The following is a 57,671-nucleotide window of genomic DNA, read 5'->3' on the forward strand; positions in this document are numbered from 1 at the left end:
GGAAAATGGTCATATGACTTATATCCAGAATATCAAGACAAAGGGTGAGCAGCCTCGCTTTATTACCACCAATCCGGACGGAACGATGCTTCTTGCGGCAAATGAACTGACAGATACGATTTGCTGCATGGACATTGATCCAAAGACTGGACTGTTAGCCTACAGCGGAACCGAGATCGCGGCAGAAAGCCCAGTCTGTGTGGTGTTTAAAACAAAATAGAAATGAACATGGAGAGAAGGACAGCCCTAATTGCTTGTCCTTCTTTTTTCTTGTTAGAACGCAGAAATCATGATAAGATAAAAAAAATAAATGGAGAGAAGGCGGGGTTTACAATCATGAATTATTCAGATTTGATCATTTTCATTATGGAAATGATGGGGACGGTGGCGTTTGCAGCATCCGGGGCTATGCTTGGCATCCGCAAGAAGATGGATCTCTTCGGGGTCTGCGTTCTTGGAGTGACAACTTCAGTAGGGGGCGGAGCAATCCGTGATGTGACGCTTGGTATCATTCCCCCGGGAATGTTCCGCAGGCCGATTTATACCATTGTGGCTGTGATGGTTTCACTGGGACTGTTTGCGCTTCTTTATATCCGGAGAAATCTTCTGGACGGGCGTATCGGACAGCTTTATGATCTGCTGATGAATATTTCTGACGCGATCGGTCTCGGAATTTTTACGGTGGTTGGCATTAATACAGCCTGGAATGCCGGGTATTACCAACTGTTTTTGCTGGTGTTTGTCGGCGTGATCACCGGAGTGGGCGGAGGTCTGCTGAGAGATGTGATGGCGCAGGAGAAACCGTATATTCTGACAAAGCATATTTATGCCTGCGCTTCCATCATCGGAGCCCTGGTGTGTGTCTATACAAAAAGCACACTTGGAAATCTGACGGCTATGATGGTGGGGGCCTCTGCGGTCGTGATCGTGCGTTTTCTGGCTATGCATTATCGGTGGAATCTGCCACGGATTGAGTAAAGGTTATGATATTTATATACCATTATCCTGAAAAAGGAACATGTGATTCGAAAAAACAGGCCTGGTGCTGCGCCGGTATGGAAATTTGCCGTAATCCTTCTGCCAATATGTTTTTTGCTGCATTGATATCTATTTCAAAAGTAAATTCCACCGCCAAAATGAAAAAGGAGGCTGCACCTATGATATCGCATTTCCTCCCGTTCTGGCAGTTATATTCAACAAAACGATATCGTTCTAATCTTATTAACTGGGGATTACTTCCTCTTAGGACAGATGAACCATTAAATCTACCTGTCGGTACATATCTGTTGATTCCAGACGTACAAATGATTGTAGAATCCGGCAAAAAAGAGTTTTATGTAGAAATACTGGATTTGCAGTCCGGATCTGCAGAGTCTGCAATTTTATGTACGCTGGATACACTTACCGAGGATGAAAAAAAGATACTTCTTTCCGGTTGTCTGATTAACTATTATAAAAATTAGCCGTATTACGAGAAGGAACAGAGCATGAAAAAATTACAGCGACTTGTCATAATATTTTTGCTAATGTTTAAAATTGGCGCATTTACATTTGGCGGTGGTTGGAGCATTATTGCACAAATGCAGGCAGAATTTGTAGACCGGAGAGGATGGATGACAGAAGAACAGATTGCAGATTATATGTCTTTGGCAAAATCATTTCCAGGAATTATGATCATCAATATGTCTGTTTTTTGCGGTTTTGCGATGAATGGTGTCAGTGGAGCAGTGGCCGCGGCTTTTGGTCTGTCTGCCCCAGCGTTGCTTGCGATTGCGGTTGTTACGTATTTCTATGCATCTCTTCGTGATAATATCTATGTAATAAAAATTTTAAATGGCGTGCGAAGTGTTGTAGTTCCAATTATTATAAGTGCCTGTCTGCGCCTGAAAAAAACAGCAATCCACAGTAAGGTTTCGTGGCTGCTTGTTTTTGCTTCATTTATTTTATGCGTTATGACTGGAATTAACAAGCTGTTGCTTGTAGCAGTTTCTCTGATTATAGGTATGCTCATTTGGAAGGGGAAAAATGATGGAACTGTATCTTGAACTGTTTCTTTCATTTATGAGAATAGGATTCTGTAGTTTTGGCGGAACAACGATGGTGCCAGTCATTAATGATGAGGTTTTATCGCATGGCTGGATGACTGCAGCGGAAGTAATTGATATTGTCGCAGTGGCAGAAATGACACCAGGGTCTTTAGGAATAAACTGCGCAACCTTTGTTGGTTTGCGAACTGCTGGCATTCTAGGAGCGCTGTCTGCAAGTTTGGGAGTTATGATGCCATCCCTTACATTGAGCATGGCTGCTGCAGGATTTATCTTTCAATTGAATGGAAATCCATGGTTGGAGAGTGCGTTACGGGGCGTCCGTCCTGTAAGTCTTGGTATGCTGGCGGCGGCAGCTGTGACGCTTGGAATAACAACTTACTGGAGAGAAGCCGGAAACATGTGGTTTTCTGCCATTCATTGGAATCAGATATTAATTGCACTGGTTTCATTATATTTATTGCTTCAAAAAAAACTATCCATTCCTAAGACAATCTTGATTGCGGCAGTATTAGGGCTTCTCATCGGTTGATGAGAAGCCTATACGCATTTTTAGAGATTATCCGCGAAGCTTCATCAGCCGTTCCTGGACAGTAGCAATGAATACAAGTCCGGTAACAACATGCGGATTTTTAATCGTGGTTACTTTTTTCAGATCAGCAGTCATAATGCCGTTTTCTACGGTATTGACTGCTGCTTCTTTTAACTGGCGGCCAAAGGTTTCCAGCTCTTTGTTCTGATCCAGCTCGCCGCGTTTTTCCAGAGCGCTGGCCCAGGCCATAATGATGGCAAGCGGGTTGGTAGATGCAACACCGCCCTCCAAATAGCGGTAGTAGTGACGGCGCACGGTTCCGTGAGCAGCCTCGTACTCATAATTGCCGTTCGGTGATACCAGCACGGAGGTCATCATAGCTGCGGAACCATATGCGGTAGCCAGCATATCACTCATAACATCGCCGTCATAGTTCTGGCAGGCCCAGACATAGCCGCCCTGATTTTTTACGGCACGGGACACTGCATCGTCGATCAGACAGTACTGGTAGGAAATACCGGCCTTCTCAAAGTTTTCCATAAACTCATTCATGAAAACATCTTTGAAAATCTCGCGGAAATTACGGTCATAGACCTTTGAAATTGTGTCCTTTGCGGAAAAGATCAGATCCTGCTTTACATCCAGTGCATAGGACATGCAGCAGCGGGCAAAGCTCTGGATGGAAGAATCCAGGTTATGGATGCCCTGGACAACACCAGGCGTGGTAAAGTTATGGATGAGCTCTCTTGTTTCCGTCCCGTCTTCAGCAGTGAAAACCAGCTCACATTTGCCCGGCTGGTCAATCTTCATTTCGGAAGCACGGTAGAGATCGCCATATGCATGGCGGGCCAGGGTGATGGGTTTCGTCCAGGTTTTGATATAGGGCTCAATGCCTTTGATCAGGATCGGTGCACGGAACACGGTACCGTCCATGATGGAGCGGATGGTAGCGTTCGGGCTCTTCCACATTTTTTTCAACTGATATTCCTGCATGCGCTCCAGGTTTGGCGTGATGGTGGCGCATTTGACGGCAACACCGTATTTGTTGGCGGCATTGGCGGAGTCTATTGTAACCTGGTCATCGGTGAAGTCACGGTTGCGGATGCTTAAGTTATAATACTCGACCATGAGATCCACAAAAGGCAGAATCAGTTTTTCCTTGGTTTCTTTCCACAGGATTGCAGCCATCTCGTCGCCGTCCATCTCGACAAGCGGTGTAGTCATTTTGATTTTTTCCATAATCTTTCCTCCTCTGGGTTCTGGACAGTTGACTGTTCTTTACCTAGTTTATCACAACAGGGCGATTTTGAAAATGTGACAGTCCAATCTTTTGCAAAACTCATGCCAGTTCTTCCTTCGCGATCCGGATAAAGAGCTGGTCTGCTTTTGATAAAAATCCACTCTTTAAAGATGTAATGCACATATCCCAGTGAGCCTGGTATGCGTTGTCAATGGACAGCAGTGCCGGGTGGTATTCCTCCGAAGTAATCCGGGAGTATTCCAGAGGCACGAAGGTAACCCCCATTCCCTGGGCAGCAAGAAGCTGGGCGGTTTCAAAATTGCGCAGTGTGAGTGAAATTTTCGGACGCTGGATTCCGGCACGTCCAAGCACTTCATCCGTGATCTGACGGATACGCTGCGATTTGTGCAGCATCAGGAAACTTTCGTTTTTCAGCAGTTTTACATCCAGAACCGGGTATGGATATCCGTCCTTGCGTTCTGCCTGCCTGATCAGCGGATGATCTGGTGCGAGCGCGATCACGAATGGATCGCGGCGCATGATGTCGAACTGAAACTGAGGCTGTGTCCGGATGTCGGCCGGGGTATGCATGATGGCAAAGTCCAGTTCTCCTGACATCAGCATCTGCTCCAGTCTGGAAGAGTTTTCCTCTGAGATGGTAAGCTCGATATTAGAGCATACATCACAGAAGCGCGGCAGAATTTTAGCAAGGGTCAGGGTACTGAGATGGTTGGTGGTGCCGAGATGGATCTTGCCGGTTTTCAGGTTATTGATGTCACTGACCTCCAGCTCAAAATCCTGATAGATCTTTAATACCTGGACTGCCATATGGTAATAGCGCTCCCCGGCAAATGTAAGTGTCAGACCGCCTGCTGTGCGGTTAAAGAGCGGCAGGCCAACGGAATCCTCAATCCGCTGGATCGACTGGCTTAGGGATGGCTGGGCAATGAAGAGCTTTTTGGCCGCCCGGGATATATTTTTTTCGTCTGCTACTGTTTTGACATATAATAATTCTTTGCTGGTCATGGTTTGTCCCTCTTTCGGTGTATCCATAGGAAATTATAATCTAAAATGTACAAAGCTTCAAGGTTCGTTTGGCACAACTATTTACTTTTAAAAATCCACATTGTATACTTACATCAAAGACATATACGGATTTCATGACAGTGCGATCTGTACTGTAGAAGAATGAAAGTGCAGCAAAGCTGGCATGTGCCGGAAGATAAGGAGAAGAATAGTATGGATAAGATGAAGGACCTTGCTTATTATAACGGAAAGATTACGGCAATTGACGATATGATGATTCCGGCTAATGACCGCGGATTCTACTTCGGAGATGGAATTTACGAGGCGGCAATGGTATTTGATCATAAGATCTTTGCCCTGCAGGATCATCTGGACCGCATGTTCAACAGTGCAGCCATGCTTCGCATTGAACTTCCCTATACAAAAGAGGAAGTCGGCGCGCTTCTGACGGATCTGGTGCAGAAGTTAGAGAGCAGCTGCCAGTTCCTTTACTGGCAGGTGACCAGAGGAACCTCTCCGCGCAATCATCTGTTCCCGGGAGAGGGAGTTTCCAGCAATCTGTATGTATACAGCAAGCCTTGGAGCGGTGTGCAGATGTCCGATGAATACCGGCTGATCAGCATTCCGGATACCCGTTTTTATCACTGCAATATCAAGACCTTAAATCTGATCCCGAATGTCATGGCAGCTCAGCAGGCATCTGAAGCAGGCTGCAATGAGACTGTTTTTGTACGGGACGGATTTGTGACGGAATGCTCACATTCGAATATTTCCATGGTGAAGGATGGCGTGTTCATTACGCATCCGTTAGATAATCTGATTCTTCCGGGAACTGAGAGAAAGCACATCATCCGCTATTGCGGTGAACTGGGAATCCCGGTAGAGGAGCGTGCATTTACCCTGGAAGAGCTCTACACCGCAGATGAGATCCTGGTGACCAGTACCAGCCATCCGAGCATGCGTGCCATGGAGTTAAACAAAAGGGCTGTCGGTATGAAGAATCCGGAACTGATCCAGAAGCTGCGTGATAAATATTTAAGTGAAATCGGGAAATGATCTGCTGTGGCAGTTCCTGATAAAAAGCAGAGAGGAAGAATAACATGGAGAGAAAACGAATCCGGGACTTTGGCCTTGTGCCTGGACGCCTGCAGACCGGAAAACGAAATAAGATTACGGATGTGCCTGGGGTAAAGGTCGGACACTGCACGGTAAAAACAGAAGAAAATCATACCGGAGTGACGGTGATCCTTCCCGGTGGGGACAATGCATTTGCAAAGAAATACATTGCAGCAGCTTATGTTCACAACGGATTTGGAAAAAGTGCCGGGTTGGTTCAGATAGAAGAACTGGGAACGCTGGAGACCCCCATTGCCCTGACGAATACGTTAAATGTAGGAAAGGTATGGGATGCCATGGTGGACATCGTGGTGGAGCAGTGTAAGCAGGATGGTCTGAATCCCATGAGCATCAATCCGGTAGTGGGCGAGTGCAATGACTGCCGCATTAATCAGATTCAAAAGCGGGCAGTGGGAACAGCAGAGGTCCGTCGCGCCTTTGCGTCTGCCTCCGATGACTTTGAAGAGGGAGATGTGGGGGCCGGAGCAGGAACGCTCTGCTATGGCCTGAAGGGTGGTATTGGCTCTGCTTCCCGTGTGATCCGTATTGGAGAAACAGAATATACCATTGGTGTGCTGGTCCAGTCAAATTTTGGAGCAACTGAGGATTTTGTGTTAAATGGAGAGGCTGTCGGTGCAAAGATTCTGGACTGGAAGCAGGAAAAGGATGATATGGCAGCATCGGAAGAGGACAAGGGTTCTATCATGAGTATTCTGGCTACGGATCTTCCGCTGACCAGCCGTCAGCTGAAGCGTATTCTTCGGAGAACCGGAGTAGGCATTGCCCGCACGGGCGGCTATACCGGACATGGAAGCGGTGAGGTCATGATCGGATTTACCACAGCAAACCGGATTCCATCCGGCACAGAAGAGAAACTGCTGCAGATTCAGGCGATTCCGGAGCATGTGATCAACCGGGCATTTCTTGCTGCTGCGGAGGCAGAGCAGGAAGCAATCTTAAATTCCATGACAGCAGCAGAGCGGACCCGCGGACTGGCAGGAGAACTTTATTACAGTCTGGCGGAGTATCTTGAAGACCAGGATTCGAAACAGTAACAAATTCGTTCAGACAATCAACAGAAATTGTATAGAAAAAGCGGATTGCAGGATGAGAGAAACGATTTCTCTGCCTGCAGTCCGCTTTTGGCGTTGAAGGTATTTGAGCAGGATTATTTGTCGGCCGTTTTTTTGGCTGCTTCGATCAGTCCGGTGAAGACCGGGAGCATATCATCAGAAGCCAGGAGCATAGCTTCCGGATGCCACTGGATGCCGAGGCCGTACGGGTAGTCGATCAGCTCAATGGCTTCTACAATGCCGTCATCGGCCGTCGCGGCAATCTTTAAGCCGTCCCCCAGCTTTTTCACGCTCTGGTGATGATAGCTGTTGGTCCAGATCCGCTCACCAAACATGTTATAGAGAGTAGTGCCTGGCCTGAGGGAAACCTGATGGCTCACATCACCACGGTCATCCCGGATCATGTGTCTTGCGGTTCCTTCCCCATGCAGACTGTTATCCTGATACAGGGTTCCGCCACAGGCCACATTTAAGACCTGGTGCCCCCTGCAGATAGCCACAAACGGTTTTCTGGCTTTGATGACACGGCGGATCAGTCCGATCTGGCTGCGGTCCAGCATCAGACTTGTGTCACCTACCAGCGGATGAGCCATTTCCCCGTAGCAGCAGGGGGTGATATCTGCACCGCCGCTGAAGATGAAGCCATCGCAGGCCTCTGTCATGGCATCTAAAAGCTCTTCATTTGTGACGGAAGGAAGCAGGAACGGAACCCCGCCGCCCTTGGTTACTGCATCGTTGTAAGTCCAGCCGTTCGTGGAAAGAAGTGCGCCGGATGTGGGATTTTTGGTATTTATGGTTGTAATTCCGATCTTTGGCAGCATAATAGAATACCTCTCTTTGTCAGATGTGACAGTTAGTATAACATCAATGCCGGATAGATGCAAGTCCAAGCTCTGTGATCTCACAGCCGCTTCGGGTCCTGCCGACCCGGATAAGCCCGTCATCTGCCAGCTCTTTTAACAGTCCGCGCAGTTTTCCCTCACTGACGGCAATATCTTTTCCGGCCAGGGCTGTCAGAATGGCGCCGCGCCCGATTCTCGGTGTCTCAGCGATCAAAGACAGCACCTGATTTCTTAATGCGCTGCTTTCGCTGAAGGGCTGGCTGACCCGGTTCCGGATATAGGAAGGAAGCTGGGAAAGAACCAGTGGGTGAGCGGAGTACAGAGAGAAAAAGTACCGGCTCAGGTTAAACAGCTCCTGGATATTCCCCGGATATTCGTAGCTCATGAGAAAATTCATCAGACTGGAAGAAATCAGATCTCTCAGACGGATATTGGAATCGTGAAACAGTTCGCGGAAAAAGTGTTCCATGAGTATGGGAATATCTTCCCGGCGTTCACGAAGCGGGACGGTGTCAATGGAGGCCGCATTTAAAAGGAAAAAGAGCTCTTCCCGGAAACTTCCGTCCAGAACATTCTGATACAGATCCTGACTCGTGGTGGCCAGGATGCGGATATCAAGGTCTGTCATTGTGTTTTGCAGGATGCTGATGAGCGTATCCTGGGTTGTGAGCGAAAGTCGTTCTGCACCGTCGATCAGAAGAGTACCCTTGTCAGCCTGCCTCAGATGCTCCTCAGCCTCCAATCCGGTATACAGGGAGTTGAAGATGATCAGCGGATTCTGTCTGCGGCTGGAAGTCTTGTGGATGGCTATGGCAATCTTTTTTTTCTGGGTTCCGTTTTCCCCCTGGATCAGGACCGGGAAATCGTAGAGCGCCAGGCGGCGGGCGTATTCCAGCATGTTCAGGACACGGCCGGAGACGGAGATGATACTGTCAAAACCGCTGTTAAGCCGGTAAAAATCTGAGGAGGGATCACGGATATCAATGGGGGTAATATCCGGATCCGGAGAGGCAGATGCCGGCTGGCTGCTCAACAGATACAGCGTTTTATGACCGGGAAATGAAAGATGCAGCACGCTGAGCTGGCGTCGCAGACCGCTGCGGCTGACAAGCTGGTAGTCCGCACTCTGACAGAAATTGTGGGAAGCATACTGGGAAGGCAGCCAGGATGAAAACATGCTGTTCATGCATCCGGTTTCCGGAATATCCCAGTCCTGACAGAAGGCACGGTTCAGCATGCTGATCCGGCCTTCGTCTGTCATAAGACAGAGACTGACGGAAAGGTTGCTCATCACTGCCTGTAAAACCTGCTTGGAAAAAACGTAGTTGCTGTAATGCGTTCCGGTCAGCTGTAGGATCTGAAGGATCCGGTTGACGTAAGTCCGGGTGATCTGATTGGTGAGGCTGGAAGGAAGGTGAAAGCAGGTGCACAGATCGTGGATCGTGGAGATATCAATGATCCGGTTTCCAATGTTGATGACATTGGGAACATGGGCCGGGACCAGCTTTGGTTCACCCAGGGTGATGGCATACTGGATCGATTCATCTGTCTTGGTGCAGCCCTGGTAAAAAGGCACAAAATGGTACTGTGTGATGCCGGCCTCCTGGAGCTGGCCAAGAATATCCAGAACAGATTCTTTGGTATCATTGACTAGATAGACCGAGGCCCCCTGCGGAATCCGGATGATCCGATCGAGAGAAGCCGGGTTAAAGGTGCGGGTGCAGACAAGCTGTGTCATGTTTTCCGGTACCGGAATGGGAAATGCTTCCCTGGTACGGCTGCTGGCAAACAGGATGCAGGAATAGTCCCGGATCTGTGCCGGGTCGTGGATCTGGTAAGGGTCCAGGATATGAAAGCTGATATATTCGCCAAGCAGGGCAGAGAGATAGTCCTGAAATTCCCGGCGGATGCCGGGATGCAGGCAAATGATGAGTACACTGTTTTTCTGATTGACGGTGGCAGACGGTTTGAAGTGAGACATGACAGATGCTCCTTTCACTGGAATCAAGGTTTTAATAGGCATATTATAATGCATAATAATGCATAAAACAACCTAAACTATTAATAAAACAAAGAAGTGCGGATATTTATCAAAAAAACCATTTTTCTGTTTGACAATGTAATGTGATAAAGTGTAAAATAAAAACCATGCAAGGGTGCATACACGAAAAGGGAAAGTATGTTCCATGCTTTTTTTATATACGCGGAACATAAAAACGTGTAAAGACCTTTGAAAAAAAGAAGAGGAGGATCATTTTATGAAGAAGACAAAAACAAAGCTTCTGGCTGTACTCCTGACTGCAGCTATGGGTGCACTGACCGCGTGCGGCGGCTCCGGTTCTTCTGAGACCACTGCAGCAGCTTCCGGTGAGTCACAGGCAGCAGAAACTACCGCAGCCGTAGAACTGGCAGAGGGAGAGTCCGTGTCCCAGGATACCGACATCACCGCAGCAATGCTGGTAGACTTTACTACCATGGATCCGATGGATACCAGTGATACCTTATCCGGCGGTATTCAGAGACTGATGATGGATGGTCTGTTCGGCTTCGATGATGATATGAAGATCATCCCGATGCTGGCTACCGACTACGAAGCAAACGACGACGCTACCGAGTTCACCATTCACTTAAGAGAGGGCATCCAGTTCTCCGATGGTACTCCGTGGAACGCAGAGGCAGCAAAGGCAAACTTTGACCGCTGGGGGGATAAGAACCTTGGCTTAAAGAGAACGACCCTACTCTGCAACGTTTTAAAAGAGACCGAGATCGTTGATGATTACACCGTGAAGGTAACCCTGGAAAATCCATTCGGCGCATTTATCCCGACTCTGGCTCATCCGGCCTGTGTTGTTATGAGTCCGGCAGTCATCGCAAAGGGCAACGAGGAGTGCGCTAAGAATCCGGTTGGTACCGGCCAGTACACCTTCGTAGAGTGGGTAGCAGGTGAGCACGCTACCATCGCTTTAAACAAAGACTGGTGGGGCTATAACGCAGATATCTGCGGCGGCACCGCTTTAGTAGACCCGGATGCCGGTTTCAAGACCATTACCTTCAAGCCGGTATCTGAGAACGCAACCCGTGTCGCAATGCTGCAGTCCGGTGACGCACAGTTCATCTGGCCGGTTCCGACCGAGAGCATTGAGACTCTGCGTGGCGACAGCAATGTAGCAGTTGGCCAGGAAGAGGGTATCGTAGTACGTTACCTGATGATGAACAACCAGAAAGCACCGTTTAACGATGTGAGAGTCCGTCAGGCCATCAACTACGCGATCAACAAGGATGCTTACTGCGCAGTTGTTAAGAACGGTGTGGCAACTCCGGCAACCTCCATCATCGGACCGAACGTCCAGTTCTACAAGGGCAACGATGTATATGCATATGACATCGAGAAGGCGAAATCCTTACTGGCTGAGGCCGGTTATCCGGATGGCTTCAAGACCAGCATCATGTGTGCTTCTACTACTGCAAACTTAAAGCAGTGTGAGTTTTTACAACAGCAGCTGGCTCAGGTCGGCATCGACGTTGAGATCAACGCTCTTGAGAGCGCGGTGGTAAACCAGAAGATCCAGGATGTGAATGTTCCTGGCTCTGAGGCAGAGGTTGATATGTATGTGATCGGCTGGTCCCCGTCTACCGGTGATGCTGACTGGGGTATCCGTCCGTTAATGGCGATCGAATCTGAGCCGCCGGCAAGCTACAATATCTGCTACTATGAGAACGAAGAGGTTGACCAGCTCTTAAAAGACGCATTATCTACCGCGGATGATGCCAAGAGAGCTGAGGCTTACGCAAAAGCCCAGGATATCATCTGGGAGGAGAGCCCGCTTGTATGTCTGGCAAACGACAACAACACCTGGGCCAGCTCCGCAAAGATGGTGGACGCAAAGGTCTTCCCGGATAACTGCCTGAACTTAAGAAACGCTAAGCTGGCAAAGTAATCCATATTTAGCTAAGAAACAGATCTGACAGAATGATATACTGCAAAACAGGTGGTCTGGCGGAAATCTGATCCGCCGGACCATTTTTGCAGGAAAAAGAATCCGATTAACAGGGGGTACTCCCCAAAAAGAATGAAAGGTGTTGAGTGTATGTTAAGGTACATAGGTAAAAGAATCATTGGAGTGATACCTACCCTGATTATTGTGGTAACCTTCGTATTTTTCTTCGTACGGCTGATCCCGGGTGATCCGGCACGTCTGGTAGCCGGTCCGCAGGCAACGCTGGAAGATGTACAGGTAGTTAGAGAAGAACTGGGTCTGGATAAACCAATTCATGAACAGTACATTACATATGTAACGGGTCTGCTGAAAGGTGACCTTGGTACATCTCTCCGGACCAAGCGTCCGGTTGCGGTGGAGGTTTCCAACCGCTATGCCAATACGGCAAAACTGACCCTGCTGGCCCTCGCATGGAGCACCATCGTGGGTGTGCTTCTCGGCGTATGGTCCGGAAGACACAGAAGCCACTGGCAGGATTACACAGGAATGACACTGGCTGTGTCCGGCATATCGCTTCCTTCTTTCTGGGTTGGCTTTATGCTGATCATGGTATTTTCCGTGAATCTGAAATGGTTCCCGACCACGGGTGCGGATTCACTGAAGAGTCTCGTATTACCTTCGATCGCACTGGGATCCAGTATTGCGGCAATCATTGCCCGCTTTACCAGATCCTCTATTATAGAAGTATTAAAAGATGATTACATCCGTACTGCGCGCGCAAAGGGATTAAGAGAGCGCGTGGTTGTATGGAAGCATGCGTTCCGCAACGCGATGATCTCCGTTGTTACCGTAGTCGGCCTGCAGTTTGGTTTCCTGCTTGGCGGTTCCGTAGTAACCGAGTCTGTATTCGCGTTCCCGGGCCTTGGTTCTCTGCTGGTTGAGTCCGTAAACTACCGTGACTATCCGGCGATCCAGTCCCTGATCCTGATCTTTTCATTACATTTCGTTGTGATCAACCTGATTGTAGATGTGCTTTATGCTGTGCTCAATCCGGAAATCCAGCTTGACTAAGAAAGGAGGAGTTTAAGATGGCAAAAGAGAAAATAATGAAGCAGGCCGAAGAAAACCTGAATGAAAAAACGGACATCAGCACTCCGCTTTCTGAGTTTGTCCGCAAATTTAAGAAACAGAAGACCGCCATTGTGGCTCTGGTTTTCATCCTGTTTTTAGTAGTGCTTTCCTTTACCGCAAAATTCATTGCTCCGTATGGGATTAACGATTTCGATTACAACGCGATCATGCAGGCACCGACCGCGGCACACTGGTTCGGAACCGATGAATTCGGAAGAGACCTGTTCTCCCGTATCATCTGCGGTACCGGAATTTCCTTAAGTGTCGGCCTGTTCTCTGTCAGCATCGCGGCTGTGATCGGCTCTTTCCTGGGCCTGATCGGCGGTTACTACGGCGGTATCATTGATTCCATTATCATGCGTATCTGTGACGCGCTGTTCGCGTTCCCTGGCATCATTCTGGCCATCGCGATCGTAGCGATCCTTGGCAGCGGCATGACCAATGTAATCATTGCGGTAGCGGTGTTCAACATTCCGAAATTTGCGCGTCTGGTACGAGGCAACACCCTGGCAACCAAGAACAGCGTGTTCGTACAGGCAGCAAAGAACATCGGCGCGGATGATAAGCGTATCCTGTTCTACCACATCCTGCCGAGCGCGATCCCGGACATCATCGTGCAGTACAGTATGTCCATCGGATCTTCCATTCTGACTGCGTCTTCCTTAAGTTTCTTAGGCATGGGTGCCCAGCCGCCGACACCGGAGTGGGGCTTGCTTTTAAGCAACGGACGTACTTACATGATGAACAGCTGGCATATCACCCTGTTCCCGGGTCTTGCGATCTTCTTAACCGTACTCAGCTTCAACCTGCTGGGCGATGGACTCAGAGACGCACTCGATCCGAAGCTGACTGATTAAGGAGGTGCAGGAATATGAGCGAAACAATCAAAGTGGAGACAACGAAAGATGCCTCCGGCAAAAATATTCTGGAAATCAAAAACATGCACACCTGGTTCCATATGGACAGCGGTATTGTCAAGTCCGTGGATGGTGTTGACATTGAGTTAAAAGAGGGTTCCACCCTCGGTATCGTAGGTGAGTCCGGAAGCGGAAAGAGCGTAACTGCCCTTTCTGTCATGGGCCTGTTAATGGGAACCACCGGTAAGATTGAGGAGGGCGAGATCCTCTTAGACGGCAAGGACATTGTACACATCGGCAATGAAGAACGCAGAAAACTGCGCGGCAGCAAGATCTCCATGATCTTCCAGGAGCCGATGACCAGCTTAAATCCGGTCATGAAGATCGGTGACCAGATCATGGAAGCCATTCTCATGCATCAGAAGGTCAGCAAGAAGGAAGCAGAGGAGAAGGCCATCGAGATGCTTCGCATGACCGGTCTTCCCCGCGTGGAAAAGATGATGAAGGAGTATCCGTTCCAGCTTTCCGGCGGACAGCGCCAGCGTGTCATGATCGCCATGGCTCTGGTATGCAATCCGGAGATCCTGATTGCCGATGAGCCGACCACGGCTCTGGATGTAACGATTCAGGCACAGATCCTAGACCTGATGAACAAATTAAAAAAAGAGATCGGAACTTCCATCCTCTTTATCACCCATGACCTTGGCGTGGTGGCAGAGGTCTGTGACCAGGTTGTTGTCATGTACTGCGGCCGCGTGGTTGAGAAGGGCTCCGTTTATGACATTTTCGACAAACCGTCCCATCCGTACACGGAAGGCCTGTTAAATTCGATTCCGAAGCTTGGCGAGCATGTGGAAGAGCTAGAGTCCATTCCGGGCAATGTACCTAATCCGAAGTACATGCCGAAGGGCTGTAAGTTCGCGCCGCGCTGCAAATACGCGTTTGACCGCTGCCGCGAGGAGGAGCCGGGCTTCACGGATCTTGGAAACGGGCATCAGAGCCGCTGCTGGCGCTGTATGCAGGAAGGGGGTAAGGACTGATGGCAGACAATTTATTAGTTGTTCGGGGACTCAAGCAGTATTACCCGGTAAAGGGCGGACTTGGAAAAGAGCCGTCCTATGTGAAAGCAGTCGATAATGTAGATTTTGAGGTAAGACGCGGCGAGGTATTCGGAATCGTAGGAGAGTCCGGATGCGGAAAGTCTACCCTTGGAAAAAGTATCTGTAAGCTGATCGAGCCGACGGATGGCTCCATCGTGCTGGATGGTGAAGAAATCGCAAAATACACACCAAAGCAGATGCGGCCGATCCGAAAAAAAGTCCAGATGGTATTCCAGGATCCGTACGCGTCCCTCAACCCGCGTATGTCAGTCCGTGATATCGTGGCAGAGCCGCTTATCATCCACGGCCTGACAAAGACCCGTGAGGAGACCGATCAAAAGGTTGTAGAGCTTTTACGCCGTGTTGGCCTGGATGATTACCATGCAAACCGTTATCCGCATGAGTTTTCCGGCGGACAGCGTCAGCGTATCGGCATTGCGAGGGCCCTGGCTGTACAGCCGCAGCTCATCATTGCCGATGAGCCGGTTTCCGCGCTGGATGTTTCCATCCAGTCCCAGGTGTTAAACCTCATGAACCAGTTAAAGCGGGATATGAACCTGACCTACATTTTCGTTGCTCATGACTTAAGTGTTGTGGAGCATATCAGTGACCGTGTCGGTGTTATGTATCTGGGAAATTTTGTTGAGGAGGGAGACAAGTACAGTCTGTACCAGAACCCGCTTCACCCGTATACCCAGGCACTTCTTTCCGCTGTTCCGATCCCGGACCCGAAAGCAAAGAAAGACCGGATCATTCTGGAGGGAAATATCCCCTCTGCACTGAATCCGCCGAGCGGATGTAAATTCCATACGCGCTGCCCGAAGTGCATGGAGCGCTGCAAGACGGAGGCTCCGCAGAAGTACCAGGTAGGTGACGATCATTTTGTATACTGCCATCTGTACGACACCGAGGAAGCGAAGAAGAACGCGAAAGCTGCGGAGAACGCAGTGATCCATCAGTAATAAAGTCATAATAGCAATTACATGGCAGAGGAGCCGGTTGATGACTAGATGCCATGAACCGGCTCTTTTGCTGTCTTTTGAAAAAATACAATTGAAATTTTTATAAAAAGAGAGGCACGAACAATGAAACTGTTTATCAGTGCGGATATTGAAGGCTGTGCCGGAACAACCCTCAATTATGAAACCCACAAAGAAGAACCGGCTTATCAGAAATACGCAAAGCAGATGACCGATGAGGTCGTGGCTGTCTGTGAGGCTGCTCTGGCTACCGGCGTGGATGAGATCGTAGTAAAGGATGGACACGGAGATGCCACCAACATTGATGTGATGGCCATGCCGGAGCATGTCACTCTGATCCGCGGAAAGAGCGGGCACCCCATCAACATGATGTATGGTCTTGATGAGACATTCGATGCGGTGTTTTATATTGGATATCATGCACCCGCCGGTGATCCGGGAAGCCCACTGAGCCATACTTCCACGGGGGCCAGCAATTTTATTGAGTTAAACGGGAAGCGTATGAGTGAATTTATGCTGAACACTTATACGGCGGCCATGTACGGTGTTCCGGTGCTGTTCTTATCCGGTGACGAGCGGATCTGTGAGCTGTCAAAGGAGCTGGTTCCGCAGATCACGACGGTGTCTTCCAAGAAGGGCGTGGGCGGAAGTGCCTGGAATGTATCACCAAAGACTGTGATCGCAGATCTGAAAGCATCCGTCACAGAGGTGCTTTCCGGTGATATAGAGGCAAAGCTTGCTGCATGCAGAGTCACGCTTCCGGAGCAGTTTACCTATGAGGTAAACTATAAGGATCTGAAAAAGGCTTACCAGATGTCCTTTTATCCGGGCATGAAGGCAGTAGACGCGCGCACCAACCGCTTTACCAGTAAAAACTGGATGGATATTGTGACAGCTCATTCATTTGTGGTATATTAAAAGAACATACAGGGAGGATATGAACCATGGCAGATTTAAAGACAATTGAGGATTTAACCAACGCTTTTGGCCCGAGCGGTTTTGAGGAAGAGGTAGTAAAAGCAGTACAGAAGCATTGCGAGGGGCTGAATTTAAGAAACGACGCGATGTATAATGTATATGCGACGATGCCGGACGCAAAGGGAAACCGCCCGGTGTTTATGCTGGATGCGCATACCGATGAATGCGGCTTTATGGTCCAGAACGTGGAGGATAACGGACTTCTCAGTATCATCACCCTGGGCGGATTTCATATGACCAGCCTTCCGGCCCACAGTGTCATTGTGCGCAATAGTAAAGGCGAAAAAATCAAGGGAATCATTACATCCAAGCCGGTACATTTCTTAACGGCTGCCCAGAAGGCCGACAATTCCCTGACGATCGAGGAATTAAAGGTGGATGTCGGAGCCAGCAGCAGACAGGAGATCGAAGAGGATTACGGAATCCACGTCGGTGATCCGATCATGCCGGATGTGACCTTCTCCTATGATGAAAAACACGGCATCTGTTCCGGAAAGGCTTTTGATAACCGTCTTGGCTGTGTCTGCATCATTGAGACCATGAAAGCCCTGATGAAGGAGACGGAGAGCCTGGCCGTGGATGTGGTCGGTGCCTTTGCTTCCCAGGAGGAGGTTGGCATGCGCGGCGCAACCGTGACTGCACAGCAGGTAAAGCCGGATCTTGCTATCGTATTTGAGGGATCTCCGGCAGACGATTTCTATTACCGTACCGGTGTAGCCCAGGGCTGCTTAAAGAAAGGTGTGCAGATCCGCCATATGGATAACAGCTATGTGGCAAATGACGCATTTATGGCCTATGCACATGAGATTGCTGACAAATACGGAATCAAATGTCAGGATGCGGTAAGACGCGGCGGAAGTACCAATGCAGGTAAAATCCATCTGACCCATCAGGCGGTTCCGGTTCTGGTTCTTGGTATTCCGTCCCGTTATGTGCATACCCACTACAACTTCTGCGCAAAGGAAGATATCGAATCCACCATTAAAATGGCTGTTGAGGTTATCCGCGGTTTAAATGATGAGCGTATCCGCCACATTATGCGTCAGGATGTATTATAATGCAGACTATGGAACAACAAAACGACAGAATATCTTTTCTTAAGGGAATGCGCGATGGAGTGCCCATCGCGCTTGGGTACTTTGCTGTTGCTTTTACACTTGGCATTACCGCAGGTAAGGCAGGGATGAATGCCCTGCAGTCTTCCCTGATGTCTGCGTTGATGCTCGCATCGGCGGGGGAGTTTGCGGCGATCAGCATGATCGGATCTGGAGCAGGGGTGATGGAGATGATCGTTACTACAGTGGTCATCAATATGCGCTACCTGCTGATGTCAAGTGCTTTATCCCAGAAGGTGCAGCAGAACAGGCCATTTCTCCACAGAATCTTCATGTCTTATGCGGTGACGGATGAGATCTTTGGCATATCCATGACGGTTCCGGGAAAGCTGAATCCGTTTTATCAATACGGTGCAGCCAGTGTGGCAGCGCCCGGCTGGGTATTCGGAACCTTTCTTGGCACGATGGTGGGCATGATCCTTCCGGCACCGGTCATGAGCGCTATGAGTGTGGCTATATACGGCATGTTTCTTGCAGTGGTGATCCCGCCGGCAAGAAAGGACAAGATCATTGCCGCAGTGGTAGTGGTATCCATGTCGGTAAGTCTTTTGTTCCAAAGCATTCCGGGACTTAAAAATATCTCATCGGGGTTTCAGATTATCCTGCTGACCGTGCTGATTTCGGCTGCAGCGGCAATCCTGTTCCCGGTACAGGAGGAGCAGCATGCATCATAATATTTACGCTTCCATTCTGGTCATGTTCCTGACAATTTATGGCGTGCGGGCCCTGCCACTGACGCTGATCCGCAGGGAAATCAGGAATCCGTTTATTCAGTCTTTCTTATATTATGTTCCTTATGTGAGTCTTTCTGTTATGACGTTTCCGTCCATCCTTTCTGCAACAGGAAACCGGATCACGGGAATTGTCGGATTTGTGGCAGGGGTGATCCTTGCCTGGATCGACGGAAATCTGTTCCGTGTTTCCATTGGTGCCTGTGTAGCAGTCTATATTGCGGAGATGATTTTGCATTAAAGTCGGAACAAACGTGTGCAGAGGCCTGTAAACCACTGGAAAACATTGACAAAAACAGGAAACAGATTTATAATGCCTTCATCGTCTGTCAAAAAACAGGTGATGGGGAGCAATTCATAATTGGAATCGAATGAGGAGGATAAGAACTATGGCAACAAGAAGAAACGCAGCTAAGGCACCAGCAAAAGCAGCACCGAAGACCGAGACCGTAAAAGCAGAAGCTAAGACAGCTGCAGCAGAGGTTAAAGCAGAAACTCCGGTAAAAGCAGTTGTTGAAGCACCGGCAGCAAAGCCAGTCGAGACCACCAAAAAAGCACCAGCAAAGAAAGCTCCTGCAAAGAAGGCAGACCCTAAGGCTTGCGTAGTGATTGAGTTCTCAGGCAAACAGATCGTAGCAAAAGATGTTCTGGACAAGGCAGTGAAAGCATATGAGGCAGACCATAAGGGCGCAGAGATCAAAACCATTGAAGTTTATGTAAAACCGGAAGAAAATGTTGCTTACTATGTTGTAAACGGAGAAGGTTCTGACGATTATAAGGTAATCTTATAATTCAGGATTCTCAGTTGTATCTGTATACTTTGTAAAGAGTGGAGGGGCTGTTGCAGACAGGTTCCAGAACGTTCTGGATTCCGTGTTGTGACAACCCTTCATTTGTTTGTTATAAATTACGGGAAATAAGGATCGGGAGCAGAAATCGCTGCCGGATAAAACGGATAAAGGAGAGAAACGGATGGAACAGCAGCAGGAGACCTGGAAACTTCCAGAGGCATTTGTGGCAAGAATGAAAGCGATGCTGGGAGACGCATGTGATATATTTCTTGCAAGCTATGAAAAAGAGCGGGCACTGGGGCTCCGGGTAAATACCATGAAGGTTCCGGCAGCGGAGTTTGCCGGTCAAAATCAGGCTTTGTTTTCCCTGCGACCGGTATCCTGGTGCCGGGAAGGCTTTTATTATGACCGGGAGAGCCGTCCGGGACGCCATCCTTACCATGAAGCAGGAGTATATTACATTCAGGAACCGAGTGCCATGGCAGTTGTGGCTTTGCTTGCTCCAAAGCCGGGTGAACGTGTGCTGGATCTGTGCGCGGCTCCGGGGGGCAAGACAACACACATCGCGTCACGCCTGGAAGGACGCGGACTTCTGGTCAGCAATGAAATCCATCCGGCGCGGGCAAAAATCCTTTCCCAGAATGTGGAGCGTATGGGAATTGACAACGCTGTCGTGACAAATGAGGATTCGGGAACCCTGGCTGCATTTTTTCCGGAGTTTTTTGACTGTATGGTCGTGGATGCGCCGTGCTCCGGAGAGGGGATGTTCCGGAAAGATGAACAGGCCAGAAATGAGTGGAGTGAGGCAAACGTAAAGCTTTGCGCAGAGCGCCAGCAGGAGATTCTGGACAATGCGGCAGAGATGTTAAAGCCGGGCGGCAGAATGGTATATTCTACCTGCACGTTCGCACCGGAAGAAGATGAAGCCGGAATCTCTGACTTTTTGAAACGACATCCGGAGTTCTCGGCAGTGCGCCTGGAGCCGGGCGGATATCCCGAGGGTCTGTCCTGCGGGCACCCGGAATGGAGTCAGGATCAAAATCCAGATCTTAAGTACACCTTCCGTATCTGGCCCCATGAGGCGGAGGGAGAGGGACATTATCTGGCTCTGCTGAAAAAGGACGGAACCTGGGCGCCGGAAGACAGCCGGAAGCGAAAACAGCCAAAATACTGGAATGACAAGGCAGGCAGAGCCTATCTCGGGGAATTTTTCAAAAAGTCCCTGACGGAAGAAGGATATGCGCTGTTAAAGGACGGTATGGAACAGCTGATTCTGTTTGGAGATCAGCTGTATATGCTGCCGGATGGCATGCCGGCACTGGACCGTCTGAGAGTGCTTCGTCCCGGACTGCATCTTGGGGAATTCAAAACAAAACGTTTTGAGCCGTCCCATGCGCTTTCTCATTTTCTGAAGCCTCAGCATGCAGTATCTGTGTGCTGTCTGGATCCGGAAGATCCCCAGGTACTGGATTATCTGAAGGGAAACACAGTCCGTGGGGAGGCCGGCCTCTCTGGCTGGACGCTGGTCTGCATTGGGAAGTATCCTCTTGGATGGGGAAAGGCAGTTTCCGGTGTGGTAAAAAATCATTATCCAAAAGGGCTTCGCATACAGGGTTAGATCCCTGATGTGCGAAGCCCTTTTTTATATGATAGGAAATTGCGTCCTATCATATAAAAACGCTCCGCGAGGATGCGCACTCGGCGCAAAGGTAGATGGTTGCTGAAGCAACCGCGCCTCGGCGCGAGAATGTGCCAAGGCACATTCTTTTTTGTATCATGGAAAACAGATGCATTGCCGATGTGCTGCTCAGTCATGGGTTCGGAACATTTCAACAATTGCGATCATATCTTCTTTGTTCAGCTTTTTATTGTTCATAAAGTTTCTGGTTTCCGGAATGTAATGTTCCAGGATCGGTAGCAGTATAAGCGCTGTGATACCTGCGGTGAAGCCGCCGTTGTACAGCACCAGGCCGCCGTGCAGGGCAGAGGTTGCGGTACACATGGATGCGCACATGAAGCCGGCGGCAATGCCGGCGCGTCTGCCGTAGCGCCCGGAAATCGGGCACAGGCCGGTGGCAAATGCCACACCGTTGATGTATCCCTGCGTGGTAATGGTCCAGCTGATCTCTCTGCCGCTGAGATAGCAGATCGTCAGTGTGAACAGATACAGAAGCTGATATCCCGCAAGAATCGGCCAGATATTTTTCGGATGCTGCCCCATGCAGGTAAAAGTCAGAGCTGCCAGGATCACACCGATGGTGGCACCGGTAAAACCGGCACCTTCCGTGTAGACCATGATGATATCCAGGTAGAACAGGAAGAATATTCCCACTGTGCCAATGTTAATGAGGCAGAGCGGCATACCGTATTGAGAGGCAAAATCACTCTGATGTCCGGTGTCCCGGGTCAGCTCTTCATATCCAAGAAAGCTTTTGCCGTTTAAGAAAAATCCGGTCAGAATGCAGATAATAAAAATAAGCAGGAAAAAACAGTTGGCATACAGCTGAAAGGAGCGGCCAAACTGTTCGTAAACCGGATTGAAGCGGGTCAGCTTGGAAGATGGATCAATTCCCATGGTGTTGTAAAAAAGGTTAAACAGGAAAAAACCGAACACGCCGAATGCCAGTCCGCCATTATACAAGTTGTAACCTTTGTGCCATGCGTGGGCCCCCGGGAGAATGGCCGGTACGATAAAGCCCAGCATGATCGAAAAAGCGATGGTCAAAAGCACGCCGCTGACCGTTAGTGTCGGATGCCCGAACACAAAGGTATCCTGGGTGTAGCGGAATAAAAGTTCACCGATAAACGGGCTGAATGAAGTTGTGAACATGCAGACGTGCAGGTTGTTTTTAAAATTCAGCTTCTTTAATCGAAGATAGAGAAACGGGGCCAGAAAGCATGGCCACATGGTCAGAAAGTTCAGTCCGTAAAAGCAGTGCGCTACTACAAGAAAATAACCGGCCAGTGTGCTGGGACGGGAATCTCCTTTTAAACCGACCATAAAAAGCCAGCAGGCCATGCCGCAGGCGCCGGCGTTTAACATGGCGCTCGGCAGACCGCCGATCTCCAGATAGTCTGTAACCAGCGGGCTTGGTGATGTCATGATAAGATACCAGCCGTGGAGTATGCTGCCAAGTTCTCCTGTGTAGATGGCTGCGACCAGCGAAGAAATCAGAAAAGAAACGGAGAAGCCGAGAGCTATCCCGTTGATGATAGTACTGTTGGATATTTTTTTACCTTCCATGCATAAATCCCCTGTAGCGATATTTTTCATTATGAGTAGTGTTCTGACTTTCAATTATAGAGCAGCGGGTATTTCATTTCAAGGCAATTTCTTAACGAAACTTGTACGGAATTCAGTGCAAAGTTACTGTGTGACTGCAGGGCAGGCATTTGTTCGGGCATCTGGTAAAAACTGCTGCATATCCGCCGGGACAGGGGCTGTAAATTCCATGGGGATCCCGGAAACCGGATGTGAAAAGGACAGCTTCCAGGAGTGCAGGCTCTGACGCTGTAAAAAACGGTAATCCGGATTATAAAGGAAATCACCGTAGAGGGGATGGCCGATATGCTTCATATGGACCCGGATCTGGTGAGTACGTCCTGTTTCCAGGTAAATTTTAAGGAGAGAGGTGTCGGTTTGCGGCTGGTAGAAGAGCAGCTCATAATGGGTCAGCGCAGCTTCTCCGTGGACGGGGTCCGGGACACGCTCGATCGTGGAGCCCGGGAGTCTCGCAATGGGAACGTCAATCGTTCCTTCCGGCTGTTCTGAGAGGTTCCCGCTGACTGCGGCCAGATAGGTGCGGTGAATCTGGCGGTTCCTCACCATATCAGAAAGGATACAGCTGCTCAGTGCATTTTTTGCGACGATCAGAAGCCCGGTGGTATCACGGTCCAGGCGGTTGACGGCTCGGAAAACAAAGGGTTTTTGTTTCTGTTTAAAATACCAGGCAAGTCCGTTTGCCAGAGAGTTGGAGAAATTGCCCTGGGATGGGTGGATGGGAACATTCGCGGCTTTGTTTATGACCATCAGATCCTCATCTTCGTAAAGAATGGACAGCGGCATGCGCACAGGAACAATATTTTCCGAAGAAGTCTCTTCTGCAAATGTGACATCCAGCCGGTCACCGGTTTTCATGCGGAAGGTGGTATAAACCTTTGCCCCGCGGATCATCAGTCCGTCTTCAGTCAGTTTGATACGGTTGATCAGACTTTTGGAATATCCATGGGAGCGAAGCAGTGCTTCTACGGACTGTCCGTCTGTGGAAGCAGTGTAGGAGTGGCGGATGATATGGTCCATGTTGTCAGAATTCCTTTCCGGTGTTATGCTGCGATGCCTGATTTAAATGTTTCTTACGGCTTACGGCGTGGGGAGTCGGGCTGTTTTCCTTAAGAAAGCTGGCGCGCTGCACGCTGTCGATGCCGTAGCGGCCGCGGATATGGTCCACAGCTTTTTCCATAGCCCGCATTTTCTTCTGCCGCTCATCTTCAAACAGGCTCATCTGTTCAAACGGATCCTCCTGGATCTGTGAAGTGCGCAGTCCGATCAGCCGGACCGGCGTTTTGTCCCAGAATTCCTTCAGGAGGCGGCAGGCGGTGTCATAGAGAACCGAGGTGGAGTCAGTGGGGCTTTTTAAGACGCACTGATGAGACTGGCTGGTGAAGCGCCAGTCCTTTAATTCCACGGTAACGCTGTTGCAGCGGACACCGGCCTCCCGGAGCCTTGCTCCCACGGTTTCGCTTAAGGCAAGCAGGACCTGACAGGCGGTGTCAAAGTCAGAAACATCCTGTGCCAGGGTAATACTGTTTCCATAGCCTTTGCGTGTGGGATCCGGAGGGAGCACCGGATCCTGGTCAATGCCGTTGGCGTAGCGGTACACCTGAGTGCCATATTTATCGCCGAGATGAGCTCTTAAAATATCCGGATCACAGGATGCTGCATCACCAATGGTGTGAAGCCCGATGCGGGCCATTTTATCTGCGGCAGAGTCTCCTACAAAGAGCAGGTCGCGCAGGGGAAGCGGCCACATTTTCGCTGCGATCTCAGATGGGAATAGCGTATGGGTCTTGTCCGGCTTCTCAAAATCGGAAGCCATTTTTGCCAGAAGCTTATTGGATGAAATTCCAACATTCACCGTGAAGTTCAGTTCCTCCCGGATGCGCCTGCGGATCTGATCTGCGGCTTTTCTGGGAGGTCCGAACAGATGAATGGTTTCGGTCATGTCCAGAAAGGCTTCGTCAATACTGAATTTTTCAATATCCGGCGTATATTCAGAAAGCAGGGCGAGCATCTGCCGGGAATATCCGGAATAGATATCAAAACGGGAGGGGACAATGACCAGCTCCGGACATTTGCGCAGGGCGGAAGCAATGGTTTCTGCCGTTACCACGCCGTATTTTTTCGCTGGCGTGGATTTGGCCAGGATAATGCCGTGACGGGAACGGACATCGCCTCCGACCGCGGACGGGATCAGCCTGAGATCCTGAGCCTTCGGATCCCGGGATAGGCGATATACGGACTCCCAGCTTAAAAAGGCAGAGTTTACATCAATATGAAAGATCAGCCGTTTTCTGGATTCCACAATTCTATTCCTCCTGTTGCTGTATGGTGAGTCTGATATGCTTCCTATCATAGCAGAATATCCGGATTTTTACCAGAATAGGATAGAAAGACAATGCGATAATCGCGGGGCGTGTGAATTGAACAGAACAGGAAAGAAAAACAGGATCATCGGACTGATGGTAGGGATCAGCATCGGGTTTGCGGTGTGGGGAAGCGTACGCCCGGAGCCGGATCTGTGGCAGGGGGCGGAAAGTATGCTGGCAGAGAGCAGCCGGCCGGTATCAGAGACGAAACAGCAGCTGTCCCTGCATTCCCTGAGTGCCGTGCTGATGGATGCAGACAGTGGGCGTATTTTGTATGGAAAGGACGAGCATCAGGTACGGCCTATGGCCAGCACTACAAAGATCATGACCTGCATTCTTGCGCTGGAGCTTGGAAATCCGGAGGATTTTTGTGAGATTTCAGAAAAAGCGGCAGGGCAGCCAAAAGTGAAGCTTGGCGCGCCGGCCGGGAGCCGTATCAGGCTTAAGGATCTTTTGTATTCCCTGATGCTTGAGTCCCACAACGACTCAGCAGTGGCAATTGCGGAGCATATCAGCGGCAGCGTAGAGGCCTTCACGGAAAAGATGAATCGCAAGGCACAGGATATTGGCTGCGTGGATACCACGTTCCTGACACCGAACGGACTGGATGCGGAGAAGCAAAATGCAGATGGAGAGGTGATCCGTCATGGTACGACAGCCGCTGAGCTGGCAAAAATCCTGCGTTATTGTACGAAAACGTCCCAAAAAGATGATGAATTTTTAACGATAACGCGCTGCCGAAGTTATTCCTTTTCAGACTCTGAGGGACATAATACCTACAGCTGTCAGAATCACAACGCTCTCCTGGATATGACACAGGAGGCTGTGACCGGAAAGACCGGATTTACCGGAGGCGCCGGCTACTGTTATGCGGCTGAACTGTCAGACGGTGAAAGGAGCTTTATCCTCACACTTTTAGGATGTGGCTGGCCTCCGCATAAAGCCTGGAAATGGGAGGACGTACAGAAGCTGTACAGCTATGGCAAACAGAATTATTTCTATTCTGATTTTACTTTTGAGGAAAACAGACTTCGGATCCCGCTACTGAAGGGAGCGTATAAAGACTGGATTTACGCAGTTTCTGAAAGTCCGGAACAGAAGAGGAGTTTTCATCTTCTGGTATCGGAAACGGAGCGGCCTGTGGCAGAGTACGATATGAAAACGATCCTGGATGCTCCGGTGAAGGCAGGGGATGAAGTCGGAGTGGTCCGTTACCGGCTCGGGCAGGAGGAAATCGGCCAGAGCCACTACTGCTCAGAGGAGGATGCAGCGGCCTGGGGGCTGTCGTACTGTCTACAGCGGATCCTCGATTTCTGGATATTTTGAAATTGTAAAAATATTTCAAAAAGACTTGAATTTTTTCCGATGACATTATATTATTATAATCGGCAGAAATTGGATTTACTAAGCGATTTATTGTCTTTCCCTTAACAATGTGAACGGAAAAGTACAGAAATCGTCAAATATTTCAAAATGGAGGATTGCAAAATGAGTAATCAAACATCAGCAAGTAACAGAATCAACGCATTACTTGATGAGAACAGTTTTGTTGAAGTTGGCGCTTATATTACAGCAAGAAGCACCGATTTTAACATGACTGACAAGGAGACTCCGGCAGATGGCGTGATCACCGGTTACGGTACCATCGAAGGAAACCTTGTGTATGTGTATAGCCAGGACGCTTCCGTACTGGGCGGCTCCTTAGGTGAGATGCACGCAAAGAAAATTTCCAACATCTATTCCATGGCAGTAAAGATGGGCGCACCGGTCATCGGTCTGGTAGACTGTGCAGGTCTTCGTCTGCAGGAAGCAACGGACGCATTAAACGGTTTTGGTGAGATGTATTTAAGCCAGACCATGGCATCCGGCGTGGTTCCGCAGATCTCCGCTATCTTTGGTACCTGCGGCGGCGGTATGGCAGTAGCTTCCGCTATGGCTGACTTTATCTTTATGGAAGAGAAAAACGCAAAATTATTTGTAAATTCTCCGAACGCAATCGACGGAAATCGTGTTGAGAAGTGCGATACTTCCAGCGCTGCATTCCAGAGTGAGGAAACCGGACTTGTGGACTTCACCGGAAGCGAAGAGGATATCTTATCCCAGATCCGCTCCCTGGTAACCATCCTTCCGGCCAACAACGAGGATGACATGTCCTACAGCGAATGCACCGACGATTTAAACCGTGTATGCTCCGATCTTGAAAATTATGCAGGAGCAACCGATCTGGCACTGGCACAGATCTCCGATGACAACTTCTTCTTAGAGGTGAAGAAGAACTATGACAAGTCCATGGTAACCGGCTTTATCCGTCTGAACGGAACCACCGTGGGCTGCGTGGCAAACCGCACTGCTGTTTACGCGGCAGACGGTGTGAAGGAAGACGAGTTCGATGCAGTTCTCTCCGCTAACGGCGCAGAAAAGGCAGCAAAGTTTGTTTCCTTCTGTGACGCATTCAACATTCCGTTACTGACCCTGGTGAACGTAAAGGGCTACAAGGCATGCAAATGCACTGAGCGCCGCATCGCAAAGAACGCAGGCCGTCTGACCTACGCTTTTGCAAACGCAAGCGTTCCGAAGGTAACCGTCGTAGTCGGCGAGGCTTATGGTACCGCATACCTGACCATGAACTCCAAGTCCATCGGTGCAGATGTGGTATATGCATGGCCGAACGCAACCATCGGCATGATGGATGCTTCCGCTGCAGCTAAGATCATGTACGCAGACGAAATTGCAAAGGCAGATGATTCCGTTGCACTCATCAATGAGAAGGCAGCTGCTTATCGTGAAATGCAGTCCAGCGCACTTGCAGCGGCAAAGAGAGGATATGTAGACGATATCATCGAGGCATGCGACACCAGAAAACGCGTGATCGCAGCATTCGAGATGCTGTTTACCAAAAGAGAGGATCGTCCGGACAGAAAACATGGAACGGTTTAGAATGAGGTGACAAATATATGAAACAGTATATGAAACGAGTTTTGTTAGTGTTAAGCATGGTAGTCAGCCTCTTTGCTCTGTCCGCATGCTCCAACAAGAATGCTGCTGAGGCAGAAACTATGGATCCGCAGACAGCTTCCTACATTTCTCAGATCTCGGAAAACCTGCTCCAGACCATCGCCGAGATGGACGAAGCCACAGCAGAGGAGTCTGAGACCGGCCTGTTAAAGCAGGGCGAGGACGGACTTGCAAGCGGCCTGACTTCCTGGATCGGTGTCATGAAGGACACCGGCGCGTTCGTAAGCGTCCTTTCCTCCGATACCGAGCTTGGCGAGGATGATCAGTATGTATGTGTGATTCAGGCACAGTTTGAGAAACGCAACGTAGAGTTCAAAGCATTCTACACCATGGATCCGCAGAGCCAGAACTTAAATCCGGTCAGCCTGACCTTCAGCCCGGAGTATACCGTAGGCGAGAATATGGCAAAGGCAGGCATGAATACCTTACTTGGTATGGGTACCGTATTCCTGGTACTGATCTTCATCAGCATCCTGATCAGCTGCTTCAAGTTCATCAGCGTCTTCGAGAACAAGATGAAAGCAAAGAACGCAGCTCCGGCACCGGCAGCAGCTCCAGTGGCAGCACCGGCAGCAGAAGAGGAAGAGCTTGTGGATGATCTGGAACTGGTGGCTGTCATTACTGCGGCTATCGCAGCATCAACCAACTCATCAACCGACTCCCTGGTAGTACGCTCCATCAAACGTGCACCGGGCGCAAAATGGAAAAGAGCATAAGCGAATAGGAGGATTCTTATCATGAAAAATTACACAATTACTGTGAATGGCAATGTATACAATGTAACTGTTGAAGAGGGAACCACTGCTGGTGTAGTTCAGGCTCCGGCAGCAGCACCGAAGGCAGCTCCGGCAGCACCGAAGGCAGCAGCTCCGGCCGGCGCTCAGGGTTCTGTAGTTGTAACCGCTCCGATGCCGGGTAAGATCCTGGCAGTAAAGGCTAACGCCGGACAGGCTGTAAAGAAAGGCGATGTTATCATGGTTCTCGAGGCTATGAAGATGGAGAACGATATCGTAGCTCCTCAGGATGGAACCGTTGCAAGCATTAATGCAGCAGCAGGCGACGCAGTAGAAGCTGGCGCTACTCTTGCTACATTAAACTAATAGCTTGCAAAAAAGCAAGTTCCACATGGAGGGATTAAAATGGATTATATTGGATCTACTTTGGCCAATCTTCTTCAGCAGACCGCATTCTTCAATCTGACCTTCGGAAACTTTATCATGATTCTGGTGGCATTCGTATTCCTGTATCTGGCGATCAGAAAAGGATTCGAGCCGCTCTTACTGGTTCCGATCGCGTTTGGTATGCTGTTAGTTAATATCTACCCGGATATTATGGCTGCCCCGGAAGATATGTCCAATGGCGTAGGCGGACTTCTTCACTACTTCTTCATTCTGGATGAGTGGAGTATCCTTCCGTCTCTGATTTTCATGGGTGTCGGCGCAATGACCGATTTCGGCCCGCTGATCGCAAACCCGAAGAGCTTCCTGCTTGGCGCAGCAGCTCAGTTTGGTATCTACAGTGCATATTTCCTTGCAATTTTCATGGGCTTCAATGATAAGGCAGCAGCAGCTATCTCCATCATTGGTGGAGCAGACGGCCCGACTTCTATCTTCCTTGCAGGTAAGCTTGGACAGTCTGAGTTCATGGGACCGATTGCAGTAGCAGCTTACTCCTACATGGCGCTGGTTCCGATCATCCAGCCGCCGATCATGAAGGCTCTGACCACAGAAGAAGAGCGTAAGATCAAGATGGATCAGCTTCGTCCGGTTTCCAAGCTGGAGAAGATCCTGTTCCCGGTTATCGTAACCGTAGTAGTCTGCCTGATTCTGCCGACTACCGCACCGCTTGTTGGTATGTTAATGCTTGGTAACCTGTTCCGTGAGTCTGGCGTTGTAAAACAGCTGTCCGAGACCGCAAGCAATGCCCTGATGTACATCGTAGTTATCCTGCTTGGTACTTCCGTAGGCGCATCCACCAGTGCAGAGGCTTTCTTAAAGGTAACCACCTTAAAGATCGTTGCCCTGGGTCTGGTAGCATTCGCAGTAGGTACCGCAGCCGGCGTTATCTTCGGTAAGATCATGTGCAAGCTTACAGGCGGCAAGGTAAACCCGTTAATCGGTTCCGCAGGTGTATCTGCAGTGCCGATGGCAGCCCGTGTATCCCAGAAGGTTGGTTCTGAGGCAGACCCGACGAACTTCCTGCTGATGCATGCAATGGGCCCGAACGTAGCAGGTGTTATCGGTACTGCAGTTGCAGCCGGTACATTCATGGCAATTTTCGGCGTTTAAAATTCAATCATTTCTTGCTGCAGCAATATAAAGTTGCCGCAACATATAAATTTGGAGGTAAAGAATCATGGCTGAGATTCAGAAAAAACCGGTTAAGATCGTTGAGACTGTCCTGCGTGACGCTCATCAGTCCCTGATCGCAACCAGAATGAGCACCGAGCAGATGCTTCCGATCATCGATAAAATGGATAAGATTGGCTATTATGCAGTAGAGTGCTGGGGCGGCGCAACCTTTGATGCTTCTCTTCGATTCCTGAAGGAAGATCCGTGGGAGAGACTGAGAAAGTTAAGAGCGGGCTTTAAAAATACAAAATTACAGATGCTGTTCCGTGGCCAGAACATTCTGGGTTACAACCACTACGCAGATGATGTAGTAGAGTACTTTGTACAGAAATCCGTTGCAAACGGTATTGATATCATCCGTATTTTCGACTGCTTAAACGATCTGCGCAACCTGCAGACCGCTGTAAAGGCAGCAAATAAAGAGAAGGCACACGCTCAGATCGCACTGTGCTACACCCTGGGTGATGCTTATACCCTGGATTACTGGAAAGACATCGCAAAGAGAATTGAAGATATGGGCGCAGATTCCATCTGTATCAAGGATATGGCTGGTCTGTTAACCCCGTATGCAGCACAGGAACTGGTAAGTGCATTAAAAGAGTCCACCCAGCTGCCGATCGACCTGCATACCCACTACACCTCTGGTGTAGCTTCCATGACCTATCTGAAGGCTGTAGAGGCAGGATGCGATATCATTGATACTGCAATTTCCCCGCTGGCACTTGGCACCAGCCAGCCGGCAACTGAGGTTATGGTAGAGACCTTTAAGGGAACTCCGTACGATACCGGTTTATCTCAGGACAAGCTTGCTGAGATCACCGATTACTTCGCACCGATCCGTGAAGAGGCTCTGAAATCCGGTCTGTTAAACCCGAAGGTACTGGGCGTTAATATCAAGACCCTTCGTTATCAGGTTCCGGGCGGTATGCTCTCTAACCTGGTCAGCCAGCTGAAAGAGGCAGGTAAGGAAGATAAGTATCAGGAGGTTCTCGAGGAGATCCCACGTGTTCGTAAGGACTTCGGTGAGCCGCCGCTTGTTACCCCGTCTTCCCAGATCGTTGGTACCCAGGCTGTTATGAACGTTATCTCCGGCGAGCGCTACAAACTGGTTCCGAAGGAGTCCAAGAAGATCATGCTCGGCGAGTTCGGCCAGACTGTAAAGCCGTTCAACGCAGAAGTGCAGAAGAAGATCATCGGCGACGAAACCCCGATCACCTGCAGACCTGCAGATCTGATCGCTCCGCAGCTGCCGCAGTTCGAGAAAGAGTGTGCTCAGTGGAAGCAGCAGGATGAGGATGTCCTTTCCTACGCTCTGTTCCCGAAGGTAGCAGAAGAGTTCTTCAAATACAGAGAGGCTCAGCAGACCAAGGTAGACGCTGCTGTGGCAGACACCGAGAGCAAGGCTTATCCGGTATAATTAATACAGAATTAACGATAGGAGCAGGAAGAAATCTGTGAAAACAGGTTTCTTCCTGTTTTTCCATGTTACAATCCATGAAATTCTTACAATTTTTGGTGATTCTGTGAACTTTCTTTGCTTTCCGTTGACGCAGTCGGATTTTGTCATTATAATGTAACGTAGCGTAAATTTGTCGGGAGCAGGATCCTGTCCCAGACAAATGCGATACTAAGGAGATCATCAAATGAAAAAACAAACCTTGAAAAAAGGTCTGGCTGCGGTTCTGGGACTGGCTTTATGCATGCAGATGCCATCTGTGAACAGTGCACTGCAGCTTTCCGCATATGCGCAGGAACGTGCCGCTACCATCAATGCTTCCAGCTTAAATGTCCGGAGTGGTGCGGGAACCTCCTATTCTTCGGTTGGAAAACTGGGAAAAGGCGCGGCAGTTACCGTGGTAGGGGAAAAAGCCGCTTCTGACGGGAAAACCTGGTATCAGATCCGTTATACCAGCGGCGGCTCGACTCAGACAGGATATGTATTAAGCACCTATGTGAAGTTTCCGGTGTCCTACAGCCATGATTCCAGCTTTGAGTCCCAGCTTTCCGTGCAGGGATTTCCGGAATCCTATAAGACCGGGCTGCGTCAGATCCATGCCCAGTATCCGAACTGGACTTTCACTGCTGTGAAGACCGGGCTGGACTGGAATACGGTTATTCAGAACGAGGGAGTGCTTGGACGAAATCTGGTACATACCAACAGTATCTCTTCCTATAAATCACTCGCAGACGGAGCTTACAACTGGGATTCCGGCACCTGGACAGGATTTGACGGAAACACTTGGGTGGCGGCATCCACTGAGATCATCAGTTATTATATGGATCCGCGGAATTTCCTGGATGAAGTCAACGTATTCCAGTTCCTGGATCAGAGCTATAACGCATCTCTCCATACAGCAGAGGGACTCCAGTCCATGTTAAAGGGAACCTTTATGGAAGGCAATGTAAGAACGGGTGCGGTTGCGTCCGGAAGTACATCCGGCGGCAGCTCATCAGGAAGTACTTCAGGCAGCAGTTCCTCCGGTTCATCGAAGGTCATTACTGTGGGGCCTGGCGTGTCGGGAGGCAATTCCGGTGTTACCTCTTCAACACCGGGAAAAAGCGAAGGTTCCTCGTCCGGCAGTGCCAGTCAGACACCGTCCTCTGACGGAGATCATCAGGTGCGTCTGGAAGGACCGAGTGCCTCCATCAGCAGAAACCGCGCAGAGCTTTTGACGTCCAGTGTTGTGATCGGTGTTGGCCCGGGAGCTGCGTCTTCAAACAATGGAAGCACTGCGGGAAGCAGTCCGTCCGGTACGACATCTGCTGCACAGACACCGGGTGTGTCTGCTGGAAACGGGGCTTCGGTTTCTAATGTCAGCTATGCCGATGCGATCATGAATGCAGCGAAAAGCTCCGGTGTCAGTCCGTATGTGATTGCAGCCATGATCATTCAGGAGCAGGGACGCAACGGTACCGGTAATTCCATTTCCGGAAACTATGCAGGATATACCGGCTATTACAATTATTTTAATGTAGGCGCGTATGCTTCCGATGGGATGGGAGCGGTGCAGAGAGGCCTCTGGTATGCTTCCCAGAGCGGAAGTTATGGCAGACCGTGGACCACGCCGGAATCCTCCATTGCAGGCGGTGCCCAGTTTTATGGCACCAACTATGTGAAGGCCGGACAGGATACTCTCTATTTAAAAAAATACAATGTCCAGGGCTCTAACATATATAAGCACCAGTACATGACCAATGTAGACGGAGCGGCTTCTGAGGGGTCTATTTTTGCAGAAGGCTTTACTTCCCAGCAGAAGAGTACGGCATTGAATTTCAAGATTCCGGTATACAGCAATATGCCGGAAACTCCGTGCGCACAGCCGACCCTTAGCGGCAGCCCGAACAATAAGTTAAACGGCCTGGGAGTAGAGGGCTTTACCTTAACGCCGACCTTTAACCGTGATACCTACTCCTACGATCTGATCGTAGACCATTCGGTATCCAATGTAACGGTCAGCGCATCGGCAATCGATTCCAAGGCATCGGTACGTGGCAACGGCAATGTATCTCTTTCCAGCGGAATCAACGATATTTCTGTAGTTGTAAGAGCAGAGAATGGCACGGAGCGCACTTACACGATCCATGTAGTCCGCCAGGCCGGAGGTCCGACTTATAACGGAGGGATCAGCAGCGGAGGTTCAGGCAGCGGTTCTTCCAGCGTTACCGTGGGAGGTCCGGGAAGCAGCTCGGCGGGCAGCTCCTCCGGAACCACATCCTCCGGTGTGATCACGGTGGGACCGGCAGGCGGATCTACGAGCTCGTCCCCGAATTCCGGATCTTCCTCAGGAGGAAGCCAGGTGACATTTTCCAGTCCGGGCGGTAATTAAAATCAGTGAGAACGGCGGCTGAAAGAAGCCGCCGCTTCAATAAAGAAACAGGAGATAAAATAATTATGAACAGAAATTGGAAACAGATCTGGATCCGGTTTGCCATGGTGCTGATGCTGGCCGTGGCAATCCCGTTTCAGAGCTTTGCAGGGAATGCGCGTATTGCGTTCTCAGATCCTACCGCGGAGGCGGGAAGTGAATTTACGGTAAACGTAAAATTTACCTGCACGACCGGTGAGAAAATTGGCAAGACGGTTGTGATGCTTTCTTATGATACCAGTGCCATGGAATTTATTGGCGGTGAGCCGGATGTCAGCGGCGGAAACGGAGCCATCCGTGTGATCGGCAGTGTGAGCGGAAGCAGCGAGTCTGCCTCTACCATTCGTTTCAAAGCACTGAAGGCAGGAAGCAGCAAGATTGAAGTAACCGATTATGAAGGTTATGACGCAGATGAGCAGCTGCTGGACATTACCCAGCTTGGAAGTTCTTCTGTTACTATTAACAGCACAAGCACAGCGGCAGCGGCATCTGGTGACACTTCCCTGTCCTCCCTTCAGATTTCTCCTGGTACCTTAAGCCCTGCGTTCAGCGCTGAGGTTGACAGTTACACCGCATCTGTAAGCCTGGATACCGAAAAGCTTACCGTGAGCGCAGTACCGGCCAGCGATAAGGCTACCGTTGCTTTAAGCGGAACTGATCTGCAGGAGGGTGAGAATACCGTAACCTGTACGGTAACCGCTGAGGATGGTACCAGCCATACCTATACGATCCTGGTGAACCGTGTCGAGGGCGGTGAAAGCCTTGCCGACGGACAGGAGGAAACGACAGCTCCGGCTGAGAATGTTGAGGTCCTGGCAGAGCTGGAGGCATCCAGAACCCCACTTAAGATTGGCATTGCTGCACTGCCGGCAGATGCAACGGTTCCGTATGGCATGAAGGAAACCTCCATCACCATAGGCGAGACCAAGGTTCAGGGATGGGTACCGGATACTCAGGGCGGACAGCCGGAGTACTGCATCTTCTACGGTGTGAGTGACGCCGGAACAGTCGGCTTCTACCGTTATGACCTGACTGATAAGACCATCCAGCGTTACTTTGAGCAGAGCAGTGAGGGCAATTCTCAGAGCCTGGAGCTTCAGGATCTGGCAGAAAAGTATAATGCTCTGGTAGATGATTACAATATTGCAAGAATCGCTCTGGTGGCTGTAGCGGCAGTCGCAGTCATTCTTCTGATCCTCCTGATCATCAGCCGCAGTGGAAGAAACCGCCGGATGGAAGAGACAGATGATATGGATTACGATCAGCTTGACGAGCCGGCAGAGAAGAAACAGAAAAAAGAATCCAAAAAGAACGGACGCAGACTCAGCAAAGAAGAGCGTTATATGATGGGAGAAGAGGACGATTACGAAGAGAATTCTGATTTCCGTGATAACGAATCAGAAGATCCTGATGCAGAGGAATATCTGCCGGAAGCAGCGGATGATGCAGATGCCCAGCTGGATGAAATGAAAAAACAGCTGGCTGCCAGTGTGACAGAGAAATCGGAGCACGGCACAGAAAAACACGGTGAAGAACCGGTGGCAGGAGCAGATCCGGAGAGCGATGATTTTGAAGTATTCGATCTGGATGACGACCTTTAAAAGCTGAAAGGCAAAAAGCAAAAAAGCGGTGTATTGACTTCGCCGCTTTTTTTGCTATAATACTGTTATACAATTTCTATAACAGAGAATTCGAAAGATGGTGAAAACATGATCATTAAGATTGATTTTGAAAGCGAGGAGGCAATCTATATCCAGCTCAGGAACCAGATCATCATGGGCATAGCCACAGACCGGATCCGAGAAGGCGATTCTCTGCCATCTGTTCGTCAGCTTGCAGAGAATATCGGAATCAACATGCATACCGTAAATAAAGCTTATGCGGTCCTGAAGCAGGAAGGATATATCAAACTGGACCGACGGCGCGGGGCTGTAATTGCTCTGGATATCGACAAGCTCCGCTCGATCGAGCATTTGAGAGAGGAACTTTCCGTTCTTCTGGCAAGGAGTGTCTGTAAAAATGTCTCCAGAGAGGAAGTTCATGCTCTGGTTGATGAGATTTATGATTACTACACCGGCAGCCGCGAGAGTTAGATGGAGGAATTGCCATGTTATGTGAGCGTTGTAAGATAAGAGAAGCAAATATTCAATATACAGAAATTGCCAATGGAGTTCGCACTGAGCACAATTACTGTGCACAGTGCGCCAAAGAGATGGATTTTGGTCCCTATTCTGCCATTTTTGAGGGGGAATTTCCGTTAGGCAAGCTTTTGTCGGGGCTTTTAGGAGTGCCGGGGGAGGAATCGGAGGAAGAAAAGACCGGTCAGATCATCTGTCCGACCTGCGGCACCAGCTATGATGATTTTGTAAAAAACAGCCGGTTTGGCTGTGCGGACTGCTACAGCGTGTTTGATCTGCTGATCCACGATAAGATCAGGCAGCTTCAGGGCAATGTGCGTCACACCGGAAAGCATCCGAAATTCCAGAAAATCAAGGCGGATCCATTCCATCTGGCCTCTTGTGACCAGCCGGAGAAAGGCACCGCAGACATGACTCCCGCAAGCTGCAAAGAACAGACTCTGAATACGGATGCGGCAGTGGAAAATGAAACTCAGCTGCAGATCCGAAAGCTGGAGGCAAGACTCCGGGAGGCGGTGCGTGCGGAAGAGTATGAGATCGCAGCTGACTGCCGTGACCAGATCCGGGCACTGAAGGAGGCGCAGTCATGATGAAATGGTTTGAGGAAGTAAACCGGACACGGCCTGCCGTGATCTGCAGCCGTGTGCGTCTTGTGCGGAATCTGGAACAATATGCATTTCCATCCAGGCTTGATGGAAAACTGGCAGAAGAGATGATCGGACGCCTGGAGGATGGCCTGAAAGATCTCGGCAGTGCGGATGGCCGCCATTATGAGCAGGCAAGGCTGCAGGAGCTGAGTGATCTGGACCGCAGAGCACTTCGGGAGCGCCGGGTGTTTAACTCCACCATCGCTTCCGGAAAAGCGCCTGCTGGGGTCATGGTATCAGATGATGAACGCGTGGGCATCGTATTAAACGGAACAGATCACATCCGCATCCAGCTGTTTGCCTCCGGTCTGCATCTGGATGAGCTCTGGACCCAGGCAGGGCTGATCGATGATTATCTGAATGAACGTTTTGATTATGCCTTTGATGATAAGTATGGTTACCTGACCTCATTCCCCACCAGTGTGGGAACCGGGCTCCGGGCGTCGGTGGTACTGCACCTGCCGCTGTTATCCCAGAGCAAGCGCTTTAACGGCATGGTGACCGAGATGACGCGGTTTGGAGCTTCGGTGAAGGGCATGTATGGGGAGGGTGATGAAAATTGCGGATCCCTGTATGAGGTCAGCAACCAGAAAACCCTGGGCATGACGGAAAAAGAAATCCTGGACATGGTGGCCAAGGTTGCACTGCAGCTGACCGCCCAGGAGGAGCAGATGCGAAAGCTTGCGCTGGATAAGAACCGGGTATCCAGAGAGGATGATGCCTTCCGTGCTTATGGTACATTGAAATATGCCAGAAGGCTGACGATAAAGGAAGCCATGACGCTGCTTTCCCGACTCATGGCCGGCTGCGCAGATGGGCTTTTGCGTATGGAGGAGCCTTGCGCGGTATACCGCCTGATGCTGGGGATCCAGCCGGCTAATCTTCAGAAGCTTTCTGCCAGACCTCTGGGAAGAGAAGAGCTGGAGATGGCACGGGCTGCTTATCTGCGGGCAGAGCTGCCCCAGCTTTTGGCTTAAGACAGATACAAGGAGGACCTGAATTTTGATAGACAGAAATCGTTTTACAGAACAGGCCTGGAATGCCATCGCACTGTCTACCCGGACAGCGAATGAGCTGGGCCATAATTATGTGGGAACCGAACATCTTCTGGTTGGGCTGCTGCTGGAGGAAGAAGGCGTTGCGGCAAGAGTTCTCGATGCCAACGGTGTAACGGCAGATAAGGTGAAAGAGCTGATCAGCCAGCTCATCTTTCCCAACCAGAATGTGGGCACCATCGGTGAGACCGTTTATACGCCGGGGGCTGTGCGGGTATTGAACCAGAGCTACCGTGAGGCTGTGCGGTTCAAGGCGCCGCTCATCGGAACGGAGCACCTGCTGATCGCCATGATCCGGGAGAGCGATTGCGCAGCAGTACGGCTGCTGAATACCATGGATGTAAGCCTGCAGAAATTGTACGTGGATCTGCGCGGTGCCATGGGCGAGGACGGAGCAGATGCGCGAGAGGAGCTTCAGTCCTCCGGATCCGGAGCAGATGGCAGTGCGGCGACTCCGACGTTAAACAGCTTCAGCCGTGATCTGACAAAGCTTGCCCGGGAGGGAAGACTGGATCCGGTGATCGGCCGGGAAAGTGAGATCCAGCGTGTTGTCCAGATCCTGAGCAGAAGAACGAAAAATAATCCCTGCCTGATCGGTGAACCGGGGGTAGGTAAAACCGCGGTTGTGGAGGGCCTTGCCCAGATGATCGCAGGCGGCAATGTGCCGGAAACCATTGCAGATAAACGCGTGATGACGCTGGATCTGTCCGGCATGGTAGCCGGATCCAAATACCGCGGTGAATTTGAGGAGCGCATCAAGAAGGTGATTTCCGAAGTAATCGAAGACGGGAATGTGCTTTTGTTCCTGGATGAGATCCATACCATCATCGGAGCAGGCGGTGCAGAGGGAGCCATTGATGCCTCCAATATCTTAAAGCCTTCCCTGGCCCGTGGAGAGATCCAGCTGATCGGCGCCACAACTCGGGAGGAATACCGCAAGTACATTGAGAAAGATGCAGCACTGGAGCGCCGTTTCCAGCCGGTTGTGGTAGAGGAGCCGACAGAGGAGCAGTCCATCGCCATTTTAAAGGGCCTGCGCCCGAAATATGAGGAGCATCATAAGGTAACCATTACGGATGATGCACTTGTGGCTGCGGTCCGTCTGTCTGCCCGCTACATCAATGACCGCTTCCTTCCGGATAAGGCCATTGATCTGATCGATGAGGCGTCCTCCAAAATCCGCCTGACCACATATGTGGAGCCTGCGGAGATTAAAAGCCTGACAGAGGACATTGACAAGCTGGAGCTCCAGAAGGAACAGGCTATTAAAAATGAGGCATATGAGAAAGCCGGTGACATCAAGAAGCGCCAGCAGAAGAAGCGGGAAAAGATCGAAAAGCTTCGCGAAAAATGGCAGAAGGAAAAAACATCCAGGAAGCTGATCGTCGGAGAAGGCGAGATTGCGGATGTGGTTTCCGGCTGGACCAAAATCCCGGTGAGAAAGCTGGCAGAGGAGGAATCAGAGCGTCTGCGCAGGCTGGAGTCCATTCTGCATGAGCGCGTAGTGGGTCAGGAGGAGGCTGTGACCGCTGTGGCAAAGGCTATCCGCAGAGGCCGTGTGGGCTTAAAAGATCCGAAGCGTCCGATTGGTTCCTTTTTATTCCTGGGACCAACCGGCGTTGGAAAGACCGAGCTCTGCAAGGCACTGGCGGAAGCGATGTTCGGTACGGAAAATGCCCTGATCCGCGTTGACATGTCGGAGTACATGGAGAAGCACAGTGTCTCAAAGATGATCGGATCACCGCCAGGATATGTAGGTTATGAGGAGGGAGGCCAGCTCAGTGAGAAGGTCCGCCGGAACCCGTATTCCGTGATCCTCTTTGATGAGATCGAGAAGGCACACCCGGATGTATTTAACATTCTGCTGCAGGTACTCGATGATGGCCACATCACGGATGCCCAGGGCCGCAGGATTGATTTTAAGAATACTGTGCTCATCATGACCTCTAACGCAGGCGCGGAGAACATTATTTCACCGAAACGCCTGGGCTTTGCCTCTAATGATGACGCAAAAGAGCGCTACCGCTTCATGAAGGAGCGTGTCATGGAAGAGGTGAAGCGGATGTTCAAGCCGGAGTTTTTAAACCGTATTGATGAGATCATCGTATTCCACCAGCTCTCTCAGGATCACATGAAAGAAATCGTGGATATCATGCTGAAGAGTATCTGCAGACGCACTCTGACCCAGATGAACTTAAAGCTCACGGTAGATGACACGGCAAAGGCATTTCTTGTGGAAAAGGGCTATGACGAAAAGTACGGTGCCCGTCCGCTGCGCCGCGCAATCCAGAATCTGCTGGAAGATAAGCTCGCTGAGGCTGTGCTGGACGGTGAAGTTAAAGCCGGTGATGAAGTAACCGTTACCAAAGGAGAAGACAGCTTGAAATTTTTATCGGCAGAAGTGATAAAAAACTAGATTAATTTTGTCGGTTGTTGTATAATCCTATGAGAAATATGAAAATACCAGGAGGGCAAACACATGCCAGTAATCGAATCTTTAATCCGCTCCGAAGCTGATGGAACCATCAGCTTTGGCAATTACAAATTAGACACCAAGAGCAAGCTTGATAATTTTGAACATGCGGGAGATTTATATAAGATCAAAACCTTCTATGAGATCACAAAATTAGAGCGCAACGGTTCTTTCGTTTATGAGTCTGTACCGGGAACAGCAGTAGAGCATTTCTCCGCAAAGCATGATGGCGTAGAGTTTACCGTATCCGGCGACAAAGATGCCCAGATCACCATTCAGCTGGAGGATGATACAGAATACGAGGTTTATGTTGACGGTGTTGCGGTAGGCGGCATGAAGACCAACATGAGCGGCAAGCTGGTAGTCAGTGTAGAGTTAAGCGAGGGTGTCACCTGCCAGGTTAAGGTGGTAAAACGCTAAACATCCTCTTTCAGGAAGGGCATACATAGCATGGCAAAAGCAAAGACAACCGTTTTTTTCTGCAAGGAATGCGGTTTTGAATCCAGCAAATGGCTTGGACAGTGTCCGGCATGTAAGGAGTGGAACACACTGGTGGAGGAACCGGTGGCAAAGAAAGCTCCGGCCGGCCGCACCGGCGGTGTTTCCCAGCGTGTACCGGCAAAGCCTGTAAAGCTGGAGGAGGTGTCCATAGAAGAACAGGACCGGATCCCAACGGGATATCCGGAACTGGATCGTGTACTGGGGAGCGGCATAGTAGCCGGCTCCCTGGTTTTAGTTGGGGGTGATCCCGGTATCGGAAAATCGACCCTGCTGCTTCAGATGTGCCGGAATCTGGCCAGGGATGGACACCGGGTGCTTTATATTTCCGGTGAGGAATCCTTAAAGCAGATCAAGATGCGGGCCGGCCGAATCGGAACCGTAAGCGGAGAACTTCTGTTTTTATGCGAAACAAATCTGGATACGATCGAGGAGGCCATCCGCGAGACAAAACCGGAGATCGTCATCATCGACTCCATCCAGACCATGTTCCGGGAGGATGTGGCATCCGCACCGGGCAGCGTGAGCCAGGTACGGGAATCCACCAGTGTGCTGATGCAGATTGCCAAGGGCCTGGGGATTTCTGTGTTCATTGTCGGACATGTGACCAAAGAGGGTGTGGTAGCCGGGCCCCGGGTGCTGGAGCATATGGTAGACACAGTTCTCTATTTTGAGGGTGAACGCAATGCCTCTTACCGCATTCTGAGGGGAGTAAAGAACCGCTTTGGCTCCACCAATGAGATTGGCGTGTTTGAGATGCAGGAGAACGGACTGGAGGAGGTAGAAAATCCATCGGAGTATCTGTTAAGCGGACGTCCGGAGGATGCTTCCGGTGCTGTGGCAGCATGCTCTTTAGAGGGAAGCAGACCAATCCTCCTGGAAGTGCAGGCGCTTGTGACCCAGACAAACTTTGGCATGCCAAGGCGTACCGCAGCAGGGACGGATTTCAACCGTGTGAACCTGCTGATCGCGGTGCTGGAAAAGCGCTGCAGATATGAGATGTCCCGTTACGATGCTTACGTGAATATCGCAGGCGGCATGCGGATGAACGAACCGGCGCTCGACCTTGCCATCATTATGGCTCTGGTATCCAGCATGAAGGATAAGCCTGTGAATCCAAAGTGCATGATTTTCGGCGAGGTGGGACTGGCCGGCGAGGTGCGTGCCGTCTCCAAGGCGGAACAGCGAGTACATGAGGCCATCAAGCTGGGATTTGAGTCCTGTATCCTGCCGCAGGTATCTCTGGATAAGATGAAGAACACTGATAAGATCACACTGTACGGTGTGAACAATGTAAGGGAAGCAATTCGGCTGATTTGATGAAAAAGCAGGAAACCGGCCCGGGGCTGATTTCCTGCTTAAAACACTGCTTTCGCATAAAAAATATATTTTTTTCAAAAAATTAAAAAAATTGTTGACAGTGCGAATAATCCATGTTATTATAATGGAGCGTTGAGGAAAACGAAAGAAACAAAAGCTCAACAAAACCGCATAGGGGATTAGTTCAATGGTAGAGCACCGGTCTCCAAAACCGTCGATGGGGGTTCGAGCCCCTCATCCCCTGCTAAAGAAGAGCGATAAGGTCGAAAGGTCTTATCGCTCATTTTGTTATGCGCAGAGATCCATTCCACAAAAAACAGGAGGAATTTTCATGGACGCTGATCGAGGAATCATCCGCATTTCCGTGCGAAACCTTGTGGAGTTTGTCATGCGGAGCGGAGATATAGACAACCGCAGAACCTCCGCGGCGGAAAAGGACGCCATGCAGGCGGGAAGCCGCATGCACCGGAAGATCCAGAAACGTCAGGGCGCGGATTACCACGCTGAGGTGCCGATGAAGCATACGGTGGAGCAGGAAGATTACCGGATTCTGGTAGAAGGCCGGGCAGACGGTGTCATTGAGGCAGTCTCCGGAGTTACGATCGATGAGATCAAGTGTGTCTATCTGGACATTCATCAGCTGGAAGAGCCGCTTACGCTGCATCTGGCGCAGGCACTGTGCTATGCGTATATGTACTGTGCGGATCACGAAAATATAAATTCCATTACCATCCAGATCACCTACTGCAATCTCGAAACGGAGGAGATCCGCCGCCTGAAGCAGGATAAGACGCGGGAAGAACTTGAGGAATGGTTTCAGGGACTGATCCATGAATATGTGAAGTGGGCTAAATATCTGTATCATCATACCCTTCGACGGAATGAATCTCTGCGGGAACTTCAGTTTCCGTATGAGTACCGGACCGGACAGAAAGAGCTTGCCGTGTCTGTGTATCGGGCACTGGCCCGCAGGCGCAATCTGTTTATTCAGGCGCCGACCGGAATCGGAAAAACCCTTTCCGTGGTATACCCGTCCTTAAAGTCCATGGGAAATGGAAACGGGGAGAAACTGTTTTACCTGACGGCAAAAACCATTACCCGAAGTGTGGCGGAAAACTGTTTTGCGCTGCTTCGGGAGCGGGGCATGTTGTTTACCACCGTGACTGTCACAGCGAAAGAAAAACTCTGCCCCATGGAAAAGACCGAATGTAACCCGGATGCCTGTCCCTGCGCAAAGGGACATTTTGACCGGGTGAATGATGCCGTGTTTGACATCATTCATGAGCAACATGGCATTACCCGGGAGGTCATTCTGGAGTATGCGGACCGGTATCAGGTCTGCCCCTTTGAGTTCTGTCTGGATATCAGCAGCTGGGCGGATGGCATCATCTGTGATTACAATTATGTGTTTGATCCGAATGCCAGACTGAAACGCTATTTTGCGGAGGGAAACCAGGGAGACTATCTGTTTCTGGTGGATGAAGCGCACAATCTGGTCAGCCGGGCCCGGGAGATGTTCAGTGCCTGCCTGGTAAAGGAAGATATTCTGTTGGTGAAAAAACTAATTAAGGGGCGCTCCGGGAAGCTTGCGCGTGAGCTGGAGCGCTGCAACCGGAATCTGCTGGAGCTGAAGCGGGAATCGGCAGAGTATCGGGTGTTGCCGGATGTAAATCTGCTGGCATCGAATCTTCTGGGAGTCATGGGAGAGTTTGAACCGTTTCTGGAGGAAGAAAAAGAATTTCCGGACCGGGAACTGGTGCTGCAGTTTTATTTTGACCTGCGGCATTTTCTGAATATGTATGACGGGCTGGATGACCATTACCGGATCTATACGGAGCTGGGGGAGGATGGAAATTTCCGTCTGTATCTGTTCTGTATTGATCCGTCCCGGTGCTTAAACGCCTGCCTGGAAAAGGGCATTGCGGGAATCTTTTTTTCCGCGACTATGATTCCGGTCATTTATTATAAGAAGCTGCTCAGCGGCAATCCGGAGGATTTTGCGGTTTATGCCAATTCTCCGTTTGATGGGAAGAACCGGCTGATTCTGGTGGCAAAGGATGTCAGCAGCCGTTACAGCCGCAGAAACCGCACGGAATTTGGCAAGGTGGCCGATTATATCATGGAGCTGGCCCACAGCCATGTGGGAAATTATATGGTGTTTTTTCCATCCTATTGTTACATGGAGGCAGTGGAACAGCTTCTGGATGAGCGCTATGACGGAAGCTTTCGCTGGCAGATGCAGACGAGCCGCATGACGGAGAAGGAGCGGGAGGAATTTCTGGAGCTGTTTGAAGAAAAGCGGGAACAATCCTTTGTCGGACTTTGTGTGCTTGGCGGAATATTTTCAGAGGGAATTGATCTGAAGGCGGAACGACTGGAAGGAGCGATCATTGTGGGAACCGGCTTGCCAATGGTATGCAGTGAACAGGAAATCCTGATGCAGTATTTTACGGAACAGGGAGAGAATGGATACGATTATGCCTATCAGTATCCGGGCATGAATAAGGTGCTGCAGGCAGCAGGACGGGTCATCCGCACGGCTGAGGACCGGGGCGTGATTTTGCTTTTAGATGACCGCTTTTTGCGGCAGGAGCTCCAGGAGCTGTTCCCGCGGGAATGGACCGAATATGGTCTGGTGACCCGGGAAACGGCAGGAGGGTGGCTGAAACATTTCTGGGAGAAACGATAGCCTGGACAAAAATCCTGGTTCAGGAATGGGACAAAGAAAGTCCGGCATGAAAAACGGAGATGCGCTACAGCATCTCCATAAACTGCTTAGCCGCCTGGGAAATAGGCAGGCTGTCATTGCTTGCGACCACGATCTGACGGGTTGGAAGCTCTTCGTGGATCTGAACCTTAAAAAGGCTGTGCTCGTTTTCCGGAATACAGTAATCCGGAACAAAGGCAACGCCCAGACCGATGCGGGCCAGGTCAATTAAAAGATCATTGCTGGAAAGCTCGATCTCCGGAACCAGATCCAGCTGATGGCGCTGGAACATGCTGTGCAGAAACTCACTTGTGGTGCTCTTGCGGTCCAGCATCAGGATCGGAAAGTGTCTTAAATCCTTCAGGCTGATGGTTTTGCCCCGCAGCTCCTTGTATTCGTCGTTGGCTACGAAGACGTCTTTAAATTCCCGGATGATACGCACATTCTGGGTGTTGGAAAGACCGGAGTTTGGATAGTTGGTGATGGCAAAATCCACCTGGCCGGATTCCAGCAGTTTTGCGCAGGCAATGGAGGTCTGGTTGGTAACCTTGATATGCACATTCGGATAGCGCCTGTGAAAATCCTTCAGATAAGATACCAGATAGTAACGGCAGATGGTGTCACTGGCACCGATGCGAAGCTGACCGCCGTTTAAGGTATTCGCCTCTAAAAGCTGGTTCTCGCCCTGGCGGATCAGGTTCATGGCAGGTTCGATATGCTTTAAGAGAATCTCACCCTCCGGCGTAAGCTGTACCCGCTTCGTGCTGCGGATGAAAAGCGGCTGGTTCAGCTTTTTTTCCAGTACCTTGATGGACTGGCTGACAGCAGATTGGGAAATGAACAGCTGCTTGGAGGCTTCCGAGAAGCTTAGGGTATTAGCAACATGATAAAATACTTTATATAGTTCGTAATTGATGTCCAATATTAGTCCTCCTTATAAAACTATGGCTATTCTATCATGCTGCTGATGAATTGTAAAGGACCTGCGGGATAAATTGGCATCGAAAAAGAATATAATAAATTCTTAAATCGCTTGCATAAAATCCGGATTCGGTATAATCTGTCAGAGATAGACAATCCGTCCGCTTACACACAAGTCAGCGAACCAATGCGATGCCTGGTGGAATCAGCACTTTCAGAACGGACCGGACAGTCACCGCTTTTGCAGGCACTCCGGCTTATGGAATGCCTGGACGGAAGTCTGGGACGGTCAGTTCTGGCACGGACTGGATCCCACGCATAACCGTCTTGCAGATGAACGCTATATCAAGCTGAGCCATGGACGGGATTTTATGGATGCTGCCGTTGACCGGGGCTGCTTCCTCGGCAAAGCCGGCCAGGAGCAGACAATATTGATAAAGGTGGAAGAAAAGTGAAGCACGATGCTACGATAAAAACCGTGACAGAAGTAGGACTTGCTGTCGATGAAAAATTAAGGATCTTAAAACACGTGATCGAGCCGGAACACAAAACCGGAAAGGAAAAGAGGATCTGCGTGGTAACCGGTACCCATGGAGACGAGCTGGAAGGCCAGTATGTCTGTTATGAGCTGAACCGGATCTTAAAAGAACAGAAGGAACATTTAAAGGGAATCGTCGAGATATACCCTGCATTAAATCCCCTGGGCGTGGACTCCATATCCCGGGGTATTCCTATGTTTGACCTGGACATGAACCGCATCTTTCCGGGAAGCGTGGAAGGCTCAGTGGCAGAGCATGTGGCGGCAAAAATCGTGGAGGATATTGCAGGCGCAGACCTGTGCATTGACATTCATGCCAGCAATATTTTCCTGAGGGAAATTCCACAGGCTCGCATCAATGTCAACACCAGGGAGCAGCTTCTGCCCTTCGCGACACGTCTGAATCTGGATTTTGTCTGGGTCCATGCGGCGGCTACTGTGCTGGAATCGACGCTGGCCCACAGCTTAAACTCCATCGGGGTCCCGACGGTTGTTGTTGAGATGGGTGTAGGCATGCGTATTACGGAGCATTTCTGCCATCAGCTGACTGACGGAATTTTCTGCGTGATGAAGGATCTCGGAATCTGGGACGGCGATGTGATCGTTCCAAAGGAACCGATCATTTCCGATGATGGAGAGGTCGGATTTTTGAATGCAGAGCATCCGGGAATTTTTATCCCTTCTGTGGAACACTGGAAAAATGTGGAAGAGGGACAGATCATTGGACGGATCTTAAATCCGCTGACCGGAGAAATTGCCCAGGAAGTAAAAGCACCGATCCACGGAATGCTCTTTACGCTGCGGGAATATCCGGTGGTATCCTGCGGTTCCCTGATCGCCCGTGTGCTGGGAGGTGACTACCGATGAGAAAAGAGATTATATTTACGCTGGAAAACTGTTACCGGGATAACATGGACGTGTACGGCTTCCACTTCGGAAAGGGAGAGAAGGCAGCCTGCATTGTAGGGGCCATACGCGGCAACGAGGTACAGCAGCTGTATATCTGTTCCCAGCTGGTAAAGGCATTAAAGGAACTGGAGGAGAAGGGCGCCATTGTGCACGATAATGAGATTCTGGTAATCCCGTCTGTCAACCACAGTTCCATGAACATCGGAAAACGCTTCTGGGCAACGGACAATACCGATATCAACCGGATGTTTCCGGGATATCATGCCGGAGAAACTACCCAGCGGATCGCAGATGGTGTGTTCCGGGCAATCCAGGGATACAATTACGGCATTCAGTTTACCAGCTTTTACCTTCCAGGAGATTTTGTGCCGCATGTCCGCATGATGGACACCGGTTACCAGAACGCAAGCCTGGCGAACCTGTTCGGACTTCCGTATGTAGTGATCCGCCAGCCGCAGCCGATCGATACGGCTACGCTGAATTATAACTGGCAGATCTGGAATACCAATGCGTTTTCTGTTTACAGCAGTGCCACAGCGCAGATCGATGAGCGGGCAGCCCGTATGGCGGTAGCATCCGTGCTGCGTTTCCTGACCCGTATGGGGATTTTGCGTTATACCAGCCACAGCGGCTATATTGCAAGCGTCCTGCGGGAAGATGACCTGACGAATGTCAAAAATGATCTTCCGGGACTTTACCGCAGGCATGTGGAGCCGGGACAGGAGGTGCACCGGGGAGAGGTGCTGGCTTCCATCATTGACCCGCTGGAGGGTGAAGTGATCAGCCAGATCCTGTCTCCGACAGACGGAATTGTCTTTTTTGCCTATCATGAGCCTACGGTGATGGAGGGCACGATCATTTTCAAGATCATCCGCCGTCTGCACGAGTAGACTGTGTCTTTATATCAGGTCAGTGCTCCTGCCACCGGCTCAGAACATGCTCCCGGTTCAGGAAATTGTTCAGCTCTGCCCCGATAAACAGGATACAGATGCAGATGTAAAGCCACAGCATCAGAAGAACAATGGCTGTCAGGCTCCCGTACATATAGGAAAAATTACTGAAATGTGAAAAATAAATAGAAAAGGCATAAGAAAATGCCAGCCATAAAACCGCGGTAAAGACAGCTCCCGGAAGCTGCTGCCGCGGTTTTTGCTTTCTGGACGGAACGATGGTATAGAGTCCTACAAAGGTAAGCAGGAAGATGGCCATTGCTAAAAGAAAGCGCAGACTGATGACAATGCGGGTTGTGGGCGCAAGGATCGGAAGAAAGCGAAGCAGCAGATGCTCAATATTTTCGCCGAAGATCAGAAGCACGAGGGACATGACACAGACCAGCATAAAGATCAGCGTGTAAAAGGAACACAGCAGGCGCTGCAAAAGATAATTGCGGCGTTTAAAGTCCCCGTAAATCCGGTTTAAGCCCCGCTCAATGCCCAGCATTCCCTTGGAGGCGGACCACAGGGCCGTCAGCGCGGTTACGGACAAAATGGTTCCCGGAGATTTGATGTAAAGATCCTCTACAATGTTGACAATCAGAGCGTGCAGCATCTGGGGCATGATCTTTACCATGACAGCGAGCAGGTCAGATTTTCCGACGTTCGGAAGAAACTGGATCAGGGTCAGGAGCAGCATGATAAAGGGAAAGAATGCGGTTACAATAAAGAAAGATGCCTGTGCTGCGTACACGGTAATCTCATCCTTTACGCACCGGTCCCAGAGCTGTTTACAATAAAGGAAAAAAGAAATCATAGATAACGTTTCCTTTCTGAAGTCTTACTCTTTATCATAGTAGCATGAGCTTTGGAATATGGCAAGGAGAGGTTTTCGGCTTCTTGTGGATGCCGGAAATATGTGCTATAATTATCCAATACGTTTTGCTGTGAACTGCAAAACGAAAAACCTATGACACCTGGAGGTTTACCATGAAGAGGCTGCTGCGTTATTTAAACGCCTACAAAAAAGAGACGGTGCTGGCCCCTCTCTTTAAAATGCTGGAAGCCAGTTTTGAATTGTTTGTACCGCTTGTTGTTGCACGAATCGTGGATGTAGGCATCAAAAATCAGGATCCGGGCTATATCCTGCGAATGGGAGGACTTCTTGTATTGCTGGGAGTGATCGGCCTGACCTGTTCCATCACGGCACAATATTTTTCGGCAAAGGCAGCAGTCGGTTTTGCGACCGGTCTGCGCAATGATCTGTTTGCCCATATCGGAAGCCTCTCTTACAGTGAGCAGGATACCATCGGAACCTCCACGCTGATCACCCGCATGACCAGCGATATCAACCAGGTACAGTCCGGTGTAAATCTGACACTGCGGCTGCTCCTCCGTTCTCCGTTCATCGTGTTCGGAGCCATGGTTATGGCTTTCACCGTAAATGTGAAGGCAGCCATGATCTTTGTAGTTGCCATTCCGGTGCTTTCTGTGATCGTATTCGGTATCATGGCTGTCAGCATGCCGCTGTACAAAAAGGTTCAGAAGCAGTTAGACCATGTGACCCAGGCAACCCGGGAAAACTTAACCGGCGCACGTGTGATCCGTGCCTTTAACCGACAGGAGGATGAAATCCGAAACTTTGACGAGTCCAACGGACTTCTCGTAAGGTTCCAGGTCTTTGTCGGTAAGATTTCCGCGCTGATGAACCCGATGACCTATGTGGTAGTCAACCTTTCCATTATTTCAGTAGTCTGGATCTCCGGAAAACAGGTGGATGCCGGCATTATCACCCAGGGTGAGACGGTGGCGCTTGTCAACTATATGTCGCAGATCCTGGTAGAGCTGATCAAGATGGCAAACCTGATCATTTCCATTTCCAAGGCACTGGCCTGCGCAAATCGTATCAGCAGTGTCCTGGAAGAAAAGAGCAGCATTGTCAGTCCTGCTAAGGGCATGGTAACGGCTCCGGAAGCTGCGGCAGAGGGAGCAGGAGCACCGGCCAAGGTACAGTTTGACCATGTGAACTTTCTTTATAAGGGCGCCAAGGCAGATTCCCTGACAGACATCAGCCTGACCGTAAAGAAGGGACAGACTATCGGTATCATCGGCGGTACCGGTTCCGGAAAATCATCTCTGGTAAATCTGATCCCGCGTTTCTATGATGTGCGGGAGGGTGCTGTCCTTGTGGATGGCGTGAATGTAAAGGATTATCCGCTGGAAACCCTGAGAGAAAAAATCGGAGTTGTGCCGCAGAAGGCAATCCTCTTCCAGGGAACTCTTCGTGAAAATATGAGATGGGGCAAAAAGAATGCCACCGATGAGGAAATCTACCGCGCCCTGGATATCGCGCAGGCCCGCGAATTCGTGGATGGCAAGGAAAAGGGACTGGATCTTTATATTGACCAGGCCGGAAAGAATTTATCCGGCGGACAGAGGCAGCGCCTGACCATTGCCCGCGCCCTGGTGCGCGAGCCGGAGATCCTGATCATGGATGACAGTGCCTCTGCACTGGACTTCGCGACGGATGCGAAACTCCGTATGGCGATCCAGAAGGGCACAAAGGATATGACTGTTTTCATTGTATCCCAGCGTGCGACCACGATCCGGCATGCGGACCAGATCGTAGTCCTGGATGATGGTGCGGCTGTGGGCATTGGTACTCATGAGGAGCTGTTTGAAAGCTGTGAGGTATATCGCGAGATCTGTCTGTCCCAGCTTTCCAGAGAGGAGGTGCAGTAAGGTGGCAAAGCTTGAGATCGAAAAACATAAATCAACCTTAAAGCGGATCCTGAACTACATTGGAAGCTATAAATGGCTCGTAGTTCTCTCTCTGGTCCTGGCTGCCGTGACCGTGGCAACCACCCTTTACGCGCCGATCCTGGTGGGAGAGGGCGTCGACCTGATCCTGGGGCCCGGCAATGTGGATTTTACCGGACTGCTTGCGATTCTTCGTAAAATTGCAGTCGTGATCGTTGTTACGGCGCTTGCCCAGTGGCTCATGAACCATATCAACAACCAGATCACCTACCGGGTGGTAAAGGACATCCGCACCAGGGCCTTTAACCATCTGGAGATTCTTCCGCTGAGCTACATTGATTCCCACCAGTACGGCGATATCATCAGCCGTATCATTGCAGATATTGACCAGTTCTCCGAGGGACTGCTGATGGGCTTTACCCAGCTCTTTACCGGTGTCCTGACGATTCTCGGAACCCTGGGCTTTATGCTGGTGGTGAATCCGTTCATTACGCTGGTGGTGGTGTGCGTGACTCCGCTTTCCCTGTTTGTGGCAAGCTTTATCGCAAAGAAAACCTATTCTATGTTCAGGCTTCAGTCCCAGACCAGGGGTGAGCTGACTTCCCTGGTAGATGAAATGGTGGGAAATGAAAAAGTAGTACAGGCCTTTGGCTATCAGGATGAGGCGCAGAAGCGTTTTGAGGAGATCAACGGACGCCTTCAGGGCTACAGCCTGCGTGCGATCTTTTTCTCTTCGATCACCAACCCGGCCACCCGTTTTGTCAACAGTATGGTATACGCCAGTGTCGGTGTCGCCGGTGCTTTCGCTGCCATCCGCGGACTGCTTACCGTGGGACAGCTTTCTGCGTTCTTAAGCTATGCAAACCAGTACACGAAGCCTTTTAATGAGATTTCCGGCGTTGTGACCGAGCTGCAGAATGCCCTGGCCTGCGCGGCACGGGTATTTGAGCTGATCGACGAGCCGCCGTTTACCCCGGAGGATGCCGACGCAGTCAATCTTCAGAACGTGGACGGCAGTGTAAAACTGGAGCATGTAAACTTCTCCTATACTCCGGATACTTCCCTGATCGAGGATTTAAACCTGGATGTAAAGCCCGGACAGCGCATTGCTATTGTCGGACCGACCGGCTGCGGCAAGACCACCATGATCAATCTGCTGATGCGGTTCTACGATGTAGTAAGCGGTTCTATCAAGGTGTCCGGAGAAGATATCCGCCACGTTACGAGAAAGAGTCTGCGCACTAATTATGGAATGGTCCTGCAGGAAACCTGGTTAAAGGCCGGGACCATCCGGGAGAATATTGCCTATGGCAAGCCGGACGCGACCGAGGAGGAGATCATCCGGGCGGCAAAGGAAGCGCATGCTCACAGCTTTATCAAGCGTATGCCCAATGGATATGACACGGTTATCTCCGAGGATGGTGGCAATCTTTCCCAGGGGCAGAAGCAGCTTCTGTGCATTGCCCGCGTCATGCTGTGCCTGCCGCCGATGCTGATCCTCGATGAGGCGACTTCTTCCATCGATACCCGCACCGAGATCCGTATCCAGAAGGCCTTCGCTGCCATGATGAAAGGCCGTACCAGCTTTATTGTTGCACATCGTCTTTCTACCATCCGTGAGGCAGATGTGATCCTGGTAATGAAGGATGGCCATATTATTGAGCAGGGAACCCATGAGACCCTGCTGGCACAGAACGGATTTTACGCGAACCTGTATAACAGCCAGTTCGCGGGATAATAAGGAGTGTTGGAATTATGAATTACGCAACCATCAAGCCAGTAGACATTGCCAATGGTCCGGGTGTGCGGGTGTCACTTTTTGTGAGCGGCTGCAGACATCACTGCAAGGGCTGTTTCAATGCTCAGGCATGGGATTTTGAGTACGGTGAACCGTTTACGGAAGAGGTCTGGCAGAAGATCTTTTCCGCTCTGGATCACGACTACATGGAAGGCATTACCCTGCTTGGCGGGGAGCCTATGGAGCCGGAGAACCAGGCTGGGCTGCTGCCGTTTTTAAAAGAGCTGAAAAAGCGTTTTCCCAAAAAGACGATCTGGTGCTTTTCCGGATATGATTTCGAGAAGGACATTCTGGGACGCATGATGAAGGAATCGGAGGTAACACGGGAACTGGTGCCGCTTCTGGATGTTCTGGTAGATGGAAAGTTTGTGGAAGACTTAAAGAATTTAAGCCTGAAATTCCGCGGCTCCGAAAACCAGCGGATCCTGGATGTGGCGTGCTCTCTTGCAGCCGGGAAGGCAGTCTGGATGGAGCAATATCGATAATGGAAGTATCAAAGATGGAAAACAAGAGAAGAGTGCTGTGGAAACTGTTTGTCTCCACGCTCTACCTGAGTGCTTTTACTTTTGGCGGCGGTTATGTGATCGTTTCGCTTCTGAAGAAAAAATTTGTAGATGAATATCGCTGGATCGAGAATGAGGAGATGCTGGATCTGGTCGCGATCGCCCAGTCCTCTCCGGGAGCCATTGCAGTCAACGGGGCCATCGTGGTGGGATATAAACTGGCCGGAATGGCCGGAACGGTGATTGCAATTCTCGGAACCATTATTCCGCCGTTTCTGATCATTTCTGCAATCTCAGTCTTTTATAATCTGGTAAAGGACAATTTCATTGTGAGTCAGATGCTGCAGGGCATGCAGTCCGGAGTAGGGGCAGTCATCGCATCGGTTACCTATGAGATGGGAGCCGGCATTGTTCATGGAAGGAACAAGACATCCATCCTGATTATGGTCTGCGCTTTTGCTGCATCCTGTATCTTCCGGGTCAATGTCATTTTCGTGGTGATTGCCTGCGGACTTCTTGGCGTCGCGCGGACGCTCCTTACCGGAAAGGAGGCTGCATAAATGATCTATCTTAAGCTTTTTATCAGCTTTCTCCAGATTGGCATGTTCAGCTTTGGAGGCGGCTATGCGGCTATGCCTCTCATACAGGGACAGGTAGTGAACGGGCATCAGTGGCTGACCATGGCGGAATTTACGGATCTTATTACGATTTCCCAGATGACACCCGGTCCCATTGCAGTGAACTCTGCCACCTTTGTCGGAATGAAGATTGCCGGTGTACCTGGAGCTCTCGCAGCAACCTTCGGATGTATTCTGCCTTCCTGCGTCATCGTTACGCTGATCGCGAAGCTGTATCTCAAATACCGGAACATGGCCCTGTTGCAGGGCGTGCTGGCCTCCTTAAGACCTGCGGTGGTCGCCCTGATCGGCTCTGCGGGCATTGCCATTTTGATCAATGCCTTCTGGGAAAACAGCGCGCAGATTACTGCTTGGGGAACCAACTGGATCATGGTGGGAATCTTTGTGATCTCTGTAGTGCTGCTGCAGAAGGGAAAGATGAATCCGATCCTGGTCATGTTGCTGGCCGGAGTCATGAAGGTTCTGGCGGCCCTGCTCATTGGCGCATAATGAAAATCGTGTTTATTCTGTGTCCGAAACCATAAGGTTCTTTTGACGATCTGTAAGAAATTTGTCAGAATCTTCCAATTCTCGTCAGAATTGTAGAAATAGTGTCAGAATCGCTAAGAGAACGGTAAAGTCTTAAGCCTCCTCTTTGTGCTAGAATTCTATCATAAGAAAACGATGACAGAATTCAGATAGCACGAAAGAGGAGGCTTACATTATGATGAGAGGAAAACGAATTGCCGGATGGGTATTTGCATTTGCATGCACGGTCATGGCAGGCTGTGGATTTTCTTTAGCCGGAGAGGGCTATGGATTATATAAAAATGCAGTACAGATTGTAAGCCTGGAGGAAAAGGTAAATGAGATCCGCAGCCGGGAGAGTTTTACTTCCCTGGAAGAGATGCCGGAAACTTATGTGCAGGCTGTGGTATCGGTGGAGGATCACCGCTTTTACGAGCATTTCGGCCTGGATCTGATCGCAATCGGCCGGGCTTTGGTCAATGATATAAAAGCCGGACGTTATGTAGAGGGCGGCAGCACCATCACACAGCAGCTTGCAAAAAATCTGTACTTTTCCCAGGAAAAGACCATGAACCGCAAAGCAGCTGAGGTTTTTCTGGCACTGGAACTGGAGCGGAACTATACTAAGGATGAGATTCTTGAACTCTATGTAAACAGCATTTACTTTGGAGACGGATACTACAATGTCGGTGAAGCCAGTCAAGGATACTTTGGGAAACCGGCAGCAAAGATGAATGATTATGAGTGCACGCTTCTGGCCGGTGTACCAAATGCCCCATCCAAATACGCACCGAGCAAAAATCTGGCATTGGCCGAAAAACGTCAGAAGAAGGTCATAAGCCGGATGGAAGCCTGTGGATATCTTACAAAGGAAGATACCACACTGATGAGTGCAGAACTGGTGGCGATGAATTAAGAAAACAAAAGGAAAAGGGACAGTCCAATGAAGCGGATCGTCCCTTTTCTTTCTGTTACTGAATTTCCCGGATCATACAGTATTGCTTGAGCGGGAAATTCTGCTTCATGATTCCGTAGACTTTAAAACCAAGGTTTTGATAGAATTCCACGTTCTTTTCGTTATGGGTCTCCAGTGAGATCATCATGCGGTGAGAGTCAGCATAGTCGATGGCTTCCTGCATCAGCCGGGCGGCAATGCCATGATGCTGCATCTTAGGATCTACCGCAAGATAGATGATATGGAGACGCTGATTCTGGTGCAGCTGGTCTGTCCAGCTGGAATTTAAATAGTCCACGCCCTTTAAAAAGTTGTGAAAGGTTCTTAGGGTGTGATCCTCCCTGATGAGGTAGGTGTCGGTCTGGAGCGTGGCCCGGGCTTCTGCAAAATAGAACTGGAAAATGTTGTAGGGTTCGGCCTCGTCAGAGACAACCAGTATTCCGTTTAAGTCGGCACTGTCGGAGAAAATCTCGCAGGTTTCGTAAAATTCATCCATATCGCAGTGGAAAAGCTCCGGCATAAGGCGCTCACGGACTTCAGGATCCGGAATCAGAGTCTCATAGAGCGGGTCGTGTTTGAAGCAGGCATACAAAAGCTGCTCCAGCTTTGGCAGATCTTCACGCTGTACGCGGTATAGTTTATCACTTTCCATAGTATGTTCAGACGAAGCTTCGTCTGTCCTTTCTGTATTTCATGATATTGTTGGTAAAAACTCAGATCAGAAACTGGTCATGCACCAGACTCTGGATCTGATCGGTGGTCTGCAGCAGCAGGCGGCACTGATCCTGGAAAATCCTGGTCAGATGACTGATCTCACCGGAGAGCGAAATCTCGTCTGGCTTTTCCTCTTTTTTCTGAAGCAGGTCCTTCACCAGAGCATAGATATTCTCGTGCGGCATCAGACGCCGGTATCCCCATTTCAGGCGGTCCTGCGGCTGATTTAACACATAGTCGGTGAAATGGTTGTAAACCTCTTCATCAAACATGAAAGCGTAGGCATTGTTGTCTACCTGATAGAGCTTTCGCAGGGCAGAAGAGAGGTTCTGCTCCTTTAAGTTGGCAATGGCACCGCCGATCAGGCGGATGTTCTGCAGCAGGATTTCATGCGGGTAATGGACATTGCCGTACCAGTCAATGCGTACCAGCTCATCCTGGGCGTATTTGAAACGGCGCAGGGCTTCTTTTTCGGCGTCCCTGGATTCCAGATACAGGCATTCGGCCTCTTCCTGTCTTCCCTCTGACAGAAGCGCACGATAATGACTGTTTAAGCTTCTGCGGGATTCATAACGGCTTTCCGCTACATTCGTTGCATCGGAGAGCATTTTTTCCAGGTCAGAAATCTTTTCTGCCAGAGAAGCCAGAGTCATAGGACTGATGAGATCCATGGCAACGAAGGAACGGAGAATCTCACTGGATGTGTTGTAGCCGTCCAGGGCACGCTTCATGACCGGAGCGGAGCATAACGGAATGACGCAGGTTTCGTCAAGAGCCATGATGAGAAGAGCGAAGAGCTCATGATGAAGCCGGTAGACCTGCTCATCATAAAAGGCATCGTTATCAAACTGAGAGTGATAGTGAGTCTCCATAAAGCTTCCGCCCGTAAAATCGTTGACCATGGACGGTATGCCGGCAATGGCCATGGAAAAGTCATCGGACCAGGTCTCGATCGGGGACGTGACGCGGGTCTCCTCCGGGTATGCCTGGGTCAGATCCGGAAGCTCAGATAAGTATTCCTCCAGAAACCGTGTATATTCGTAGCAGCTGCGGATGCGTGCGCGGGTACCGTGCGCCAGGGCCGGAAGCTCGAAGTTTAAGTCAGCAATGACCTTTCCTACCCATTCCGGGTGTGCAGTGAACACCTGCTCGTATGCACCGGTGGACCAGTCAAAGTTGGAATCCACAACCCCCCATTCCTCAGCAGCCATGGCGCAGATCACAATGGTATTATTCGGTGTAAAACCACTTGCGAGAAGTGCTTTCGCGATGCCAAACATCAGGG

52 protein-coding genes and 1 tRNA gene (1 of these 53 running past the window's edge) are annotated in these 57,671 nt (G+C 50.2%); 42 read left to right on the forward strand and 11 right to left on the reverse strand.

Annotation, left to right across the window (positions count from 1 at the left end; genetic code table 11):
• The 5 genes from ACMP1L_RS12110 to ACMP1L_RS12130 all read left to right on the forward strand — a co-directional run.
• On the forward strand, positions 1-220 hold a 220-nt coding region (locus tag ACMP1L_RS12110; protein ID WP_418453152.1), incomplete at its 5' end, for a lactonase family protein.
• Between the two features lie 116 nt (positions 221-336).
• Positions 337-978, forward strand: a complete 642-nt coding sequence (locus ACMP1L_RS12115) for a trimeric intracellular cation channel family protein (RefSeq protein WP_418453153.1) — start codon at positions 337-339, stop codon at positions 976-978.
• 5 nt (positions 979-983) lie between these two features.
• Positions 984-1,463, forward strand: a complete 480-nt coding sequence (locus ACMP1L_RS12120; RefSeq protein ID WP_418453154.1) for a hypothetical protein — start codon at positions 984-986, stop codon at positions 1,461-1,463.
• Positions 1,464-1,487: 24 nt separating this feature from the next.
• Entirely contained in the window at positions 1,488-2,045 is a 558-nt protein-coding gene (locus tag ACMP1L_RS12125) for a chromate transporter (protein ID WP_418453155.1), read from the forward strand.
• Entirely contained in the window at positions 2,026-2,577 is a 552-nt protein-coding gene (locus ACMP1L_RS12130) for a chromate transporter (RefSeq protein ID WP_178755684.1), read from the forward strand. The genes ACMP1L_RS12125 and ACMP1L_RS12130 overlap by 20 nt, the downstream gene beginning before the upstream one ends.
• A 27-nt stretch (positions 2,578-2,604) precedes the next feature.
• Here ACMP1L_RS12130 and ACMP1L_RS12135 read toward each other — a convergent pair whose 3' ends face one another.
• Positions 2,605-3,816 carry an NADP-dependent isocitrate dehydrogenase gene (locus ACMP1L_RS12135; protein ID WP_178755681.1) on the reverse strand — a complete coding sequence of 404 codons (1,212 nt, stop codon included), beginning with the start codon at positions 3,814-3,816 and terminating at the stop codon, positions 2,605-2,607.
• 100 nt (positions 3,817-3,916) lie between these two features.
• The gene (locus ACMP1L_RS12140) at positions 3,917-4,843 is read right to left on the reverse strand and encodes a LysR family transcriptional regulator (protein ID WP_418453156.1); all 927 of its coding nucleotides are present in this window, start codon (positions 4,841-4,843) and stop codon (positions 3,917-3,919) included.
• Positions 4,844-5,056: 213 nt separating this feature from the next.
• Between ACMP1L_RS12140 and ACMP1L_RS12145 the strand changes: the two genes are divergently transcribed.
• Together ACMP1L_RS12145 and ACMP1L_RS12150 are read left to right on the forward strand one after the other, a co-directional pair.
• Positions 5,057-5,899 (forward strand): aminotransferase class IV, encoded by an 843-nt coding sequence (locus ACMP1L_RS12145; RefSeq protein WP_475544549.1) that lies wholly within the window; start codon positions 5,057-5,059, stop codon positions 5,897-5,899.
• 44 nt (positions 5,900-5,943) lie between these two features.
• On the forward strand, positions 5,944-7,014 hold the full coding sequence (locus ACMP1L_RS12150) for a P1 family peptidase (RefSeq protein WP_418453157.1): 1,071 nt from the start codon (positions 5,944-5,946) through the stop codon (positions 7,012-7,014).
• 113 nt (positions 7,015-7,127) lie between these two features.
• Here ACMP1L_RS12150 and ACMP1L_RS12155 read toward each other — a convergent pair whose 3' ends face one another.
• Positions 7,128-7,853 carry a gamma-glutamyl-gamma-aminobutyrate hydrolase family protein gene (locus tag ACMP1L_RS12155; protein ID WP_418453158.1) on the reverse strand — a complete coding sequence of 242 codons (726 nt, stop codon included), beginning with the start codon at positions 7,851-7,853 and terminating at the stop codon, positions 7,128-7,130.
• Positions 7,854-7,896: 43 nt separating this feature from the next.
• Complete coding sequence (locus tag ACMP1L_RS12160) at positions 7,897-9,855, reverse strand: sigma 54-interacting transcriptional regulator (RefSeq protein ID WP_418453159.1); 1,959 nt, start codon at positions 9,853-9,855, stop codon at positions 7,897-7,899.
• A gap of 277 nt (positions 9,856-10,132) precedes the next feature.
• Here ACMP1L_RS12160 and ACMP1L_RS12165 point away from each other — a divergent pair, with 277 nt between their 5' ends.
• From ACMP1L_RS12165 to ACMP1L_RS12215, 11 genes are all read left to right on the forward strand, one after another.
• Positions 10,133-11,812 carry a glutathione ABC transporter substrate-binding protein gene (locus ACMP1L_RS12165; RefSeq protein WP_118719671.1) on the forward strand — a complete coding sequence of 560 codons (1,680 nt, stop codon included), beginning with the start codon at positions 10,133-10,135 and terminating at the stop codon, positions 11,810-11,812.
• Between the two features lie 150 nt (positions 11,813-11,962).
• Positions 11,963-12,883, forward strand: a complete 921-nt coding sequence (locus tag ACMP1L_RS12170; protein WP_177304020.1) for an ABC transporter permease subunit — start codon at positions 11,963-11,965, stop codon at positions 12,881-12,883.
• A gap of 17 nt (positions 12,884-12,900) precedes the next feature.
• The gene (locus ACMP1L_RS12175) at positions 12,901-13,800 is read left to right on the forward strand and encodes an ABC transporter permease subunit (protein ID WP_418453160.1); all 900 of its coding nucleotides are present in this window, start codon (positions 12,901-12,903) and stop codon (positions 13,798-13,800) included.
• Positions 13,801-13,814: 14 nt separating this feature from the next.
• Positions 13,815-14,840 (forward strand): ABC transporter ATP-binding protein, encoded by a 1,026-nt coding sequence (locus tag ACMP1L_RS12180; RefSeq protein ID WP_418453161.1) that lies wholly within the window; start codon positions 13,815-13,817, stop codon positions 14,838-14,840.
• Positions 14,840-15,862 (forward strand): ABC transporter ATP-binding protein, encoded by a 1,023-nt coding sequence (locus tag ACMP1L_RS12185; RefSeq protein WP_118719673.1) that lies wholly within the window; start codon positions 14,840-14,842, stop codon positions 15,860-15,862. The genes ACMP1L_RS12180 and ACMP1L_RS12185 overlap by 1 nt, the downstream gene beginning before the upstream one ends.
• Before the next feature lie 123 nt (positions 15,863-15,985).
• Positions 15,986-16,798 (forward strand): M55 family metallopeptidase, encoded by an 813-nt coding sequence (locus ACMP1L_RS12190; RefSeq protein WP_418453162.1) that lies wholly within the window; start codon positions 15,986-15,988, stop codon positions 16,796-16,798.
• Between the two features lie 26 nt (positions 16,799-16,824).
• Positions 16,825-17,916 (forward strand): M42 family metallopeptidase, encoded by a 1,092-nt coding sequence (locus ACMP1L_RS12195; protein WP_118719677.1) that lies wholly within the window; start codon positions 16,825-16,827, stop codon positions 17,914-17,916.
• Positions 17,916-18,647, forward strand: a complete 732-nt coding sequence (locus ACMP1L_RS12200; protein ID WP_418453163.1) for an AzlC family ABC transporter permease — start codon at positions 17,916-17,918, stop codon at positions 18,645-18,647. The genes ACMP1L_RS12195 and ACMP1L_RS12200 overlap by 1 nt, the downstream gene beginning before the upstream one ends.
• On the forward strand, positions 18,637-18,945 hold the full coding sequence (locus ACMP1L_RS12205; protein ID WP_418453164.1) for an AzlD domain-containing protein: 309 nt from the start codon (positions 18,637-18,639) through the stop codon (positions 18,943-18,945). Before ACMP1L_RS12200 ends, ACMP1L_RS12205 begins: the two co-directional genes overlap by 11 nt.
• A gap of 148 nt (positions 18,946-19,093) precedes the next feature.
• Complete coding sequence (locus ACMP1L_RS12210) at positions 19,094-19,495, forward strand: DUF6465 family protein (RefSeq protein ID WP_118732355.1); 402 nt, start codon at positions 19,094-19,096, stop codon at positions 19,493-19,495.
• Positions 19,496-19,676: 181 nt separating this feature from the next.
• A complete protein-coding gene (locus tag ACMP1L_RS12215; RefSeq protein ID WP_418453165.1) occupies positions 19,677-21,113 on the forward strand; it encodes an RsmF rRNA methyltransferase first C-terminal domain-containing protein in 1,437 nt (478 codons plus the stop codon).
• A 189-nt stretch (positions 21,114-21,302) separates the two neighbouring features.
• Here the strand turns inward: ACMP1L_RS12215 and ACMP1L_RS12220 are convergent, their stop codons facing one another.
• The 3 genes from ACMP1L_RS12220 to ACMP1L_RS12230 all read right to left on the reverse strand — a co-directional run bounded on the left by ACMP1L_RS12220 (position 21,303) and on the right by ACMP1L_RS12230 (position 25,077).
• Positions 21,303-22,739, reverse strand: coding sequence for a DUF1576 domain-containing protein (locus ACMP1L_RS12220; RefSeq protein ID WP_418453166.1), 1,437 nt, complete (start codon positions 22,737-22,739; stop codon positions 21,303-21,305).
• Positions 22,740-22,862: 123 nt separating this feature from the next.
• Positions 22,863-23,795 carry an RluA family pseudouridine synthase gene (locus ACMP1L_RS12225; protein WP_418453167.1) on the reverse strand — a complete coding sequence of 311 codons (933 nt, stop codon included), beginning with the start codon at positions 23,793-23,795 and terminating at the stop codon, positions 22,863-22,865.
• A gap of 4 nt (positions 23,796-23,799) precedes the next feature.
• A complete protein-coding gene (locus ACMP1L_RS12230; RefSeq protein WP_418453168.1) occupies positions 23,800-25,077 on the reverse strand; it encodes a DNA polymerase Y family protein in 1,278 nt (425 codons plus the stop codon).
• A 118-nt stretch (positions 25,078-25,195) separates the two neighbouring features.
• On the opposite strand from ACMP1L_RS12230, the gene ACMP1L_RS12235 reads away from it, so the two are divergent.
• The 16 genes from ACMP1L_RS12235 to ACMP1L_RS12310 all read left to right on the forward strand — a co-directional run bounded on the left by ACMP1L_RS12235 (position 25,196) and on the right by ACMP1L_RS12310 (position 45,193).
• Positions 25,196-26,467 carry a D-alanyl-D-alanine carboxypeptidase family protein gene (locus ACMP1L_RS12235; RefSeq protein ID WP_418453169.1) on the forward strand — a complete coding sequence of 424 codons (1,272 nt, stop codon included), beginning with the start codon at positions 25,196-25,198 and terminating at the stop codon, positions 26,465-26,467.
• Between the two features lie 162 nt (positions 26,468-26,629).
• Complete coding sequence (locus ACMP1L_RS12240; protein ID WP_118732350.1) at positions 26,630-28,078, forward strand: acyl-CoA carboxylase subunit beta; 1,449 nt, start codon at positions 26,630-26,632, stop codon at positions 28,076-28,078.
• 17 nt (positions 28,079-28,095) lie between these two features.
• Entirely contained in the window at positions 28,096-28,872 is a 777-nt protein-coding gene (locus ACMP1L_RS12245; RefSeq protein ID WP_118532163.1) for an OadG family protein, read from the forward strand.
• A gap of 21 nt (positions 28,873-28,893) precedes the next feature.
• Complete coding sequence (locus ACMP1L_RS12250; protein WP_118532161.1) at positions 28,894-29,256, forward strand: biotin/lipoyl-containing protein; 363 nt, start codon at positions 28,894-28,896, stop codon at positions 29,254-29,256.
• A gap of 39 nt (positions 29,257-29,295) precedes the next feature.
• Positions 29,296-30,444, forward strand: a complete 1,149-nt coding sequence (locus tag ACMP1L_RS12255) for a sodium ion-translocating decarboxylase subunit beta (RefSeq protein WP_177304008.1) — start codon at positions 29,296-29,298, stop codon at positions 30,442-30,444.
• 67 nt (positions 30,445-30,511) lie between these two features.
• A complete protein-coding gene (locus ACMP1L_RS12260) occupies positions 30,512-31,924 on the forward strand; it encodes an oxaloacetate decarboxylase subunit alpha (protein ID WP_418453170.1) in 1,413 nt (470 codons plus the stop codon).
• Between the two features lie 226 nt (positions 31,925-32,150).
• Complete coding sequence (locus ACMP1L_RS12265) at positions 32,151-34,334, forward strand: cadherin-like beta sandwich domain-containing protein (protein ID WP_418453171.1); 2,184 nt, start codon at positions 32,151-32,153, stop codon at positions 34,332-34,334.
• 65 nt (positions 34,335-34,399) lie between these two features.
• Entirely contained in the window at positions 34,400-35,974 is a 1,575-nt protein-coding gene (locus ACMP1L_RS12270) for a cadherin-like beta sandwich domain-containing protein (RefSeq protein WP_418453172.1), read from the forward strand.
• 108 nt (positions 35,975-36,082) lie between these two features.
• Positions 36,083-36,466 carry a GntR family transcriptional regulator gene (locus ACMP1L_RS12275; RefSeq protein ID WP_118732344.1) on the forward strand — a complete coding sequence of 128 codons (384 nt, stop codon included), beginning with the start codon at positions 36,083-36,085 and terminating at the stop codon, positions 36,464-36,466.
• Between the two features lie 14 nt (positions 36,467-36,480).
• On the forward strand, positions 36,481-37,101 hold the full coding sequence (locus tag ACMP1L_RS12280) for a UvrB/UvrC motif-containing protein (RefSeq protein ID WP_118732343.1): 621 nt from the start codon (positions 36,481-36,483) through the stop codon (positions 37,099-37,101).
• Positions 37,098-38,135, forward strand: a complete 1,038-nt coding sequence (locus tag ACMP1L_RS12285) for an ATP--guanido phosphotransferase (RefSeq protein ID WP_418453173.1) — start codon at positions 37,098-37,100, stop codon at positions 38,133-38,135. The genes ACMP1L_RS12280 and ACMP1L_RS12285 overlap by 4 nt, the downstream gene beginning before the upstream one ends.
• Positions 38,136-38,160: 25 nt before the next feature.
• Positions 38,161-40,629, forward strand: a complete 2,469-nt coding sequence (locus ACMP1L_RS12290) for an ATP-dependent Clp protease ATP-binding subunit (RefSeq protein WP_418453174.1) — start codon at positions 38,161-38,163, stop codon at positions 40,627-40,629.
• Positions 40,630-40,692: 63 nt separating this feature from the next.
• Positions 40,693-41,106, forward strand: a complete 414-nt coding sequence (locus ACMP1L_RS12295; protein ID WP_118732340.1) for an endosialidase — start codon at positions 40,693-40,695, stop codon at positions 41,104-41,106.
• A 30-nt stretch (positions 41,107-41,136) separates the two neighbouring features.
• Positions 41,137-42,504 (forward strand): DNA repair protein RadA, encoded by a 1,368-nt coding sequence (gene radA, locus ACMP1L_RS12300; RefSeq protein WP_418453175.1) that lies wholly within the window; start codon positions 41,137-41,139, stop codon positions 42,502-42,504.
• A gap of 173 nt (positions 42,505-42,677) precedes the next feature.
• Positions 42,678-42,748, forward strand: a tRNA-Trp gene (locus tag ACMP1L_RS12305).
• Positions 42,749-42,835: 87 nt separating this feature from the next.
• A complete protein-coding gene (locus tag ACMP1L_RS12310; RefSeq protein ID WP_418453176.1) occupies positions 42,836-45,193 on the forward strand; it encodes an ATP-dependent DNA helicase in 2,358 nt (785 codons plus the stop codon).
• A 64-nt stretch (positions 45,194-45,257) separates the two neighbouring features.
• Here ACMP1L_RS12310 and ACMP1L_RS12315 read toward each other — a convergent pair whose 3' ends face one another.
• Positions 45,258-46,133 (reverse strand): LysR family transcriptional regulator, encoded by an 876-nt coding sequence (locus ACMP1L_RS12315; protein WP_118732337.1) that lies wholly within the window; start codon positions 46,131-46,133, stop codon positions 45,258-45,260.
• Positions 46,134-46,583: 450 nt separating this feature from the next.
• Between ACMP1L_RS12315 and ACMP1L_RS12320 the strand changes: the two genes are divergently transcribed.
• Positions 46,584-47,537, forward strand: coding sequence for a M14 family metallopeptidase (locus tag ACMP1L_RS12320; RefSeq protein ID WP_418453177.1), 954 nt, complete (start codon positions 46,584-46,586; stop codon positions 47,535-47,537).
• The gene (locus tag ACMP1L_RS12325) at positions 47,534-48,469 is read left to right on the forward strand and encodes a M14 family metallopeptidase (protein ID WP_373242921.1); all 936 of its coding nucleotides are present in this window, start codon (positions 47,534-47,536) and stop codon (positions 48,467-48,469) included. The genes ACMP1L_RS12320 and ACMP1L_RS12325 overlap by 4 nt, the downstream gene beginning before the upstream one ends.
• Positions 48,470-48,488: 19 nt before the next feature.
• On the opposite strand, the gene ACMP1L_RS12330 is transcribed toward ACMP1L_RS12325, so the two are convergent.
• A complete protein-coding gene (locus ACMP1L_RS12330; RefSeq protein WP_418453178.1) occupies positions 48,489-49,328 on the reverse strand; it encodes a YihY/virulence factor BrkB family protein in 840 nt (279 codons plus the stop codon).
• A gap of 173 nt (positions 49,329-49,501) precedes the next feature.
• Between ACMP1L_RS12330 and ACMP1L_RS12335 the strand changes: the two genes are divergently transcribed.
• From ACMP1L_RS12335 to ACMP1L_RS12360, 6 genes are all read left to right on the forward strand, one after another.
• Positions 49,502-51,253, forward strand: a complete 1,752-nt coding sequence (locus tag ACMP1L_RS12335) for an ABC transporter ATP-binding protein (protein WP_418453179.1) — start codon at positions 49,502-49,504, stop codon at positions 51,251-51,253.
• A gap of 1 nt (position 51,254) precedes the next feature.
• Positions 51,255-53,009, forward strand: a complete 1,755-nt coding sequence (locus tag ACMP1L_RS12340; RefSeq protein ID WP_475544550.1) for an ABC transporter ATP-binding protein — start codon at positions 51,255-51,257, stop codon at positions 53,007-53,009.
• Between the two features lie 17 nt (positions 53,010-53,026).
• A complete protein-coding gene (nrdG, locus tag ACMP1L_RS12345; protein WP_418453181.1) occupies positions 53,027-53,554 on the forward strand; it encodes an anaerobic ribonucleoside-triphosphate reductase activating protein in 528 nt (175 codons plus the stop codon).
• A 14-nt stretch (positions 53,555-53,568) separates the two neighbouring features.
• The gene (locus tag ACMP1L_RS12350) at positions 53,569-54,132 is read left to right on the forward strand and encodes a chromate transporter (protein WP_418453182.1); all 564 of its coding nucleotides are present in this window, start codon (positions 53,569-53,571) and stop codon (positions 54,130-54,132) included.
• Positions 54,133-54,699 (forward strand): chromate transporter, encoded by a 567-nt coding sequence (locus ACMP1L_RS12355; protein WP_418453183.1) that lies wholly within the window; start codon positions 54,133-54,135, stop codon positions 54,697-54,699.
• 268 nt (positions 54,700-54,967) lie between these two features.
• A complete protein-coding gene (locus ACMP1L_RS12360; RefSeq protein WP_475544551.1) occupies positions 54,968-55,633 on the forward strand; it encodes a transglycosylase domain-containing protein in 666 nt (221 codons plus the stop codon).
• A gap of 55 nt (positions 55,634-55,688) precedes the next feature.
• Here the strand turns inward: ACMP1L_RS12360 and ACMP1L_RS12365 are convergent, their stop codons facing one another.
• Positions 55,689-56,324 (reverse strand): GNAT family N-acetyltransferase, encoded by a 636-nt coding sequence (locus ACMP1L_RS12365; protein ID WP_177303995.1) that lies wholly within the window; start codon positions 56,322-56,324, stop codon positions 55,689-55,691.
• Between the two features lie 61 nt (positions 56,325-56,385).
• On the reverse strand, positions 56,386-57,671 hold the 3' portion of the coding sequence (locus ACMP1L_RS12370) for a M28 family peptidase (protein ID WP_418453185.1). It continues 778 nt past the right edge of the window; 1,286 of the gene's 2,064 nt are visible here — the last part of the coding sequence; its start codon lies beyond the right edge, outside the window; its stop codon occupies positions 56,386-56,388.

It is taken from the genome of Ventrimonas sp. (genome assembly GCF_048380235.1).
In the GTDB taxonomy this organism is placed as follows: Bacteria; Bacillota; Clostridia; order Lachnospirales; family Lachnospiraceae; genus Brotaphodocola.

What these genes read in the sequence shown, in the direction of transcription:
- ACMP1L_RS12115 (WP_418453153.1), top strand. Translation starts at nt 337, where the DNA reads ATGAATTATTCAGATTTGATCATTTTCATTATGGAAATGATGGGGACG.
- ACMP1L_RS12120 (WP_418453154.1), top strand. Translation starts at nt 984, where the DNA reads ATGATATTTATATACCATTATCCTGAAAAAGGAACATGTGATTCGAAA.
- ACMP1L_RS12125 (WP_418453155.1), top strand. Translation starts at nt 1,488, where the DNA reads ATGAAAAAATTACAGCGACTTGTCATAATATTTTTGCTAATGTTTAAA.
- ACMP1L_RS12130 (WP_178755684.1), top strand. Translation starts at nt 2,026, where the DNA reads ATGATGGAACTGTATCTTGAACTGTTTCTTTCATTTATGAGAATAGGA.
- ACMP1L_RS12135 (WP_178755681.1), bottom strand. Translation starts at nt 3,816, where the DNA reads ATGGAAAAAATCAAAATGACTACACCGCTTGTCGAGATGGACGGCGAC.
- ACMP1L_RS12140 (WP_418453156.1), bottom strand. Translation starts at nt 4,843, where the DNA reads ATGACCAGCAAAGAATTATTATATGTCAAAACAGTAGCAGACGAAAAA.
- ACMP1L_RS12145 (WP_475544549.1), top strand. Translation starts at nt 5,057, where the DNA reads ATGGATAAGATGAAGGACCTTGCTTATTATAACGGAAAGATTACGGCA.
- ACMP1L_RS12150 (WP_418453157.1), top strand. Translation starts at nt 5,944, where the DNA reads ATGGAGAGAAAACGAATCCGGGACTTTGGCCTTGTGCCTGGACGCCTG.
- ACMP1L_RS12155 (WP_418453158.1), bottom strand. Translation starts at nt 7,853, where the DNA reads ATGCTGCCAAAGATCGGAATTACAACCATAAATACCAAAAATCCCACA.
- ACMP1L_RS12160 (WP_418453159.1), bottom strand. Translation starts at nt 9,855, where the DNA reads ATGTCTCACTTCAAACCGTCTGCCACCGTCAATCAGAAAAACAGTGTA.
- ACMP1L_RS12165 (WP_118719671.1), top strand. Translation starts at nt 10,133, where the DNA reads ATGAAGAAGACAAAAACAAAGCTTCTGGCTGTACTCCTGACTGCAGCT.
- ACMP1L_RS12170 (WP_177304020.1), top strand. Translation starts at nt 11,963, where the DNA reads ATGTTAAGGTACATAGGTAAAAGAATCATTGGAGTGATACCTACCCTG.
- ACMP1L_RS12175 (WP_418453160.1), top strand. Translation starts at nt 12,901, where the DNA reads ATGGCAAAAGAGAAAATAATGAAGCAGGCCGAAGAAAACCTGAATGAA.
- ACMP1L_RS12180 (WP_418453161.1), top strand. Translation starts at nt 13,815, where the DNA reads ATGAGCGAAACAATCAAAGTGGAGACAACGAAAGATGCCTCCGGCAAA.
- ACMP1L_RS12185 (WP_118719673.1), top strand. Translation starts at nt 14,840, where the DNA reads ATGGCAGACAATTTATTAGTTGTTCGGGGACTCAAGCAGTATTACCCG.
- ACMP1L_RS12190 (WP_418453162.1), top strand. Translation starts at nt 15,986, where the DNA reads ATGAAACTGTTTATCAGTGCGGATATTGAAGGCTGTGCCGGAACAACC.
- ACMP1L_RS12195 (WP_118719677.1), top strand. Translation starts at nt 16,825, where the DNA reads ATGGCAGATTTAAAGACAATTGAGGATTTAACCAACGCTTTTGGCCCG.
- ACMP1L_RS12200 (WP_418453163.1), top strand. Translation starts at nt 17,916, where the DNA reads ATGCAGACTATGGAACAACAAAACGACAGAATATCTTTTCTTAAGGGA.
- ACMP1L_RS12205 (WP_418453164.1), top strand. Translation starts at nt 18,637, where the DNA reads ATGCATCATAATATTTACGCTTCCATTCTGGTCATGTTCCTGACAATT.
- ACMP1L_RS12210 (WP_118732355.1), top strand. Translation starts at nt 19,094, where the DNA reads ATGGCAACAAGAAGAAACGCAGCTAAGGCACCAGCAAAAGCAGCACCG.
- ACMP1L_RS12215 (WP_418453165.1), top strand. Translation starts at nt 19,677, where the DNA reads ATGGAACAGCAGCAGGAGACCTGGAAACTTCCAGAGGCATTTGTGGCA.
- ACMP1L_RS12220 (WP_418453166.1), bottom strand. Translation starts at nt 22,739, where the DNA reads ATGGAAGGTAAAAAAATATCCAACAGTACTATCATCAACGGGATAGCT.
- ACMP1L_RS12225 (WP_418453167.1), bottom strand. Translation starts at nt 23,795, where the DNA reads ATGGACCATATCATCCGCCACTCCTACACTGCTTCCACAGACGGACAG.
- ACMP1L_RS12240 (WP_118732350.1), top strand. Translation starts at nt 26,630, where the DNA reads ATGAGTAATCAAACATCAGCAAGTAACAGAATCAACGCATTACTTGAT.
- ACMP1L_RS12245 (WP_118532163.1), top strand. Translation starts at nt 28,096, where the DNA reads ATGAAACAGTATATGAAACGAGTTTTGTTAGTGTTAAGCATGGTAGTC.
- ACMP1L_RS12250 (WP_118532161.1), top strand. Translation starts at nt 28,894, where the DNA reads ATGAAAAATTACACAATTACTGTGAATGGCAATGTATACAATGTAACT.
- ACMP1L_RS12255 (WP_177304008.1), top strand. Translation starts at nt 29,296, where the DNA reads ATGGATTATATTGGATCTACTTTGGCCAATCTTCTTCAGCAGACCGCA.
- ACMP1L_RS12260 (WP_418453170.1), top strand. Translation starts at nt 30,512, where the DNA reads ATGGCTGAGATTCAGAAAAAACCGGTTAAGATCGTTGAGACTGTCCTG.
- ACMP1L_RS12265 (WP_418453171.1), top strand. Translation starts at nt 32,151, where the DNA reads ATGAAAAAACAAACCTTGAAAAAAGGTCTGGCTGCGGTTCTGGGACTG.
- ACMP1L_RS12270 (WP_418453172.1), top strand. Translation starts at nt 34,400, where the DNA reads ATGAACAGAAATTGGAAACAGATCTGGATCCGGTTTGCCATGGTGCTG.
- ACMP1L_RS12275 (WP_118732344.1), top strand. Translation starts at nt 36,083, where the DNA reads ATGATCATTAAGATTGATTTTGAAAGCGAGGAGGCAATCTATATCCAG.
- ACMP1L_RS12280 (WP_118732343.1), top strand. Translation starts at nt 36,481, where the DNA reads ATGTTATGTGAGCGTTGTAAGATAAGAGAAGCAAATATTCAATATACA.
- ACMP1L_RS12285 (WP_418453173.1), top strand. Translation starts at nt 37,098, where the DNA reads ATGATGAAATGGTTTGAGGAAGTAAACCGGACACGGCCTGCCGTGATC.
- ACMP1L_RS12295 (WP_118732340.1), top strand. Translation starts at nt 40,693, where the DNA reads ATGCCAGTAATCGAATCTTTAATCCGCTCCGAAGCTGATGGAACCATC.
- radA (WP_418453175.1), top strand. Translation starts at nt 41,137, where the DNA reads ATGGCAAAAGCAAAGACAACCGTTTTTTTCTGCAAGGAATGCGGTTTT.
- ACMP1L_RS12310 (WP_418453176.1), top strand. Translation starts at nt 42,836, where the DNA reads ATGGACGCTGATCGAGGAATCATCCGCATTTCCGTGCGAAACCTTGTG.
- ACMP1L_RS12325 (WP_373242921.1), top strand. Translation starts at nt 47,534, where the DNA reads ATGAGAAAAGAGATTATATTTACGCTGGAAAACTGTTACCGGGATAAC.
- ACMP1L_RS12330 (WP_418453178.1), bottom strand. Translation starts at nt 49,328, where the DNA reads ATGATTTCTTTTTTCCTTTATTGTAAACAGCTCTGGGACCGGTGCGTA.
- ACMP1L_RS12335 (WP_418453179.1), top strand. Translation starts at nt 49,502, where the DNA reads ATGAAGAGGCTGCTGCGTTATTTAAACGCCTACAAAAAAGAGACGGTG.
- nrdG (WP_418453181.1), top strand. Translation starts at nt 53,027, where the DNA reads ATGAATTACGCAACCATCAAGCCAGTAGACATTGCCAATGGTCCGGGT.
- ACMP1L_RS12350 (WP_418453182.1), top strand. Translation starts at nt 53,569, where the DNA reads ATGGAAAACAAGAGAAGAGTGCTGTGGAAACTGTTTGTCTCCACGCTC.
- ACMP1L_RS12355 (WP_418453183.1), top strand. Translation starts at nt 54,133, where the DNA reads ATGATCTATCTTAAGCTTTTTATCAGCTTTCTCCAGATTGGCATGTTC.
- ACMP1L_RS12360 (WP_475544551.1), top strand. Translation starts at nt 54,968, where the DNA reads ATGGCAGGCTGTGGATTTTCTTTAGCCGGAGAGGGCTATGGATTATAT.
- ACMP1L_RS12365 (WP_177303995.1), bottom strand. Translation starts at nt 56,324, where the DNA reads ATGGAAAGTGATAAACTATACCGCGTACAGCGTGAAGATCTGCCAAAG.